The 56638-nt window shown below is 63.4% G+C and carries 51 protein-coding genes (2 of these 51 running past the window's edge); 20 read left to right on the top strand and 31 right to left on the bottom strand.

Annotation, left to right across the window (positions count from 1 at the left end; all coding sequences use genetic code 11):
* Nucleotides 1-507 carry the 3' portion of a carboxymuconolactone decarboxylase family protein gene (locus tag ACFZCE_RS17165; RefSeq protein ID WP_390941092.1) on the top strand. It extends 204 nt beyond the left edge of the window, so 507 of the gene's 711 nt are visible here — the last part of the coding sequence; the start codon falls outside the window, past its left edge; it ends in the stop codon at nt 505-507.
* 426 nt (nt 508-933) lie between these two features.
* Nucleotides 934-1845: a bestrophin family ion channel gene (locus ACFZCE_RS17160; protein ID WP_390941090.1), complete on the top strand. Its 912-nt coding sequence runs from the start codon at nt 934-936 to the stop codon at nt 1843-1845.
* A gap of 45 nt (nt 1846-1890) precedes the next feature.
* Here the strand turns inward: ACFZCE_RS17160 and ACFZCE_RS17155 are convergent, their stop codons facing one another.
* Nucleotides 1891-2154, bottom strand: coding sequence for a PepSY domain-containing protein (locus tag ACFZCE_RS17155; protein ID WP_390941088.1), 264 nt, complete (start codon nt 2152-2154; stop codon nt 1891-1893).
* Between the two features lie 196 nt (nt 2155-2350).
* Here ACFZCE_RS17155 and ACFZCE_RS17150 point away from each other — a divergent pair, with 196 nt between their 5' ends.
* Entirely contained in the window at nt 2351-2758 is a 408-nt protein-coding gene (locus ACFZCE_RS17150; RefSeq protein ID WP_390941086.1) for an NUDIX domain-containing protein, read from the top strand.
* Between the two features lie 113 nt (nt 2759-2871).
* Entirely contained in the window at nt 2872-3546 is a 675-nt protein-coding gene (locus ACFZCE_RS17145; RefSeq protein ID WP_390941084.1) for an MgtC/SapB family protein, read from the top strand.
* A 113-nt stretch (nt 3547-3659) separates the two neighbouring features.
* Here the strand turns inward: ACFZCE_RS17145 and ACFZCE_RS17140 are convergent, their stop codons facing one another.
* From ACFZCE_RS17140 to ACFZCE_RS17120, 5 genes are all read right to left on the bottom strand, one after another.
* Complete coding sequence (locus ACFZCE_RS17140; RefSeq protein ID WP_390941083.1) at nt 3660-4421, bottom strand: SDR family oxidoreductase; 762 nt, start codon at nt 4419-4421, stop codon at nt 3660-3662.
* 9 nt (nt 4422-4430) lie between these two features.
* Nucleotides 4431-5258, bottom strand: a complete 828-nt coding sequence (locus ACFZCE_RS17135; protein WP_390941081.1) for an EamA family transporter — start codon at nt 5256-5258, stop codon at nt 4431-4433.
* A gap of 74 nt (nt 5259-5332) precedes the next feature.
* Nucleotides 5333-6244, bottom strand: a complete 912-nt coding sequence (locus ACFZCE_RS17130) for a LysR substrate-binding domain-containing protein (RefSeq protein ID WP_390941079.1) — start codon at nt 6242-6244, stop codon at nt 5333-5335.
* A gap of 159 nt (nt 6245-6403) precedes the next feature.
* Nucleotides 6404-7354 (bottom strand): NAD(P)-dependent oxidoreductase, encoded by a 951-nt coding sequence (locus ACFZCE_RS17125; protein WP_390941077.1) that lies wholly within the window; start codon nt 7352-7354, stop codon nt 6404-6406.
* Nucleotides 7355-7370: 16 nt separating this feature from the next.
* Complete coding sequence (locus ACFZCE_RS17120) at nt 7371-8312, bottom strand: ABC transporter substrate-binding protein (RefSeq protein ID WP_390941075.1); 942 nt, start codon at nt 8310-8312, stop codon at nt 7371-7373.
* Between the two features lie 149 nt (nt 8313-8461).
* Here ACFZCE_RS17120 and ACFZCE_RS17115 point away from each other — a divergent pair, with 149 nt between their 5' ends.
* Nucleotides 8462-9799 carry an NtaA/DmoA family FMN-dependent monooxygenase gene (locus ACFZCE_RS17115; protein ID WP_390941074.1) on the top strand — a complete coding sequence of 446 codons (1338 nt, stop codon included), beginning with the start codon at nt 8462-8464 and terminating at the stop codon, nt 9797-9799.
* Here the strand turns inward: ACFZCE_RS17115 and ACFZCE_RS17110 are convergent.
* From ACFZCE_RS17110 to ACFZCE_RS17100, 3 genes are read right to left on the bottom strand one after another with little or no spacing between them, the layout of a single operon-like run.
* Nucleotides 9787-11292, bottom strand: coding sequence for a tripartite tricarboxylate transporter permease (locus tag ACFZCE_RS17110; protein WP_390941073.1), 1506 nt, complete (start codon nt 11290-11292; stop codon nt 9787-9789). The genes ACFZCE_RS17115 and ACFZCE_RS17110 overlap by 13 nt on opposite strands.
* Before the next feature lie 15 nt (nt 11293-11307).
* Nucleotides 11308-11751, bottom strand: a complete 444-nt coding sequence (locus tag ACFZCE_RS17105) for a tripartite tricarboxylate transporter TctB family protein (protein ID WP_390941071.1) — start codon at nt 11749-11751, stop codon at nt 11308-11310.
* A gap of 13 nt (nt 11752-11764) precedes the next feature.
* Nucleotides 11765-12811: a tripartite tricarboxylate transporter substrate-binding protein gene (locus ACFZCE_RS17100; protein ID WP_390941069.1), complete on the bottom strand. Its 1047-nt coding sequence runs from the start codon at nt 12809-12811 to the stop codon at nt 11765-11767.
* Between the two features lie 158 nt (nt 12812-12969).
* Here ACFZCE_RS17100 and ACFZCE_RS17095 point away from each other — a divergent pair, with 158 nt between their 5' ends.
* From ACFZCE_RS17095 to ACFZCE_RS17085, 3 genes are read left to right on the top strand one after another with little or no spacing between them, the layout of a single operon-like run.
* Nucleotides 12970-13953: a tripartite tricarboxylate transporter substrate-binding protein gene (locus tag ACFZCE_RS17095; RefSeq protein WP_390941068.1), complete on the top strand. Its 984-nt coding sequence runs from the start codon at nt 12970-12972 to the stop codon at nt 13951-13953.
* Between the two features lie 21 nt (nt 13954-13974).
* Nucleotides 13975-14775, top strand: a complete 801-nt coding sequence (locus ACFZCE_RS17090) for a class II aldolase/adducin family protein (protein WP_390941066.1) — start codon at nt 13975-13977, stop codon at nt 14773-14775.
* A 20-nt stretch (nt 14776-14795) separates the two neighbouring features.
* Complete coding sequence (locus ACFZCE_RS17085; protein WP_390941065.1) at nt 14796-15962, top strand: acyl-CoA dehydrogenase family protein; 1167 nt, start codon at nt 14796-14798, stop codon at nt 15960-15962.
* A gap of 11 nt (nt 15963-15973) precedes the next feature.
* On the opposite strand, the gene ACFZCE_RS17080 is transcribed toward ACFZCE_RS17085, so the two are convergent.
* Complete coding sequence (locus ACFZCE_RS17080; RefSeq protein WP_390941064.1) at nt 15974-17290, bottom strand: MmgE/PrpD family protein; 1317 nt, start codon at nt 17288-17290, stop codon at nt 15974-15976.
* Nucleotides 17291-17491: 201 nt separating this feature from the next.
* Here ACFZCE_RS17080 and ACFZCE_RS17075 point away from each other — a divergent pair, with 201 nt between their 5' ends.
* From ACFZCE_RS17075 to ACFZCE_RS17040, 8 genes are all read left to right on the top strand, one after another.
* Nucleotides 17492-19129 carry a rhodanese-like domain-containing protein gene (locus tag ACFZCE_RS17075; protein ID WP_390941063.1) on the top strand — a complete coding sequence of 546 codons (1638 nt, stop codon included), beginning with the start codon at nt 17492-17494 and terminating at the stop codon, nt 19127-19129.
* Nucleotides 19126-19860 carry an SDR family oxidoreductase gene (locus ACFZCE_RS17070; protein ID WP_390941061.1) on the top strand — a complete coding sequence of 245 codons (735 nt, stop codon included), beginning with the start codon at nt 19126-19128 and terminating at the stop codon, nt 19858-19860. Before ACFZCE_RS17075 ends, ACFZCE_RS17070 begins: the two co-directional genes overlap by 4 nt.
* A gap of 24 nt (nt 19861-19884) precedes the next feature.
* Nucleotides 19885-21207, top strand: a complete 1323-nt coding sequence (locus tag ACFZCE_RS17065) for an MmgE/PrpD family protein (protein WP_390941059.1) — start codon at nt 19885-19887, stop codon at nt 21205-21207.
* 112 nt (nt 21208-21319) lie between these two features.
* Nucleotides 21320-22138: an ABC transporter permease subunit gene (locus tag ACFZCE_RS17060; RefSeq protein ID WP_390941057.1), complete on the top strand. Its 819-nt coding sequence runs from the start codon at nt 21320-21322 to the stop codon at nt 22136-22138.
* Complete coding sequence (locus ACFZCE_RS17055; RefSeq protein ID WP_390941055.1) at nt 22125-22871, top strand: ATP-binding cassette domain-containing protein; 747 nt, start codon at nt 22125-22127, stop codon at nt 22869-22871. Before ACFZCE_RS17060 ends, ACFZCE_RS17055 begins: the two co-directional genes overlap by 14 nt.
* Nucleotides 22872-22895: 24 nt before the next feature.
* Nucleotides 22896-23903 (top strand): ABC transporter substrate-binding protein, encoded by a 1008-nt coding sequence (locus tag ACFZCE_RS17050; protein ID WP_390941053.1) that lies wholly within the window; start codon nt 22896-22898, stop codon nt 23901-23903.
* Complete coding sequence (locus ACFZCE_RS17045; RefSeq protein ID WP_390941051.1) at nt 23900-25117, top strand: acyl-CoA dehydrogenase family protein; 1218 nt, start codon at nt 23900-23902, stop codon at nt 25115-25117. Before ACFZCE_RS17050 ends, ACFZCE_RS17045 begins: the two co-directional genes overlap by 4 nt.
* Nucleotides 25114-26418 carry an NtaA/DmoA family FMN-dependent monooxygenase gene (locus ACFZCE_RS17040; protein ID WP_390941049.1) on the top strand — a complete coding sequence of 435 codons (1305 nt, stop codon included), beginning with the start codon at nt 25114-25116 and terminating at the stop codon, nt 26416-26418. The genes ACFZCE_RS17045 and ACFZCE_RS17040 overlap by 4 nt, the downstream gene beginning before the upstream one ends.
* Before the next feature lie 59 nt (nt 26419-26477).
* Here the strand turns inward: ACFZCE_RS17040 and ACFZCE_RS17035 are convergent, their stop codons facing one another.
* The 10 genes from ACFZCE_RS17035 to ACFZCE_RS16990 are packed head-to-tail and all read right to left on the bottom strand — an operon-like array spanning nt 26478 to nt 38022.
* Nucleotides 26478-27191 carry an SDR family oxidoreductase gene (locus ACFZCE_RS17035; RefSeq protein WP_390941047.1) on the bottom strand — a complete coding sequence of 238 codons (714 nt, stop codon included), beginning with the start codon at nt 27189-27191 and terminating at the stop codon, nt 26478-26480.
* Complete coding sequence (locus tag ACFZCE_RS17030; protein WP_390941045.1) at nt 27188-28540, bottom strand: MmgE/PrpD family protein; 1353 nt, start codon at nt 28538-28540, stop codon at nt 27188-27190. Before ACFZCE_RS17030 ends, ACFZCE_RS17035 begins: the two co-directional genes overlap by 4 nt.
* Complete coding sequence (locus ACFZCE_RS17025; protein ID WP_390941043.1) at nt 28530-29858, bottom strand: NtaA/DmoA family FMN-dependent monooxygenase; 1329 nt, start codon at nt 29856-29858, stop codon at nt 28530-28532. The genes ACFZCE_RS17030 and ACFZCE_RS17025 overlap by 11 nt, the downstream gene beginning before the upstream one ends.
* An 11-nt stretch (nt 29859-29869) precedes the next feature.
* Nucleotides 29870-31024, bottom strand: coding sequence for an acyl-CoA dehydrogenase family protein (locus ACFZCE_RS17020; protein WP_390941041.1), 1155 nt, complete (start codon nt 31022-31024; stop codon nt 29870-29872).
* Nucleotides 31025-31053: 29 nt separating this feature from the next.
* A complete protein-coding gene (locus ACFZCE_RS17015; RefSeq protein ID WP_390941039.1) occupies nt 31054-32034 on the bottom strand; it encodes an ABC transporter substrate-binding protein in 981 nt (326 codons plus the stop codon).
* Nucleotides 32031-32762 carry a class II aldolase/adducin family protein gene (locus tag ACFZCE_RS17010; RefSeq protein ID WP_390941037.1) on the bottom strand — a complete coding sequence of 244 codons (732 nt, stop codon included), beginning with the start codon at nt 32760-32762 and terminating at the stop codon, nt 32031-32033. The genes ACFZCE_RS17015 and ACFZCE_RS17010 overlap by 4 nt, the downstream gene beginning before the upstream one ends.
* A complete protein-coding gene (locus ACFZCE_RS17005; RefSeq protein WP_390941035.1) occupies nt 32759-33847 on the bottom strand; it encodes an extracellular solute-binding protein in 1089 nt (362 codons plus the stop codon). The genes ACFZCE_RS17010 and ACFZCE_RS17005 overlap by 4 nt, the downstream gene beginning before the upstream one ends.
* 5 nt (nt 33848-33852) lie before the next feature.
* Nucleotides 33853-34926: an ATP-binding cassette domain-containing protein gene (locus ACFZCE_RS17000; RefSeq protein WP_390941033.1), complete on the bottom strand. Its 1074-nt coding sequence runs from the start codon at nt 34924-34926 to the stop codon at nt 33853-33855.
* A gap of 8 nt (nt 34927-34934) precedes the next feature.
* Nucleotides 34935-36659 (bottom strand): ABC transporter permease subunit, encoded by a 1725-nt coding sequence (locus ACFZCE_RS16995; protein WP_390941031.1) that lies wholly within the window; start codon nt 36657-36659, stop codon nt 34935-34937.
* Nucleotides 36660-36696: 37 nt separating this feature from the next.
* Nucleotides 36697-38022 (bottom strand): OprD family outer membrane porin, encoded by a 1326-nt coding sequence (locus ACFZCE_RS16990; protein ID WP_390941185.1) that lies wholly within the window; start codon nt 38020-38022, stop codon nt 36697-36699.
* Nucleotides 38023-38267: 245 nt separating this feature from the next.
* On the opposite strand from ACFZCE_RS16990, the gene ACFZCE_RS16985 reads away from it, so the two are divergent.
* Together ACFZCE_RS16985 and ACFZCE_RS16980 are read left to right on the top strand one after the other, a co-directional pair.
* Nucleotides 38268-38963: an FCD domain-containing protein gene (locus ACFZCE_RS16985; protein WP_390941029.1), complete on the top strand. Its 696-nt coding sequence runs from the start codon at nt 38268-38270 to the stop codon at nt 38961-38963.
* Nucleotides 38960-40306, top strand: coding sequence for an MFS transporter (locus tag ACFZCE_RS16980; RefSeq protein ID WP_390941027.1), 1347 nt, complete (start codon nt 38960-38962; stop codon nt 40304-40306). The genes ACFZCE_RS16985 and ACFZCE_RS16980 overlap by 4 nt, the downstream gene beginning before the upstream one ends.
* Nucleotides 40307-40376: 70 nt before the next feature.
* On the opposite strand, the gene ACFZCE_RS16975 is transcribed toward ACFZCE_RS16980, so the two are convergent.
* The 7 genes from ACFZCE_RS16975 to ACFZCE_RS16945 all read right to left on the bottom strand — a co-directional run bounded on the left by ACFZCE_RS16975 (nt 40377) and on the right by ACFZCE_RS16945 (nt 48751).
* Entirely contained in the window at nt 40377-41618 is a 1242-nt protein-coding gene (locus tag ACFZCE_RS16975) for an OprD family outer membrane porin (RefSeq protein ID WP_390941026.1), read from the bottom strand.
* 121 nt (nt 41619-41739) lie between these two features.
* The gene (locus ACFZCE_RS16970) at nt 41740-44070 is read right to left on the bottom strand and encodes a M28 family peptidase (protein WP_390941024.1); all 2331 of its coding nucleotides are present in this window, start codon (nt 44068-44070) and stop codon (nt 41740-41742) included.
* On the bottom strand, nt 44067-44819 hold the full coding sequence (locus tag ACFZCE_RS16965; protein WP_390941022.1) for an ATP-binding cassette domain-containing protein: 753 nt from the start codon (nt 44817-44819) through the stop codon (nt 44067-44069). The genes ACFZCE_RS16970 and ACFZCE_RS16965 overlap by 4 nt, the downstream gene beginning before the upstream one ends.
* The gene (locus tag ACFZCE_RS16960) at nt 44812-45567 is read right to left on the bottom strand and encodes an ATP-binding cassette domain-containing protein (protein ID WP_390941020.1); all 756 of its coding nucleotides are present in this window, start codon (nt 45565-45567) and stop codon (nt 44812-44814) included. Before ACFZCE_RS16960 ends, ACFZCE_RS16965 begins: the two co-directional genes overlap by 8 nt.
* On the bottom strand, nt 45560-46555 hold the full coding sequence (locus ACFZCE_RS16955) for a branched-chain amino acid ABC transporter permease (RefSeq protein ID WP_390941018.1): 996 nt from the start codon (nt 46553-46555) through the stop codon (nt 45560-45562). Before ACFZCE_RS16955 ends, ACFZCE_RS16960 begins: the two co-directional genes overlap by 8 nt.
* Nucleotides 46552-47430, bottom strand: a complete 879-nt coding sequence (locus ACFZCE_RS16950; RefSeq protein ID WP_390941016.1) for a branched-chain amino acid ABC transporter permease — start codon at nt 47428-47430, stop codon at nt 46552-46554. Before ACFZCE_RS16950 ends, ACFZCE_RS16955 begins: the two co-directional genes overlap by 4 nt.
* Nucleotides 47431-47497: 67 nt before the next feature.
* On the bottom strand, nt 47498-48751 hold the full coding sequence (locus ACFZCE_RS16945; protein ID WP_390941014.1) for an ABC transporter substrate-binding protein: 1254 nt from the start codon (nt 48749-48751) through the stop codon (nt 47498-47500).
* A 278-nt stretch (nt 48752-49029) separates the two neighbouring features.
* Here ACFZCE_RS16945 and ACFZCE_RS16940 point away from each other — a divergent pair, with 278 nt between their 5' ends.
* Nucleotides 49030-50394, top strand: a complete 1365-nt coding sequence (locus ACFZCE_RS16940; protein ID WP_390941012.1) for an aminotransferase class I/II-fold pyridoxal phosphate-dependent enzyme — start codon at nt 49030-49032, stop codon at nt 50392-50394.
* Nucleotides 50395-50447: 53 nt separating this feature from the next.
* Nucleotides 50448-52127: a rhodanese-like domain-containing protein gene (locus tag ACFZCE_RS16935; RefSeq protein ID WP_390941010.1), complete on the top strand. Its 1680-nt coding sequence runs from the start codon at nt 50448-50450 to the stop codon at nt 52125-52127.
* A gap of 85 nt (nt 52128-52212) precedes the next feature.
* Here ACFZCE_RS16935 and ACFZCE_RS16930 read toward each other — a convergent pair whose 3' ends face one another.
* The 4 genes from ACFZCE_RS16930 to ACFZCE_RS16915 all read right to left on the bottom strand — a co-directional run.
* The gene (locus ACFZCE_RS16930) at nt 52213-53064 is read right to left on the bottom strand and encodes a TauD/TfdA family dioxygenase (RefSeq protein WP_390941008.1); all 852 of its coding nucleotides are present in this window, start codon (nt 53062-53064) and stop codon (nt 52213-52215) included.
* A 31-nt stretch (nt 53065-53095) separates the two neighbouring features.
* Nucleotides 53096-54667, bottom strand: a complete 1572-nt coding sequence (locus ACFZCE_RS16925) for an ABC transporter substrate-binding protein (protein WP_390941006.1) — start codon at nt 54665-54667, stop codon at nt 53096-53098.
* Nucleotides 54668-54703: 36 nt separating this feature from the next.
* Nucleotides 54704-56050 (bottom strand): OprD family outer membrane porin, encoded by a 1347-nt coding sequence (locus tag ACFZCE_RS16920; protein WP_390941004.1) that lies wholly within the window; start codon nt 56048-56050, stop codon nt 54704-54706.
* Nucleotides 56051-56263: 213 nt separating this feature from the next.
* On the bottom strand, nt 56264-56638 hold the 3' end of the coding sequence (locus ACFZCE_RS16915; RefSeq protein ID WP_390941002.1) for an acyl-CoA dehydrogenase family protein. 849 nt of this gene lie beyond the right edge of the window; only the last 375 of its 1224 coding nucleotides appear in the window; the start codon falls outside the window, past its right edge — the gene reads right to left on this strand; its stop codon occupies nt 56264-56266.

The raw sequence follows: 56638 nt of genomic DNA, 5'->3' as shown, positions 1-56638 counted from the left end.
CTGCAGCACGGCGTGACCGCCCGCGAGATTTCAGAAATCATCACTCACCTGGCTTTTTATGCCGGCTGGGGCAACGCGATAGCCGCCATCTTGCCCGCCCAGCAGGTGTTCGCTCGGCACTCTATCGACCCTGGCGCATTGCCCCAGGTTGACGATGTGCTACTGGCCCTGGATGAGCAGGCGGAAGCCCAGCGTGCAGCCCAGGTCGAGAGCCATTTCGGCGCCACCGCGCCCGGCGTGGTGGCCAACACCACCGGTTACCTGTTCCGCAACCTGTGGCTGCGCCCTGCCCTCGCGCCGCGTGACCGCAGCCTGATCACCGTCAGCGCGCTCGTGGCGGCAGGCCAGGTGGCACAGATCCCTTACCACTTGAACCGAGCGATGAACAACGGGTTGAAACAGGAGCAGGCGGCGGAGGTGCTGACGCATCTGGCGTTCTATGCCGGCTGGCCGAACATCTTCTCGGCGATGCCGGTGTTCAAAGAGGTGTTTGCTGGGCGTTCGTAATCACGCTGCGAGCGCGCGGGCTGCGTGATGACCTCGGGCAGGGCGAGGCGTTGTGGCTTGTAGGGCGAGCGCGCCTGAGCTGGAGGGCCCCAGGCGCACTACCCACCCCACAAACAAAAACGCCGCCCGGCTTTCGCCGGGCGGCGTTTTTGAGAATCTGGAGCGGGAAACGAGACTGGCATCGGCGGCCTGAGCCGTTGATGGGTAACGGGTTTTTCTCGGTCCCTAAACAGGGATGGACTTGAATCTGGGCTTGTTTGGCAGTGCCGTCAATAGAGACGCCTAGCCTAGCAATCCCGTATTCGGCCGACTTGAGGAGGTCTGGATCTCGTCCAAGATTAAGCCGCGATTAAGAATCACTCTCTAGACTCGGCGCAACGGTTGAGCAGATGCCTACCTTCATCAAGCCGGTACAGGAGTGACGCGATGGCAACTGCAGTGAAGTTAAAATGGAAATGCCTGGCACGCACGATCAGCTATGTAGGATGGTCGTTGTTCTGGCTACTGATGTGGGACGTAGCAGTGACCTTGGACGCCATGCTCGTCGCAGGCTACGGTATCGAGCTACCACTCATGCCGCTGACGCTGCTGTGCTCGGCATTGGTCGTTCTGATCAGCTTCAGAAACTCAAGTGCCTATAACCGGTGGTGGGAAGCTCGAACCCTTTGGGGATCGATGGTCAACAGTTCAAGAAGCTTGGGCCGCCAGGTATTGATCTTGATCGATGATCCGCAGGGGCGTACCAACGGCGTTAAAGCAGAACTGCTGCAGCGCCATGTAGCCTATTTACAGACCTTGCGCCTTCACCTGAGGGGAATCAGGGAAATCGAATCGCTGAAGGGGGTCTTGCCCGAGCCGGAACGGCAGCTATTGAAAGGCAGCCAGAACCTTCCAAACGATATTCTCAGCGGTTCCGCTGAACTGATCGCTCGAGAGTTCAAGGCCGGCCATCTCGACAGCATCAGGTTGGCCAGGATTGAGTCGACGCTGGTTGACATCTCCAACTGGCAAGGTGGAATGGAGCGAATTGCCAATACGCCACTGCCCTATCCGTACGTCTATTTTCCACGGCTATTCAGCACTCTGTTTTGCGTGATCATGCCGCTCAGCCTGGTTCCGTCGCTGGGCTGGTTCACCCCTTTGGTTTCCACTGTGGTGGGTTGCATGTTGTTGGCCATGGAGCGAATCGGAACTGACTTGCAAAGCCCTTTCGGTACCAGCCAGCATCGCATTCGTACCGAAGATCTCTGCCGCAATATTGAAAATAACCTGAGGTCGATGTTCTGCTCATCGGAGCGCGGTGAACTGTACCTGGAAACGCCTCAACAGCACGCCTGATCATGCATTTGGAAAGCATCGGGGGCCGTCAAGCCCCCCGCCTGGTTAATGATCCATTTTGTCCTTGGTGATCTTGCCGGTGTGCGGATCGACGTGGAACTCGTATTTCATGCCGTCCGCCTTGGTGCCCTCTCCCTCCCAGTGCCCGTCATCCGCCTCGATCTTGGTCACCTGGGTGTATCCCGCGGCCTTGAGGACCACCTCCGCTTGTTCCTTGCTGACCTTCCAATCTGCACCCGGCTGATCAGCCCATGCCGCCGTGGCAAACAGGGCGGTAGAGAGGGCAATGCCAGTAATTAATGTCTTCATCGCAGTATTCCTTATGGCTTTATATGACAGTAATGTGACAGCCTTGCGCTCAAGGCCGTTCATTTCGGCTTGCTACTGGCCGCATGGTGCCGTCAGTCCAGAGCATGATTCGCGCTCGTAAACGCAGGCGCTGCGCAGGTCAGAATGTCGAACCTATCCCAGGAATGGACTCAGTAAGCCACTAGACTGAAGCCGTATGAGAGAAAAGCCTCAATCCCCGCCCAGACCACGAGCGACCATTCTGTGCATACAGGAGGGCCGCGTGCTGCTTGTACGCAAGAAGGGAGGTAAGTGGAACCTCCCGGGTGGAACCGTCGAAAAAAATGAGCATCCCATGGCTGCTGCGTTGCGAGAGCTACGGGAAGAAACCAAGCTGCGCCTGACCGCTTTGAATACGGCGGGAACGCTGGACATCGGCGATACACGGCACCTGGTGTTCACTACCGAGGTGACTCCTGGAACCAACGCCCAGGCGAACAATGAAATTGAAGACTGCCGTTGGTTCGATGCCGACCAACTGAAGAAGAAGCCCGTCAAGGACAGTGCAATAGCCCTCCTGAATGCCTTCCTGCGTCAGTGGCTGGAGGCGCCATCAACGAGCTAGCACGGTTTGCCGTTGGAAGCCTCAGTTCGGAGGTTGGTGCCCGCCTTGCCAGGTGCAATGACTCATAGCAGTCCGCTTGCCGAATGGATGTGCTTCCACCAAACGAGGAACCCATGCTAACGAATTTGGAAATGTGCATACGGCTGATGCTGGCGGCTTCGCTGGGTAGTTTGATCGGCTTCGAGCGCGAACGCCTGCTCTGGGCGGCGGGCCTGCGAACGCATATGTTGGTGTGCGTAGGCTCCTGTTTGTTGATGATTGTTTCAGCTTTCGGCTTCCAGGACGCACTGGCCATGCCACACACCGAACTTGATCCCTCGCGTGTGGCCGCGCAGGTTGTTTCCGGTATTGGTTTTCTCGGCGCCGGCTCCATCCTGCTGCGTGGAGAGGTGATCAAGGGCCTGACCACCGCGGCCAGTTTGTGGACGGTCGCTGCTATCGGCCTGGCGGTCGGGGGTGGCCTTTACGTAGTTGGCACTGCCGCCACGGTGATCATCTTGATCATATTGGTCGCCATCAAGCCGATGGAGCGCATCTATCGCAATCGGGTACAGGTGCACGTGCTTAAACTGCTTGCGCCGAGCCGGGCGGTGACGCTCAGTACGGTAAACGAGGTGCTGGGCAATCGCGCCAGTAAGGTTAAACAGTTCATCGTTGAAAAGGGCGAGGCGGATGATACCGATAGCATCACCCTGGAACTGAAGCGCACTTCAGAGGCCCAGGCTCGGGAAATCCTCTTGCAGCTTTTAAAGATTGAAGGAGTCCAGGAAGACACCGCGGGGCAATGACTTCAGGCTTGCCATAAGCCCCGGAGCAGAAGCACTACAAGACTGATGCCCAGCGTGCGCAGGCCTGTACATTCCGGTGAACGGGTGGGTGGCCTAATGTATTGGCACATTCATTATTTTCCGCCCGTGACATCAAGGAACGTCCCCGTGACGAATGATGCCGCGGCGCTCGCCAGCCAGAGCACGGCTTCAGCGACCTCGTCGGGCTGGCCACCACGCCCCATTGGAATCGACGCTTTCATTTGCTCGACCCTGTCTGGCCGCCCACCGCTGGCGTGCATATCGGTGTAAATGTGGCCCGCGCGTACACAATTGACCCGCACACCTTCCCGGGCCATTTCCTTTGCCAGGCCTGTGGTGAAGGTTTCCAATGCGCCTTTTGAAGCCGCGTAATCAACGTACTCGTTGGGGCTACCCAGCCGGGCGGATGCTGATGAGATGTTGACAATCGCCCCGCCTGTGCCGCCGTAGCGATGGGCCATGCGCTTGACTGCTTGTTGGGCACAGAGCAAAGGGCCGAGGGTGTTTACCGCGAACATGCGCTGCAAGCGTGCGAATTCGATGTCTTCGAGGCGCGACTGAGGGCCTATGATCGCGGCATTGTTGACCAGCACGTCCACACGCCCGAACGTGTTGTCGATAGCCTTGAACAACTTCAAAACGGCCTCTGGCTCGCTACTGTCAGCCCGAACAGCCAGCGCCCGGTGGCCCAGCCCCGTGACGTCGGCCACGGCCTGCTGGGCGGCAGCCTCATTGTTTAAATAACTGATGACAACGTCATACCCTTTCGTGGCGGCCAACCGCGCAGTCGCCGCGCCAATACCCCGGCTTCCACCGGTGATCACGATTACCGGGTGTTCTCGCTCAGTACTCATCCTAGCCTCCTAACCCACCATGAATATCCCGGCCGTGATCACCACGCACGCGGCGCATTTTTGGATCGACAGGGGTTCGCCCAGAAACACGTGGCCAAGCAGCGCGGCAAACAGCACGCTGGTTTCCCTAAGCGCCGAAACGGCCCCCATGGGCGCGGCCTGCATTGCATAGATCACCAAGCCGTAGGCCACCAGCGACACAACGCCGCCCAGTAATGCGGTGCCCCTACCTGGCCTGGAAGCAATCAGGCTCAAGGCCCCTCGCCTGCTCATATATACCAGGGGCATCAGCACGCCCCACATCGCGCACATCCATGCGGTATAGGCCATCGGTTGCGCCGCCAGCCGAACCCCTAGACCATCGGTCACGCTGTAGGCCGCGATAAAGCCGCCGGTGCCTAATGCTGAACGAAAACCCGCAGGGGAAAGGCGATGGCGCCCGAGGGCTAGGCAGACGATCCCGAAAGAGATCAGCAATACACCGGTAGCCACCTGCCACGACAGCGCTTCGCCGGCAAATATCGCCGCGCCCACGGTAATCAGAATGGGAGAGCTGCCCCTGGCGATGGGGTAGGTTCGGCCGAGGTCACCGGCTTCGTAGCTGCGCACCAGAAACAGGTTGTAGCCCACATGCAACACGGCAGACAGCGCGGCGTACGGCCAGCTTTCAGGGGCGGGTATTGGCAGTGCACAGGCAGCAATGGTGCTGCACCCTGCCACCGCGACACACATCATGGTCATCGACCAGAGTTTGTCCTGGCCGCCGCGAAGCAGCGCATTCCAGCTGGCGTGCAGCAGGGCGGCAAACAGCACGAGCAAAACGATTCGATCAGGCATGCCCCCATGGTAGGCGGGCAGCTTCAATCACGGGGCGAAGAATCTTCATCGCCGCATGAGCAAACCCTCATGCCTCAGCCATAACGTTGCGCGGCTGACACCGCTTCGTTGCGCAGCCAGGCCCTGAAAGTTTGGATGTGTGGTTTGGTTTCCACTCCCTGCGGGCAAACAAAGTAATAGCCAATGGGTGATACGAATGGCACATCGAAAAGCCTCACCAATTGCCCCTCGCTAAGCTCTCGCTCAACGTGGCCGCTGCGCGCCATGGCAACGCCCTGGCCCAACAACGCGGCCTCGATGGTCATGTTGGTGTCGGCGAAGCGCACACTTTCTTTCAAGGCGCTGACCTGCACCCCGACATGTTGAAACCAGCGCTCCCACTTGGGCACCAGGTCCGAGCCGTCCCGGGTTAGCAAGGGGTACCGAAGCAGTTCGGCCGGGGTGCGAGGATGGCCGAAGCGCTCGAGCAGAGCCGGGCTTGCCACCGGGAAGATCGTTTCGCGAAACAGAAACTCCGAATACAGCGACGGGTAGTGGCCCGTGCCCAGGCGTATCGCAACCTCCGGGTCATCCCGGGTGAAATGGATGACCTTGTCGGAAGGGTCGAGCGTCACGAGTAGATCCGGGTGCTGGGCCGCCAAGGTCGGTAGCCTGGGCAGCAACCACTTCAGCGAGAATGAATAGGTGGTGCTGACCTTCAGCGGCACGCGCCCTTGCCGCTCATGCAGCGAGCCCAGCGTTGCATCGAGCTTCACGAAAAACTCCCGCACCAACGGCGCGAGTGCCGCGCCCGAGGCGGTCAGGCGCAACGAGTTGCCGCGCTCGAACAGGGTGACGTCCCAGATGGCTTCTAGGTGCCGAATTTGGTGGCTGACGGCGCTTTGAGTAACGCTCAGTTCCTCGGCCGCCGAGGTGAATGTCGCGTGCCGGGTGGCCACTTCGAAGGCGCGAAGGCAGGCGGTTGGGGGTAGCGTTCGTGGCGCCATCGAGACGGTGTCCTGGGCGAAGGAGATGGTTGATTGCCGTAGCATACGGTCAATACCCGTTACGCTGTAACAGGCCCTACGAATTTGAGCGGGCCACCTCGGGAGGGCTCAAATCGGCGCGCATGGTCCGCTCGCGGCGAATCGCCACGCCGGTACGCGCTACGCGCAGCTGCTCCCCCGCTGTACCTCGTCAAGCAACGGCAACCCCGCGGTGAAGCGCCCAAGATTGTCGACGAACTTCTCCAGCAACGCCGCGCGGCTTTCCCAGCAGATAGCACTGGTATGTGGCGACAACGCCACACGCGGATGCTGGTAGAACGGATGGCCAGGCGGTGGTGGCTCGACCGTGGTGGTGTCTAGCGTAGCGTAACTGGCCTTGCCCGAATCCAGGGCGGCCAACAGCGCTGCTTCATCGATAAGGTCACCACGCCCCACGTTGACCAGGTGCAAGCCTGGCTTGGCCGCGGCCCAGGCCTGAGCGCCGATAATGCCCTTCGTACTCTGGGTAGAAGGGGCAGCCAGCACCACGTGGTCGCTCACGGCCATCAATTGCTCGATGGCCTGCAGCCGCTCCACTCCCTCGACTGCCGGCGCTGTTTGGCTGCCACGTACGGTCACCACGCGGGCGCCCAGAGCGAGCAGCTTGCCGGCGAGCAACTGGTTGATCGCACCGAAGCCCACCAGCCCGACCGTACTGCCGTGAACCAGCGTATGCCGGCGCGTGCGCCATTGCTCCGGCGCGTTGACCCAAAGGCTATCCAACTGAAAGGTCTGGCGCAATATGGCAGCCAGGGCGTACTCGGAGATCGATTGCGCCGCGACGCCTCGCGCGGTACTGACACGCACGCCCTGGAAAAACCAATCAGGAAAGATGTCGATCCCTGACGATACCAATTGCACCCACTTCAGCCCTAACGGCCAGTGGGCGGGAGCTGGAGTACGTAAGGCGTGTTCGCGCTCAGGCGCCAGTGGCGCGGCGATCAGGATCCGCACCGAGTCCGGTATCTCCAGCGCACCCGGCAGCAGGCGCAACACTGGCACGCCCACGCGCCGCTCCAGCGCATCGTTGAAGTCGCTTTCCAACTGGCTAGCGATTTGCAGTGCTTGCATAAGCGGCCCTTGCTCTTCAGGCCACGACGAGTGAGGAAAACTCGCTGGCCCCGGGAGTGAGCTGCCAACCGCGCATCCACTCGTAGGTGTAAGCGAAGCGGGCCTCGTCCATCGGCCGGCTGTGGGCGTAGCGCACGAACGTGCGGGCCAGCTCATGAACAGCAAGGCGGTCTTTGATCGGCTCGACAATGTAATGCTTGTAGCGATCGAAGTCGGCGTTGATCAAGTCCGCGGCTTCGTTGATCGCCTCCAGGTAGGCATTGCGCAACGTGGCGGGCAGGTCCGGCGCAACGACCTCAGCACCCCGATAGAAGTTGACGCCGATGATATGAGCCCCCTCCTTGAGCGCGAGGCTCACGTAGGGTTCCATCAGCGCGGCGGCGCGCAACTCTCCGCGCTTGAGCGCTTCATAGCGCAGCAGCGGCTCGCCCACGTGCGACAGCACAATATCCTCGCGGGCCAACGCACCATCGAGAAACTGCAAGGTGGTGTAATGCGAGCCGGTGAACTGGTTGATCCCTACCGCGACGCCCGCCAAGTCACGCAATTCCTGAATTGCCGGATCGAAGCTGAGAATCACCTGCGCGACCACCGCCGGGCGCAGCGCCTGTACCTGGCTGCCGCGGCCACTGCGCTCGGAGCGGTCCAGGCCGGCCCATTCGCACAGGTTGTAAGCATCGGCCTGGCGCCGCTCGTACAGCGATTCCTTTTGTCGCTTGAACGCATCCGGGTTCGAGTAACCCGCCTGAGAGTAGGTTTCGCTGAAGGTCACCTCCAGGCCGCGCTTGGCGAATAGCCCATGCTCTAACGCCACATGGATGGGAAGGTCGAAAACCGGCACGTTCGGGGCGACCACAAGCGATGTTTTCGGGGCGGCGAGGCTCACATTGGCATCCTCTTCAAAGAGTGTGTGGAAGTCCCAACATAGCCAGGCCGCAGGCTGTTCGATAAATACCATTTTCCACTATCCATAGCACTTCGTAACGTGCAAAAAATGCCGCCCAAGTCGCTATAACTTTATAAACAAACAATGGAACCTTCTGTTATTCAAGCATGAAACAATCCGCGGCTCTGCCCCCTCGGGACATCAAATAGAGCAAAGCCAAAATGAATAGACAGATGCATCTGGGCGCGGTGGTCATGGCGACAGGCAACCATGTAGGCGGTTGGCGCCACCCCCGGGCCCGCGCCGATGGCGGCCATGACCTGGCTTTCTATCAGCACATTGCCCGTCACGCTGAAGCGGCGTGTTTTGATTTGTTGTTCCTCGCCGACTCGGTGGCCATCCGGGACCGTGGCGATCGCCAGACGCTCCGCCGTTCGCACCACATTGCCCAGTTGGAACCCCTGACTCTACTCTCGGCACTGGCCGTCGGGACCCGCCGCCTGGGCCTGGTGGCCACAGCCTCGACCACCTACAACGAGCCTTACCATGTGGCCCGCAAGTTCGCCTCGCTGGATCATCTCAGCGCGGGCCGCAGCGGCTGGAACGCCGTCACTTCGTTCACCGACAGCGAAGCGCTGAACTTCAATCGCGATCAGCATCTCGCCCATGGGCTGCGTTACGCGCGCGCCCGGGAGTTCGTCGACGTGGTCAAGGGCCTGTGGGACAGCTGGGAGGATGACGCGTTCGTGCGCGACAAAGCCGAGGGCATTTACGTCGAGACCGACCGCCTGCACGTACTCCAACACAAGGGCGAACACTTTTCGGTACGCGGCCCGCTCAATGTTGAGCGCCCGCCCCAAGGGCACCCGGTGCTATTCCAAGCCGGCGCCTCGGAGGATGGCCAGCGCCTGGCCGCGCAAACCGCTGACGTGGTGTTCAGCGCCGCCGATACGCTTGAGCATGCCATTGCGTTTCGCCAGGGCCTGCGCGCTCAGGCCGCAGAGGCCGGGCGCAACCCCGATAGCATCAAGGTGATGCCGGGGGTGATGGTGATCGTAGCCCCTAGCCAGGCCCAGGCCCAAGCGCTAGCCGCCGAACTGGACGCGCTGGTAGACCCCGCCATTGGCCTGGCGCAACTGCAGGCCATGATCGGCCTAAACCTGGAGGGCTTGCCGCTCGATGGCCCACTACCGCCATTGGCCCTGACCCAGGGCCATCAGAGCCGCCAGCGCTTGCTGGTAGAAAAAGCCCACCGGGAGAACCTGAGCATTCGCCAGCTCTACCAGTTGGTTGCCAACGCATTCGGCCACCGGGTGCTGGTCGGCTCACCCGAGCAGGTCGCCGATGGCCTGCAGCACTGGTTCGAAGCCGGCGCGGCCGATGGCTTCAACATCATGGCGCCTTACCTGCCCGGGGGCTTCGAAGCCTTCACCGAGCTGGTGGTGCCGATTTTGCAGGCGCGCGGGGTGTTTCGCCGCCATTACAGCGGCACTACCCTGCGCGAACACCTGGGCCTTGCGCGCCCGGCGCACCCCGCCACGCGCGCCTACTCTTCCTGAAACGCCTCCACCCGCACCCGGCGAAACTTAGGCAGCAAGATCATCAGCAGCAACCCTAGGCAAATGGCGAGGAACACCAGCGCAATCGGATGGTGCACCACCTCCAACGGGTTACCGCGGGCGATGAGCATGCTGCGGCGAAAGTACTCCTCCAGCAACGGGCCAAGGATAAACCCCAGCATCAATGGGGTGGGTTCACAGTCCAGCAGGTACATGACGTACCCCAGCACACCGAACACCACCGTCACCCAGATGGCGAAAGGGTTGTTCTGCAAGCTGTAGGCACCAATGCAGCAGATCAACAAGATCGCTGGATAGAGCAACCGGTAAGGTGCCGACAGCAAGCGTATCCATATACCGATCAGCGGCAGGTTCAGAACAATCAACATGGCGTTGCCCACCCACATGCTCGCGATCACGCCCCAGAACAACGCCGGCTGCTCAGAGATCAACTGCGGCCTGGGTGAGATCCCTTGCACCATCAGCGCCCCGACCATCAGCGCCATGACGGCATTTGAAGGGATACCCAGGGTCAACAGCGGAATGAACGAGGTTTGCGCACCCGCGTTATTGGCAGACTCTGGAGCAGCTACCCCCTCGATCGCGCCCTTGCCAAAACGCTCCGGCTGGCGCGCCAACTTCTTCTCGATCGAGTACGCCGCGAACGAACCCAGCAGCGCCCCGCCCCCTGGCAGAATGCCCAACAGCGAGCCGAGCAAGGTTCCGCGCAAAGTGGGCCAAGAGATTTGCTTGAACTCGCGGCGAGACAGCCACAGCCGTGTGACGCTGCCACGGTCGACGCTGCGGGCCCCGCCAGGTTGCTGCAGGTTGGTAAGGATTTCGCTGATACCGAACACGCCCATGGCCACCGCGACGAAATCCAGCCCATCGCTGAGCTCATCCAGGCCAAAGGTGAAGCGCTGGGTGTTGCTGTTAAGGTCCGCGCCAACGCAGCCGAGCAATAAGCCCAGGGTAATCATCGCCACCGCCTTGAGCACATCGCCGCTGGCGAGAATGACCGCGGCCACCAACCCCAGCAGGATCAGCGAAAAGTATTCGGCGGGGCCGAAGCTGAGCGCCGCGGTCGACAGCAGCGGAGCAAAACCGGCGATGACCACGGTGGCGAAGCAACCGGCGAAGAACGACCCCAGCGCCGCGGTGGCCAACGCTTGCCCCGCGCGCCCCTGCAAGGCCATTTGATGACCGTCCAGGCAGGTGATGACCGACGATGACTCACCTGGCAGGTTGACCATGATCGCCGTGGTCGAACCGCCGTACTGGGCGCCGTAGTAAATGCCCGCCAGCATGATCAACGACGCCTGTGGCCCCAGCGTGTAGGTGGTGGGCAGCAACATCGCGATGGTCGCCGCCGGCCCCAGGCCAGGCAGGATGCCCACCAGCGTGCCCAGCAGCGCCCCGAACAGGCAGTACAACAAATTGTTGAAGGTAAACATGACGCTAAACCCTAGCGCCAGGTGATCAATGAGTTCCATGGCGTAATACCTGCTTCACAGAGGCCAGAGCGGAAACGCAATCCCTAGCCCGTAACCAAAAATACCCACCGCGGCGCCACTCAGGGCTACCGCCAGGGCGAAGATTTCCCGCCAGTCGCGCCCAGGCGCGGCCAACCGTGCGCCGACCACCAGCACGGCGGTGGCCACGGCAATGCCGGCGCGATCGACCAGCAGCGCGAACAACGCCACGCTCAGGCTGACGATCAGCAACGGCCAGGGCTTGAAGGTGCGCGGCGGCGGCCCTTCACGGCGGCAGGCGCGCACAGCAATGGCCAAGCCCAGGCCTACCAGCAAAAACGCGAGCAACGCCGGGAAATAGCCGGGGCCCATACGCGCCGCGCTCCCCATCGGATACACCTGCCCGATATAAAGCGCGCTGAGGCCTATAGCGATAAAGAACAGGCCGGCGAAAAAATTGGTACGGCTCAACAATGTCATCGTCGGGCTCCGGTCAATTGCTGGCGGTGATGTGGTTATCAAGAATCACCTGCCTCCAGCGGGCAATTTCACTGAGGATGAACCCCTGGAACTGCTCAGGCGTATCGGCCACCACAGTGCCGCCTTGCTGCTCGATACGCGCGCGCACCTCGGGGGTATGCAGCGCCTGGACCAGCGTCTGGTTCAGCCGCTCGACCACCGCCGGCGGCGTACCCGCCGGGGCCAGAATGCCGTGCCAGGCCGACACCTCGACATCCGGGAAGCCGGCCTCGGCGGTGGTGGGTACATCCGGCAACTGCGGCGAGCGCGCCTGGCTGGCAACCGCCAAGACTTTCACCGTGCCGCCGCGAATCTGCGGCAGCACCGCCGGCAGGTTGTCGATGTACAAGTCCAGGTGGTTACCGATCAAATCATTCAATGCCGAGGTGCCGCCCTTGTAGGGGATTTCCAGCAACTCGATCCCGGTGGTCTTGCGCAACTGCGCCACCAGAAATTGCGGCGTACCGCCGTAAACAATGCCGAATTTCAGCGGCTCCGGCCGGGTTTTGGCCAACGTCACCAGCTCCGCCAGGTTGCTGACCGGCAGGCTGGGATGCACGAAGATCACATTGGGCACCGAAGCGAGGATGCCCACAGGCGCGAAGTCTTTGGCGGGATCGTAAGGCAGGTTCGGGTACAGCGTAGGGCTGGTGGTGATCGGGCCAAACGTGCCGGCCAGCAAGGTATAACCATCGGGCTTGGCCTTGGCGACCAGCTCGGTACCCAGGTTGCCACTGCTGCCAGGGTGATTCTCTACCAATACCGGCACCTGCAAAGCCTTGCTCCAGATGTCAGCAGCCAGCCGCGCCATGATGTCGTTGGTGCCGCCGGGCTGATAGGTCGCAATGATCTTGATCGGCTTGTCCGGCCAAGCCGCCTGCGCCCCGATAGCCACCGTTAAAAGCCCCGCGCCCAACGCTAGAGCAAGCCGTTTGATCCATACCGTGTTGCCGGTCATTTGTACGCCCCTTCGCGCGCTGTAAAGAGGCCGCAGCATAGGACCGAAGTGCCGCACTTCCATAGTTCAAATAAGAGTAACAACCAAACTTTAAAAATGCCAAAACCCGCACTTTCAACACGCTAAGCTCATATCAAAACGTACTAACCCAAGCACTTTTTCTTCCCCCTATACTCGGCTCCCCATTACTACTTTGCTTTCAAGTCAGGAACTATTTCGTCATGCCTATTCCTCGTCGCCGAGCGAGCCGCTGGTTGGCCGCGGCATTCTTTTTACCCACGGCCCTGAGCCTGTATAGCGCACACGCCGGCAACTACCCTGACCACCCGATCAAACTGGTGGCGCCGTACCCGCCGGGTGGCCAGACCGACATCGTGGCCCGCATCGTTGCCACCGAACTGAGCCGCGAACTGGCGCAACCGGTCGTGGTGGAGAACCGCTCGGGCGCCAATGGCTTGCTGGGCCACACCTTGGTGGCCAACGCCAAGGCCGATGGCTATACCTTGTTGCTGGGTAACTCGGCGATGCTCGCGGTCACCGTGCACATGATGAAAGACATGCCCTACGACCCGCAGAAGTCTTTCGCGCCGATTGCCGTGGTGGGCGGCGGCCCGTATGTACTGGAGGTTAAGGACAGCCTGCCGGTCAACTCGGTGGCGCAGCTTCTGGATTACGCGCGCCAACACCCAGGCACCCTCAACTTTGGCCTCGGCGGCTATGGCTCGCTGCCGCACCTGTTGTCCGAGCAGATCCAGTATCAAGCCAAGCTGAAATGGCTGACGGTCAACTACAAAGGCGCCGGCCCCATGCTGGTCGACCTGCTGGGCGGCCAAACCGACTTCACCATCGACAACTTGTCCTCGTCCTACGAATACATCAAATCCAAACGTGTACGGGCACTGGCGGTGTCTGACCGGTCAGATCTGCTGCCGGAGGTTCCGACCTTCGAACAGGCGGGGCTGAAGGGCATCAGCGCCCGTTCCTGGCATGGCGTGCTGGCCCCGGCAGGCACACCCGCGGCGATCGTGCAAACGCTGAACCAGGCAATTACCCGCAGCCTGGCTCGCCCTGAGGTGGTGGCCAAGCTCAAGGACGCCGGTGTCGACACCCTTGGGGGTACCCCGGAGCGCTTCGCCCAGTTGATCAGCTCGGAAAACCAGCGCTGGGCACAGGTAGTGGATGAAACCGGCGCCACCCTCGAATAACACCAAGCGGAGACCTTTCCAATGACTGCGATACCTTGCAACGCCGGCTTGCTTCGGCACCATCCTGCCCCTGCCCACATCGGCGAAGCCGAATGGCAAGCCCGGCTCGACCTCGCCGCGGCCTACCGGCTCGGCGCCCGCTTCGGCTGGCACGACCTGCTGGGCACACACTTTTCCGCCCGGGTACCGGGCACCACCGACCAGTTTCTGGTCAACCCCTACGGTTTGCTGTTCGAGGAAATCACCGCATCCTCACTGGTGAAGATCGACCTCAACGGCAACGTGGTGGATGACAACGGCTTCACCGTTAACCCCGCCGCCGATGTGATACACGGTGGCATCTATGCCCAACGCCCAGACGTTCAGGCCATCCTGCACCTGCATTCGGTCGCCGGGGTGGCAGTGGCTGCCCAGGAAGGCGGGCTGCTGCCGATCTCGCAGAACGCGATGATCATCCGTGGCCGCGTACGTTATTACCCCTACACCGGCGTCAAGCTGGACCGCGAGGAGTGCGCGCGCATGGCGAGCGCCCTGGGCGAACAAAGCATTCTGTTCCTCAACAACCACGGCACCCTGGCCGCAGGGCGCACCCTCGGCGAGGCGTTCTCGTTCATCGTCCGGGTCGAGCGCGCCTGCCAGATCCAGATCGCCGCGCAATCCAGCGGCGCGGCGCTCAAGAGCGTAGAGCCCCAATGGGTGGAACAGGCCGCCGCCTTCGGCCAGAAACTCTATTCCAGTGACAGTTGGTCGCCCGGCGCAACCACTGAGTGGAATGCGTTTCGTCGCAAAATCGACCGGGACGATCCCGGCTACGCCGCCTGACCCGAGAGCCAGAACCGACCATGAACTTCGACTACGAACCGGCCCACGAGCGGGTCTACAACCTTGTCGGCGAACTGGGCCGCGCGCGCTTTTTCCCGCGGGCAGCCCAGCACGAGCAGGCCAACCGCACCCCGGTCGATAACCTGCGTGACCTGTTCGACGCCGGCCTGCTGGGGCTTAGCATCCGCAAATCGGCCGGCGGTGGCGGTGGTGGCGCCTTGGGTGAAGACCCGTTGGTGTCATTGCTGGTGGTGGAGCAAACGGCACGCTACTGCCTCTCGACCGCCCAATGCATTCACATTCATTACAACGCCGCCCACATGGTCGACCAGATCGGTACCGATGAGCAGCGCGAGCGAATCCTGCAGCCTGTGCTGCAAGAAGGTGAGCTGCTCAACGCCACCGGCAGCGAGCCCGGCCGCACAGCCCGCGGCCTCTATGGGCTGACCACGGTGGCACGGCCGGTCGAGGGTGGCTATCGGGTCAGCGGCGTGAAGAACTACGCCACCCTCGCCGCCGAGGTCAGCCACAACATTCTCTACGCCGTGATAGAAGGCATTCCCGCCCCCGAAGGGCACCTTGGCCTGATGATCCCGCGGGGCGCCGCGGGCCTGATCGTGCGCCCCGATAGCTGGAACCCCATGGGCATGCGGGCGGCGCACAGCCCTGACATTCAATTGGACGATGTATTCGTCAGCCACGCCAATGTGCTCGGCTCACCCGGGCAGTTTCCCCGGGATCATTGGCAGACCAAGTCGCATTTAAGCTTTGCCGCGCAGTACCTCGGCGCTTGCGAGGGCATCTTCGACTTGCTGGTGGATTACCTGCCCAAGCGCGGTACGGCCCATGACAGCTACAGCCAACTACGCCTGGGGGAAATCCGCATCGCCATCGACAGCGCGCGCTGGATGATCTACCGCGCCGTCGGCCTATGGCGCAAGCAACACTACCCCCAGGCCGAGTTGTTTTCGATGAACGCCAAGCATCAAGCCATGAGCGCCGCGGTGGTGGTCATGGATAAGGCCGCGCAGATCGCAGGCTCCAGTGCGTTTTCCGCCGACGCACCCCTGGCCCGGGCGCTACGCGACCTGCGTGTGCAGACCTTGCATGAAAACCTCGACAAAACAGCCGCCACCATTGGCAAGTATCACCTCGACCAACCGTACGATACCTCCTCGCGCCTATAAGCCTGAGCGCGTTACTGGAGCAGCGCTTCGATCGAGGGCAGTTGCTCCAGCACATCAATACGCGCCAGCAAGCGCTCGCCCTCGCGCTGTGCATCGGCATAGGCGAAGCAGGCCCGCGCCTTCGCCAATGCGGCGCCGCCCGCCAACGCCGGTGGCGCCGCATTGGCACGGGCCACCAACGATTCGCTAGCGGTTTGAACCACCACCTCGGCAGGGTACATCCTGCCAGGGCCCGCCGTGGTGCGTACATGAATGCGCTTGGCCAATGCCAGCGCCTGGGGGTCGAGCGCGCTGGCCGGTTCAATGTGCTCAAGCTCGAAACGGCGGTGCAGCAATGCCACCGCCACCGCGTATTGCACGCTGAACTGCGCCGCGACCTGGGGGTTGGTGGCGGGCGAATAGGCCGCACCCACCAGCCGAGTGGAGAACTCCGGCAGGGCAACGTCGACGCGCAATACTGCATCGGCGCTGACATCGTGCGCGGTGGCCAACCCCAGAGTGAGGTCCAAAGCTGCGTGGGCGCAGCCACAGTTGGGGTAGCGCTTGATTGCGATCTGCAGGCCAGGCCAACGCAGGCCTAAGCCCTCCAGCACAGTCTCGGCATCACCGCCCGTGTACAGGCTAAATAGCCCAAAGCGCCCCTCCAAAGCCTGGGCGGGTGCGTTCAACCCAGCAGCGGCCAACTGCGCAGAGTGCACTGCCGCTCGCGCGGCGAATGCCGATTGCAGGCGCTTGGCCTGGCTTTGCTCGACCATCGGCTGCTGGGTACCCGCGGCCTGGGCCAAGGCGAAGCCCATGGCATGGGTGATGCCTTGCGCCGGAAGCCCGAGCAAACGGGCTGCGCCTGCTGCAGCGCCGATGACGCCGCACACAGAGGTGTTGAACCAGCCGTCATAGCGCCGCACCGCTTCGCCCAGCCGGCAGATCACATCCACCGCCAGTATGTAAGCGTGCAAAAACTCAAGGCCGCTGGCGCCTCGTTGCTGGGCGACCGCCAACAGCGCGGGAAGCGCAACGATGTCGGCGTGTACCGTGCCGCTGACGTGCAACGCGTCAAAGTCCAGCGCCGCTGCCGCGACCCCATTCACCCACGCCGCCTGCCCCGCCGGCAGGCGCTGCGCAGCGCCCCAGAGGCTTGCCTGCCCTGCCCCACCTTCAGCCAGCGCCAGTTGGCGCACCGCGGGTACGCCGTCAGCCTCTAACCCGGCCCACGCCACCGCCAGGGTGTCGGCGAGGCAGGTTTTGCTGTGCTCGACCAACGTCGAGGGCAACGCTGACCACGGGGTGGCGTGCAGGTGAATGGCAAGCTGTTGCGACAAACTAATCATAGGCGGCTCTCCAACGATGAGCCGCCGAGCATGCCGCGCACGGGAGCCGCCACGCCAATGCCCGGCCGGCCTAAGCACATGACCAAAAAAACCTAAAAAATCCGTGCGTCCAGGGCGTGGTACTTATAACCATCGAGTCTTTGATCGGCTTGCCATTGTTGGCGAACGTAACTAGCCATTGCCTGATCGAGGACCCTCAGCATGCCCGCACAGCACAGCAACACCCCTGCCAACGCTTCCCGTATCACTGCCGCACAATTGCGCCATCGCCTGTTGCAGCCTGACGAGATCGCCGTGCTGGATGTACGCGAACCCGGTGTGCAAGCCCATGACGGGCATCTGTTGCGCAGCGTAAACTTGTCGCTCAGCACGCTGGAGCAGAATGTTCTTGCGCGGGTGCCGCGCAAAGGCACGCCTATCGTGCTGGTGGACGCCGGCGACAACCTGCTTGCGGGGCGCGCCGCCCAGCGTTTGGGAACCTTGGGTTACCGTGACATTGCTGTTCTGGAGGCCGGCGTGCAAGGCTGGGTGGCCGACGGTGGCGAGTTGTTCACCGGTACCAGTGCCTTGAGCAAAGGTTTCGGTGAATACGTCGAGCAGCGTTTCGGAACACCACACCTGAGCGCCGAAGAACTCAAACGCCGGCTCGATGCCGGGGACGACATTCTGCTGGTCGATGGCCGCACGCTGGCAGAGTTCTCAAACTTCAGCATTCCCGGTGCCGTCGCCTGCCCTAACGGAGAACTGGTCCACCGTGTACCCGCCCTGCTGAATTCGCCAACCACCACCGTGGTCGTCAACTGCGCCGGGCGGACCCGTTCGATCATTGGCGCGCAAACACTGATCAATGCCGGTCTCGAAAACCCTGTGCTTGCGCTGGAGAACGGCACCATGGACTGGCTTGCGGCCGGCTTCAGCCTGCAGCATGGGGTGACCAACAGCGCCGCCAAGCCAGGCCAACTCGACGGAGCGCGGCGCGGCGCCACGCAATTGGTCGAGCGCTTCAAGGTCCGCGAAATCGACTTCGACACACTTGAGCGTTATCGCCGACAAGGCGATGAGCGCTCGCTGTACGTGTTGGACGTGCGAACACTCGAAGAATACCGCGCCGGGCATCTGCCAGGGGCGGCATGGGCCGAGGCCGGGCAATTGGTCCAGGGCGTGGACAATTACGTGGGCACGCAGAATGCCCGCGTGGTACTGGTCGACGATACCGAAGGCCTTCGGGCCGCGGTCGCTGCCTCATGGCTGGAACAGATCAACTGGGCCGAGGTGAGCATCTTGCGGGTGCCGGCCGAGCGCGCCAGTGAACAGGGTGTTCCGGCCATTGAGTGGGCCCAGCTTCCGCCGCCTGCCCAGGGCATCACCGCCGCAGCGTTAGCCGACGCCTTGGGCACCGGCCAGGCGACCCTCCTCGACTTGCAAGACAGCCTCAGCTTCGCGGCGGGGCACATCCCGGGCGCGTGGTTTGCCGTACGTGCACGGTTGCCCGACAGAGCCGAGCAACTGCCAGGCGACGGCCTCTTGGTACTGACCTCGGCCGACGGTACCCTGGCGCAATTCGCTGCCGCTGAGCTGGCCACGCTGCTTGCGCGGCCTATCAAGGTACTGGTAGGAGGCACCGCGGCCTGGGCCGCCGCCGGCTTGCCACTGGAACACGGTGAGCAGTCGCTGTGGGACCGCCCCAACGATGTATGGCGCTCGCCCTATCAAGCCGCCGGAGACCGCCAACGCGCATTCCGCGAGTACCTGGACTGGGAGCTGGGCCTGATCGCCCAGCTCGAACGTGACGGCACCGCACGTTTTCGCCACGCGCCCGCGCAGCAGGAGGGGGTATGAGCACTTCATTCAACGGCCGGGTGTATTGGGTCATCGGTGCGACTGGCGCCTTGGGCCGCGCGACGGTGCTACAGCTTGCGGGCAAAGGCGCAACGGTGATCGCCTCGTCGCGCTCGGTCAATGCCGAGCACTTCGCGGGCGTAGCCGGCGTACACCCGCTCGCCGTGGATGTCTCCCAGCGCATCGCCGTAGATGCCGCCGCCGCGCAGATCATCGCGCGGCACGGCCGCCTGGATGGCCTGGTGACTTCCAGCAACGTTGGCGCCTTTGGCGAGTTTCTGGAACTGGATGATGAACACTGGTACCGAGTACTCGAAGCCAAATGGCTGGGTTCAGTTCGCCCGGTGCGCGCGGCGCTGCCGCACCTGTTCAACAGCGACCAGGCCGCCGTGGTGATCATCAGCGGCCGGGGTGGTATCGACCCCTCCCCGCAACACTTCGTGGGTTCGAGCGTCAACGCGGCATTGGATTTGCTGGTTCAGGGGTTGGGCCGCCGTTACGGCCCGCAGGGTGTCAGGGTCAATGCGGTGGACCCCGGCCCCATCGAGTCACCGCGCCTGGCTGAACTGCGCGCGGCGGGCAAACCATCCACCGCGGACGACACACCATTACCCTACCCCGGAAAGCCTGAAGACGTCGCTAACGCGGTGGTGTACCTGCTCTCCGACGCGGCCCGCTTCGTGAACGCAACACGCTTGTATGTTGACGGCGGTGGCCGCCGCTACGCCTGAACCCAGTAACCGAGGAATCGTTTCATGCCAGACACCCCCATGAACCTGCGGTTGGCGCGGCAGATCCATGGTTTGAGTCCCCAAGCAATGCCGCCAGAGCTGTTCGCCCAGGCCCATGAGTCGCTCACCGACACCTTGCTGGTGGCAGCCGTGGGCCGCCAGCAAGCCGGCAACCAGGCATTACGCGGCGCGGTATCAGCGTCGAGCGGCAGCGCGCGCGTCTGGTTCGAGCCACACAGGCAAATGGGCTTGCAAGAGGCGACCTTCATCAACAGCCTGCATGCCAGCAGCGTGGGCTTTGACGGGTACTTCGGCAAAGTACAGGCAGCCCGGGTTTGCCTGCCCGCGGCATGGGCTAGCGCCGAACACGCCGGGCGCAGTGGCCTCGATCTGCTGCATGCCTATATCGTGGGCTGCGAAGTCACCATTGGCCTGGCACGCTGCCGGCGAGGCAAGGAAAGCGGCTGGTCGGAAACCACTGTTTACGGCGCAGTGGGCGCAGCGGTAAGTACCGGTGTGCTGCTTGGCCTGAGCCCAGTACAACTGGCCCATGCCATAGGGCTGGCCATGGCCCAGGCAGCCGGTACTCGGCAGGCGATCCTGGAACCGGCCTCGAGCCACGGGCTACAGCCAGCATTCGCCGCGCGTAACGGCGCCTTCGCGGCGCAACTGGCCGCCCTCGGCGCGACCGCGCCCAGCCAGGCGCTGGAAGGGCCATTCGGGCTGAGCGCGCTCTACCACCGCGGCAACGACCGTGACCTGTTCGACGGCCTGTTCACCGACTGGGCGCAACTGGGCTCGTCACTCAAGCGCTATCCGGTGGCCGCCTTCGCCCAGGCGGCCATCGAGGCCCTGCTGCATCTACAACCGCAACGTTTCAAGGAAAGCGAGGTGGTGCAGATCGTTGCCTACGTGTCGCCAGGTATTTTTCGTTACGTGGGCGCCGAATTCAGCCCTGGCGACCAACCCCAGAACATCGGCCAGCGCAACCTGCGCTACCAACTGGCGGTGACCTTCCTGCGCGGCTCGTTCAGCCTTGCCGACCTTGCCCCAAGCGCCGTGGTAGACACCGAGGTCGCTGCCATGGTGCGCAAGGTACACCTGCGCGTAGACCCCACCAACACCGGGGACTACGCGCCGGTGACGCTCAGTTTGCTGCTGGCCGATGGCAGTGAGCAGCGCTATACCCAGCAGGCGCCTCCAGGCTCGCCCGCCCTCCCCTTGACGCTGCGGCAAAAGCAGGAAAAAGCCCAGCAGTGCGCCGAATTCGGCGCCATCGACTTGAACGGCCTGCAGCGCAAGCTGGCTTCGCTGCCGGAGCAGGCCAACCTCCAAGGCTTTTGGTAGGGCCCTCCCGAAACACTCACCATCGCATAACCATAGTCCCTACCCGTATTGGCGCCCCCAACGCTGTGATGCCTAAGGTCGACCTTCGTTGACTCGAAGGAGACCCCTGACAATGGCGGTAAGAACCCTGCAATACCACTTCGACGGGGAGGCGCCCAGCGCCGTCGCCCGCGGTCGCGGGCACAGCCTGCGGCTGCTGGTGCCCTTGCTGTTGCTAGCGCTTTGGCAGGCAGCGGCCAGCGCTGGTGTGCTCGATGACTTCGTGCTGCCATCGCCCTGGCACATCCTGCTGGCTTATCAGGAACTGTGGAATACCGGTGAGCTGCAGGCGGCGTTGCCGGTATCGCTTGCCCGTGCGGGGCTGGGCCTGGCCATCGGTGGCAGCCTGGGGTTGGCTCTGGGGGTGGCGGCGGGGTTGTCGAGCCTGGCCGAACGGCTCTACGACGCACCGCTGCAGATGATTCGCACCATCCCTTTCATCGCGCTGGTGCCGCTGTTCGTGGTCTGGTTCGGTATCGGGGAGCTGGCCAAGGTATTGCTCATCGTCGGGGCGGCGATTTTTCCGGTGTATTTGAATGCCTACCACGGCATTCGCGGCATCGACAAAAAGCTGCTGGAGCTGGGCAACAGCTTTGCCATGACCCGCACCGAGCAGGTACGCCTGATCGTGCTGCCGCTGGCCATGCCGTCGATTCTGGTGGGCTGGCGGTATGCGGCGGGCGCGGCGCTTCTGGGCCTGGTGGCGGCCGAGCAGATCAATTCCAGCGCAGGGCTGGGATACATCCTCAACAATGCCAACCAGTTCCAGCGCACCGACATCATCATCGCCGGCATTCTCATCTACGCCGTGCTGGGGGTATTGGTGGACGTTGCCATGCGCCTGCTCGAACGCAGCCTTTTGACCTGGAGGCCACGCCATGAGCAGCCTTGAACGCCTGCCCCGGCAGCGGCCAGCGCACCCGCCTGGCGAGCCAGTGGTGCAACTGCACGGCCTGAGCAAGAACTACGGCGCCCAGCAGGTACTGGCCGCCCTGGATTTCACCCTGCACAAAGGTGAGTTCGTGGCCCTGGTGGGCCCCTCCGGCACTGGCAAAACCACCTTGCTGCGCATCATCGCCGGCCTTGAAAGGGCCAGCCATGGCCAGGCGCAAATTGCCGCGCAAAGCGCGGTAGTGTTTCAGGACCCGCGCCTGATTCTCGCCCAGCGCGTGTGGAAGAACGTGGTGCTGCAAGCCTGGCGCCAGCCTGATGCGCGCCAGCGCGCCGAGCGGGCGCTGGCCGAAGTGGGCCTGGGCAGCAAGGCCGACGCATGGCCTGCGAGCTTGTCTGGCGGCGAGGCGCAGCGAGTGGGAATTGCCCGGGCGCTGTATCGCGAACCAGACCTGCTACTGCTCGATGAGCCGTTCAGCGCGCTGGATGCATTCACCCGGCGCAAAGTCCAGGACCTGGTGGTAGACCTCTGGCAGCAACACCGCCCCGGTGTGCTGCTGGTGACCCACGACATCGAGGAAGCCGTGTTGCTGGCCGACCGCGTGCTGGTACTGGGCGCCGGCGAGGTACGCGCGGATATCCCGGTCGCCCTGCCGCGCACGCGCGATACCACCTCCCGTGAATTCAACGTGATCAAGCGCCAGGTGCTGGAGCACCTGGGGCGCGCTCAATAACCTCAACTGCCAAATGGATGCTGCATGAAACGGATCACCCACGCCTTGCTTCCCGCCCTGGCCCTGCTGGCCGGCCACGCTGCCGGCGCCGAGCGCCTGACCCTCAACATTGCCTACCAGGACGCCGGCTTTCCGGCGTTGATCGATAAATCCGGGGTGCTCCAGGGAGCACCGTACGACGTGAAGTGGGTGTTGCTCACCGGCCCAGCGGCCAACCTCTCGGCCCTCTACGGCAAGGCCATCGATCTGGGCCATATGGGCGACACTTCGTTGACGATCGAGCAGGCCAATGCCCGCGAACCCTGGACCGCGCAGAATGCACCGCTGAAAATCGTCGCTGGCTGGCGCAACGATTATTCAAAACAGTTCTCCCGGCTGATCACCGCCGTGCGCACCTCAGCCCACATCGACTCACCCAAGGATCTGGCTGGCCACACCTGGGCCTATAACTACGGCGGTTACAACCACGCCCAGTACCTCGGTTCGCTGGTCAAGGCTGGCCTCACCGAGCAGGCCATCAAGCCGATCAAATTCAACGATGGCGCCTCTTCGGCGGCGGCGTTCGTATCGGGGCAGACCGATGTGTATTCGGGCGACCTGGGGGCGATCCTCCCCGCCATCAACAAGGGCCAGGCCAAGGTGCTGCTGACGGACCAGGACACGGGTATTCCGGCGTTGGGCGTTTGGACCACGCGCAGTGACGTGATCGCCGACCCGCAGAAGGACCAGGCGCTGCAAGACTACTTCGCGCGGCTGTCGCACTACTGGGCTTGGCACCAGGCCCATCAGGCCGAGGCCACCGAAGTGCTGCAAAGCACCCTGAAACTGACCCCAGAGCGCGCGGCCTACGAGTACAACGTGCGCGGCGGGGCCTTCCGCCCGTTTGACAATACGTTGCTCGATGCCGAACAGCACGTCGCGGACACCCTGCTCGAAGGGGGTGCCATCAAGCGCAAGGTCGATGTGCGGCTAGGCTTCGATGGCCGCTACAACAACGCCCAGCAAGCGGTGCCGGTCAAGGAGGTGCCATGAGCAAGCAGGCACAAGCGGATTTTCTCGCTGCGCTGGCCGCGCTCGCCCGGGAGATCGCCGAGGGCGCCGCCGCGCGTGATCAGTATCGTGAATACCCTTTACAGGCTATCGAGGCCCTACGCGCACTGGGTTTCTGGCGCTTGAACGTACCGGTGCAATACGGCGGGCTGGGCTTCGATCACCGGGTACTGGTACAGGCCCTGGCGATCGTCGCGGGCGCCGATGGCAGCCTCGGCCAGATCCCGCAGAACCACTTCAATGCCGTAGAACGCCTGCGCCTGGCCGGCACCGCTGAGCAACGTGCGTATTACCTGGGGCGCGTGGGCGCGGGAGACTTCTTCGGCAATGCTACCGCCGAACCCGGCGAGCGCCACCCCGGCCAGGCGCAAACGCAGCTGCGCCGCGAGGGTGAGCAGTGGTACCTGGACGGAGCCAAGGTGTACAGCACCGGTGCCTTGCTGGCCGAGCACATCAGCGTGCATGCGCTGGACGAGCAAGGCACGGTGGTTTCAGTGATCGTCGATCGCCAGCACCCGGGTGTGCAGGTGATCGACGACTGGGATGGCCTCGGCCAGCGCACGACCGCATCGGGCAGTGCGCGCTTTGAGGCCGTGCCGGTGCAGGCGCGGGCCATCGTACGGGTACCGGCGGCGCCGCGCTTGCACTACCGCATTGCCGCACAGAGCCAGCTGCTGCATGCGGCCATTGACGTAGGCCTGGCCGAGGCCGCGCTGCAACAGGCACTGCTGCTCGGCCGCCAGGTACATGGCGGGCGTGGCAGCGGCGCGGCGGCTTTCGTCGACGACGCACTGGGCGTCAGCCAACTGGGTGAACTGCACCTGCAAGCCCGCGCCGCGCGGCGCCTGGTGGAGGCCGCCGCCGCGCAGTTGGCCGAACTGGATGAAACCAGCGAGCTGCACGCGGTGCTGGAGGCTTACTACGAAGTGGCCCAGGCCAAGGTGCTCAGCACGCGTGCTGTACTGCAGGTCAGCAACACCCTCTATGACATCGGCGGCACCCGCTCGGCACGCCAGGGCAATGGCCTTGATCGTTACTGGCGCGATGCGCGCACCCACACGCTGCACGATGCCGTGCGCTGGAAACCCCACGCCATCGGGCGCTGGATCCTCGATCAGGCCGTGGCTGATCCCTGGAGCGTCGCCCACCCCTACCGCCCACTCGCCGCCTTGCGCGCGCAGGAGCCTGATCAATGAGCAAGCGCCAGTTGCACCTGAACATCAACGTGAACAACAGCGGCCGCCACCCGGCGTCATGGCGCGTGGCACAAGACCCGCTGGCGTTCCTCGACCTGAACTACTACGAACGCATCGGCCGCCTGGCCGAGCGAGGCAAACTCGACGCGGTGTTCTTTTCCGACGGCTTCGACTATGGCCTGCCAGAGGTGTCACGCCCTTGGCAGGCGCTTGATCCGTTCATCCCACTGACCGCCATCGCCCGGGTTACCCGCCATGTGGGGCTGGTCGCGACGGTGTCTTCAAGCTTCAACCACCCGTACAACATCGCCCGGCGCGTCGCCTCGTTGGACTACGTGTCGGGTGGGCGTGTGGCATGGAACGTGGTCGCCACGCGCAACGCCCACTCGGCGGGGCTGTTTGGCCTCGAGCAACTGGCTGGGCACCAGGAGCGCTACGGGCGTGCTGGCGAAGCGGTGGAGGTGGTCAAGGGCTTGTGGAACTCCTGGGAGGCCGACGCGCTGGTTGCGGACGCCGCCAGCGGCCAGTTCGCCCGGCTCGAGGGTATCCACCCGATCGACCACCATGGCGATTACTTTCGCGTGAAGGGCGCGCTCAACGTGCCACGCTCACCACAGGGCCAACCGGTGCTGCTTCAGGCCGGCGGCTCTCCTGAAGGCATTGCCCTGGCGGCGCGCCATGCCGACGCGGTGTTCAGCGTCAACCACAGCCTGGCGGCGGCTCAGGGGTTCTACCGCGACGTAAAAGGCCAGGCCGCCGGCCATGGCCGTAACCCTGATCACGTGCTGATCCTGCCCGGGCTGTTTCCGGTACTCGGGGCCACCGAGGCCGAGGCGCAGCAGCGCAAGGCCTGGCTCGACGAGGTGGCCGGCTTCGACAGTGAACGCCAGGCCCTGGCGAATGCCTTGAGCATACCCGCCGAGGCATTGGAACTGGACCGCGAACTGCCTTGGACGCTGCTGGAGGCGGCCGGCGCGGCAAAAAGCAGCCAGGGCTTCGTGGGCGCTATCCTGGACCTGGCGCGGCGCGAGAAACTCACCGTGCGCCAAGTGCTGGCGCGCAACCCTAATGGGCACCGCAGCATTGTGGGTACCGCCGAACAGGTTGCAGACTCCATCGAGCAATGGTTTACCGAGCGTGGCGCGGACGGCTTCAACCTCAACGCTGACTTTTTCCCTGAGGGCTTGGAGGCGATCGTAGAACAACTGGTGCCTGAGTTGCAGCGGCGCGGGCTGTTCCGCCGCGAGTATGAAGGTACGACGCTACGCCGCAACCTGGGCCTGCCGTCGCCAGAAGCCTGACGCAGGCCCAAGGGCCTTCAAGCCTCCCTCGGTCGACAGGCACGATTGCCTGGGCCTGGCTACCTCGGCCGCCCGCCATCGACCGGCAAGCAAATACCGGTGATGTGCGCAGCCTGTTCACTCAGCAAAAATGCCACGGCGGCCGCTACATCTTCTGGCCGGCCAGGCCCCCCGAGCGCTGAGGTCGCCGCGGCCACGCCGGCTTTCATCTGTTCCAGCCTTGGCGAGGCGATAGGCCCCGGCGCGACCGTGTTGACTCGGATGCCCTGCTCCCCGTATTGGGTCGCCAGCCCTTGTGCGAGCAGGTTGAGCGCGGCGTTGGCGCAAGAACCCGGCAGATGCCGAGGTGGCGGTACACTGCCACCCCGGCCAGTGAGCATCACGATGCTGCCCCGATGCCGCGCAAGCATGCCGGGCAATACCGCTCGCACCGCCCGCACCGAGCCCATCAGCTTGGTATCGAGTACGGTGGCCCACACATCATCCTGCAAGGTATGAAAATCACCGAAGCCGGGGCCCGTGGTGCAGGTGACCAGCCCGTCGACCCGACCATAGCGCTCGACGATTTGGCCCACCGCACGGCCCACCGCCTGCTCGTGCGCCACATCCACGGCCAGCGACCACCAGAGCTCGGTGGGCACCGGTAGCCGCGTTATTTCTCGTGAACTGGCAACCACCTGCGCACCACTGCGATGCAGGTGCAAGGCGATGGCGCTGCCCAGCGCCCCCGAGGCGCCGGTGACCCAGTAGACCGGGGGTTGAGGAATGCTCATTGTTCAAGCCCTGAGGTGAGAAGGTCGGGTAATCCGGGGCGTGCCGCCAAGCCTCGCGCCATGGCCTGCACGGCGGTGCCACTGATCGCGGGCCGTGCATGTAGACCGCACTCGCGCGCTTTGGCGGCACGCTGCGCGCTGCTAAGGGGCGCGGCGGGCCCGCCGGGCAGTTGCTCGCAGCGTTGTTGCAACACACGCCCATCCGCCAACCGCACCCGCACACTGGCCGGCGCCAATTCATGAAGGTTGGCGGGGTCTATCTGAACATTCACCCGCTTGGCCAAGGAGGCGATCGCCGGCGCCAACACCGCGTCAGGTAGCAGGTGCTGCAGGTTGAACGGGCCGCGCAGCAACACCGACGCCAACTGGTACTGCAGGCTGAATTGCGCCACCACTTGCAGGTCCGCGGTCAACTTCAATGGCGCCCCCACCAGCCGATGCATGAAGGGAGAGACGAAGGCGGTCACCGCCTCGACGGCGTCAGCACTGAAGCAAACGCGCGCCTGGAGGTCAAGCAATGCCTGTATGGCAGCGTGGCCGCAAGCGCAGGTTGGGTAGCGTTTCAGGGCCGTATCAAACACCTGCCACTGCGTGCCCCAATGGCTGAGTAGCGCAGAGTCATCGCCCGGTTGATACAGCGCCCGCAATCCGAACCGGCCCTCCAGCGCATTCTGCGGCGCCGTGGCGCCGGCCTGGGCAAGTAACGCGGACTGAACACCGTTGCGCACCGCGAATGCCGGCTGCAGGCGCTTGGCCAGTGTGTGTTCAAGGTTGCCTTGCTGGCTGCCAGCGGCCTGTGCGGCGGCCAGCCCCAGGGCGTGCTGCAACTCCCGAGCATCCAGGCCCAGTAGAAGCCCACTGGCGAGCGCGGCACCGAGGCCACCGTACAGCGAAGTGCCCGACCAGCCTTTGGAGGGCCCAGTGCCCCCCCGGGATAAGCGACTCACCGCCTCGCTCGCGATCAAGAACGCCTGCAGCATGCCCAGCGGCGTACGGCCGCTGTACTCGGCCATGGCCCATGCCGCGGGCAATGTCACCAGGTCAGCGTGCACGGCTTGGTTGAGGCTGTCGTAATCCAGCGCCGCGGCATTGAGGGTGTTGGCGAACGCCGCTTCGGCTGGGGCACGGCGCGCGGCAGGCGTGGCGAACCACACCTGGCACGGCCCAGGCGCCGCGGCGGCTGCCGCGATCAGTGCCTGGCTGCTTGCTTCGGCCTGGCCGGCGGCTGCGACCAGCAGCAGGTCCGCCAGCAGCTCGCCGCCCAACCCTAGCACCTCGTTTGGCAAGGGTTGTGCTGCCAACGCCAATGCAGCCTCGGCCAACCGGCCGGTGAGGGTTTCAGCGGCCATGGGGATGCGCTGGCCGGGCCAGCCCCAGGTGCTCGCGCAGCGTATGGCCTTCGTAACGCCGGCGAAACAGCCCACGCCGCTGCAGTTCCGGCACTACCTGTTCGGTGAAGTCCGCCAGGCCAACCGGCAAGTGCGCGGGCATGATGTTGAAGCCATCAGCCGCGCCCTCCTCCAGCCACTGCTGCATCACGTCGGCCACCTGCGCAGGGGTGCCGACCACGGTCAAATGCCCACGGGCGCCCACCACCCGTTCGTACAATTGGCGAATGCTCAGGTTGTCGCGCCGGGCCATATCGACCAGTAACTGCCTCCGGCTCTGCGGCCCGTTGGCCGGCGGCAGTTCGGGCAATGGGCCATCAAGATCGTAGCCACTCAGGTCGACTTCGCCCAAGGTGGTGGCCAAGGTGGCCAGCCCCACCTTGGGGAGCACCAGTGCCTGCAACTGGCGGAATTTTTCCTCGGCCGCTTCCTGGGTGCCGGCCACCACCGGTAATAGCCCCGGCATGATCAACAACTGCGCTGGGTCACGCCCGGCCGCGGCGGCCAGGCGCTTCATGTCGGCATAGAAACCTTGGGCATCGGCCAGCCGTTGCTGGGCCGTAAAGATCACATCGGCCGTGGTGGCCCCCAATTGCTTACCCGCGGCAGACGAGCCTGCCTGCACCAGCACCGGATGCCCCTGTGGGGGGCGGGCTTGGGTCAGCGGGCCTTTGACGGCGAAATGCTCGCCTTTGTGGTCCAGCACGTGCAGCTTACCGGGATCGAAAAACTGCCCGGTCGCTTTGTTTTGCAAAAAGGCATCGTCTTCCCAGGTATCCCACAGCCCCTTGACCACCTGCAGGAACTCCGCGGCCCGGGCATAACGGTCGCTGTGCACGGCGTGGCTATCGCGGCTGAAGTTCAGCGCCTCGGCTTCGTTGTTCGAGGTCACCAGGTTCCAGCCAGCCCTGCCGGCGCTGATGTGGTCAAGCGAAGCAAAACTGCGCGCCACGCTGTAGGGTTCGTTGTAGGTGGTGGTCGCGGTACCGATCAGGCCAATGCGCTCGGTGACCATCGCCAGCGCCGCCAGCGCGGTGAGCGGGTCCCAGTGAATGGCCCGGGCGCTGTGCTGCAACGCATCTACATCGTTGGCACCGCGCATGGCGTAAGAGTCCTGGATGAACACCAGGTCAAAGCAGGCGGCCTCGGCCAGTTGCGCCAGCTCAACCTGGCTGCGAAAGCTGCGCGCGGCATCGGCGGCGGCGCCGGGTTCACGCCAGCCGGCGATGTGGTGGCCGGTTTCCTGGATGAACAAGCCCAAGTGCAATTGGCGAGTCATGAGAGGTGCCCTCAGCGCTGCAACGTGGAGTCGAAGCTGGCGCCCAGTTGCGCCTGGCCGATGATTTGCGCGGTACGGTCATGCCCGGCGTGCACCACGAAGGTCTCGATGTTGCGGGCGGTGCGCCCCAGCGGGTGTTCGTCGAACTGCGCCGTCGCCCCGGCCGAATAAAACACGCTCTGCAAGGCACTGTAGGCAGTGCGCGCGGCCGTGGACTTGGCGCTCATCGAGGCCAGTTCGGCACTGACCACATCACCGGCGCCCCAACTCAGCACAGCACGGTCGAACAGCGCGGCGGCAGCGTCGAGCTGCATCTTCACTTCGCCCACACGCAGCTGGGTGTAGGGGTCGGCGCTTTTGTTGCGGCCGCGCTGGTAGGCCAGGTACCAGTCGAACAAACCTTCGCTGGTGCCCAGGTAGTTGGCGGCAAAGCCCAGGTGGAACCGGCCTTGCCAGCGCTGGCGAGCAAAGGTGCCGGGCTCGCCAAGCAGGTGGTTGTCAGGCACGAACACGTTGTCCAGGCGCATGATCGGGCTGCGCGCGGCACGCATGCCGTGGGGCTGGTACCAGGCGTCATCCCAGCTCACGCCGGGCATGTCGGGGCGGATGATCATCATTTGCAGGTTGTCGAGATAGCCCTCCACGCCGTCCAGTGCCACGGAGGTCAGGATCAGGTCGGCGAGCGTGCCGTTGGTGACGAAGTTCTTCACCCCGTTCACCCGCCAGCCACCCTCGACCTTCACCGCCCGGGTTTTCATCTCGTACATGTTGATGCGCCCCGGCTCACTGCCGACCGCCGAAAAAATGCTGAATTTCTCCAGCGCCGGCTTCACGAACAGCTCGATCTGCTCCGGGGTGCCGATGGTCTCCAGTTGCCACAGCGCATGGTTGTGCAACTGGAAACAATGCCCGGTGGCGCTGTCGGCGCGGCAAATGGTCCTTAGCATGTTCAGGAACAGCGCTGGCTGCACCCCGCCCAAGCTGCCATCCGGGCCGCCCAGGGCGGCCGAATGGGTTACGTGCAGCAGGCCGCGGGCATGCAGGGCTTCGAGGCTGGCACGGGGTGCTACGCCTTCGCGGTCGGCACGGGCCCCTTCTGCGCGAAAGTCATCGGCCAGTTCTTGCAGTTGAACGAAGGCGTCGCGCAGTTGCAGGTATTCGGACATGGTGTTCTCCAGGAAAAGTAAAGCGCGCATCAACTGCGCAGCACCGAGGGGTGAAACAGCCCCTCTACGGCAAAGGGTTCGGCCAGCAAGGCCTGGTCGACCAGGTACTCGATGAACCAGTGCAGGTTGGCGCGGTTCGCCGCCAGCCCCGCGGGGTAAAGCTGATCGCCAAAGTCGCGCTGGCTCTGTTGCCAGGCCAGCCGGCCCAACGGCATGGCGGTGTAGGCGTAGTCTTCGTAAAGCTGGCGGGTCTTGGCCTGGGCGTCATCCCAGGCATGCAGCAAATACGCGGGCAGCGCGGGAAAGCGCTCAGCCACCTCGTGCTTGATCGCCAGCACGTGCATCGCCGGGAAGCATCGCCGTTCGTTGAAATAGGCCAGGCATTCGGCGCGCTGGTCAGCGAACAACAGGCGCACCCCACCCTGCCCTTCGAGAATCGCCCGGGGCGGCTTAGGGTCGATGAAGGCGTCGACTTGCCCGCTCTGTAGCCATTGCGCGCCGGTCGCCCCTTGGGGCATGGCCTGTACGGGCAGCCGGGCATCGTTGAAGGCCACCTGCTCGGCACCTTCCACCCGCCAGTGAATGTCGCGCCAGTCCACGCCATGGCGGCTTTTCAGGTCGCCCTTGGCCAACACCGACAGGCTTACCTGCCAGCCACGGATGGCGACACGGCGGCCACGCAGGTCAGCCGGACTACGGATGCCTGAACGCTCACTGACATAGATGTGGTTGGCGCTGAACAACCGCCGGGGAAACACCGGCACCGCGGTGAACGCCGCGCCGCGCGCCTTGGCCATGATGTAGCTGGCCAATGACACTTCGGCGATGTCGAACTCCCGGTCGCGGAGCATGCGCCCGTGGCGGTCGCCGCCGTCGCGCCCCGGCGGGTGCATACCTACGTCCAACGCCTTGAGGTGAAACCCCTCGGCCTCAGGCAACCAGCCGAGAAAGAACGGCATGTGCCGGTCGAAGTTGGCCAGTGCCAGGGTCAATGCCTGAGACGCACTCATGCTTGCACCGGCAACGGCTTGGCCAGGCCGCAGCGCTGGGCCCAGTTATCCCAGACTCGCCCAGTGGCACGTGGGCTACCCATGCGCGCGTCGGCGGCAGCCACCTCACCTGGGCTGAGGTAGCGCACCTCGCCCAACGCCATGGCAGCGGCCTGCGCCTGGGCATTGATGCCCAGGTAAATCGCCACGCGCACGGCCAACTCCAAAGAGCCCGCCGCCGCGGTAAAACCATGGCCACGCATCAGCACCACGCGGCCGTTGCCCAGGGCGTTGGCCAGCGATGCCGCGTGGGCCGGCGCGGTCACCAGTAAATCAGTGTCGCCAAACTCAGCGTGCATGTCCCATAGCGGAATGTGCTCGCCGATGATCGCGGCGACATGCAGCACCGGGCGCAGCGGCACCGGTGCCACGGTAAATGGCAGTACCGCCGGGGTGTGGGCATGCACCACTGCCTGCACATCCGGGCGCTGGGCGTAGATCGCCGCATGAATGAAGCGCTCGGAATACTGTGCACGGGTGGTCCCGCCGACGGCTTCACCGTCTTCGCCGTATAGCAGGATGTCTGCCTCGCCGACCTGCCCCGGGCTGACCGACGCGGCGAGCAGGAACTGCCGTGGGTCCACGGGATGGCGGGCGCTGACGTGGCCATAACTGTCGAAAACGTTCTCGTGGGCAAGAATCCGGTTGGCAACCACCAGTTCCCGCCGCCGCGCCGCTAGCTCGCTCATTGCAAGGCCTTTTGCGCCAGTTCGGTGGCTTGTTGGGCTTTGTCGGCATTGGCTTCGGAGTTGAAGGTCAGGCCTTTCTGGAAGGCTTCGGCGCTGAGCGCGCTGGCGGCCAGGCCCGGTGCCACATCGGTGCGCCGCGAGTTGACGAAGCCGCGCTTGGCCCAATCCGCCTGGGCGGGTTGGGACAGGAACCAGTTGATGAACACCTTCGCCGCATTGGGGTGCGGCGGCTGGTGCAACAGGGCAATGGCGCCCCAACCGGGTGTCCAGGCGGTTTGCGCGGGCGGCGTTTTCAAGGCGTCGACCGATTGCGCCAGGCCCTGGTCCTTGAGGGTGGCGATCTCCGAAGGGCTCAAGCCCGAGGTGATCGGATAGGCGCCTTGGGCGACCCAATCCGCCAACTGGCGGTTGGTCGCGGCAATGACCGGCTGCTGCTGGGTGAGAAATTGCTGGGCTTTTTCAGTGCCCAGGGTGGTTTGCAGCAAGGTAATCAGGTGGCCACTACCTCGGGTGCGTGGGTCGAGGATGGCGATCTTGCCCTTCCATTTAGGGTTGAGCAGGTCTTCCAGCGAGCTCAGCTCGGCTTCTGGCACTACGCTGCGGTCAATGTTGACGTTGTTCTGCTTGCCCGCCTGGAAGGCATAGATGTACTGCTGTTTTTTATCCAGAAAACCCGCCGCGAAGCCACCCAGCCAGTTCTGATCGGCCAGTACCTCGGGCTTTACGATCATTGGCCGGATGGGGTCGTACCAGCCCTCAGGCAATTGTTGGGTGAACGCCGAGCCACTGAAACCCAGTACGGTGACATCCCACAGATAGCGATTCACCCGCCGTTCGTTGCGGATACGCGCCTCGAACTCTGGCGAGGTGACGCCGGTGTATTGCAGCTGGATGTTCGGATAGGCCTTCTGGAACTGCTCAATCGCTTGCCGGTAGGGCTGGATCACCGGCCCGAGTAACGTCAGCGTGCCTTCTTTTTCAGCGGCGGCGACCACGCTGGCCCAGTCTTGCGCCTGGCTGAGCGTGCCGTGGGAGGTCAACGCCAGCGCCATGCACAGCCCTGCGGCTCGTTTGATTGCAAACATGTTGATTACACCTGGTTGGCCAGCGGGCTGGCATGGGGAGAGGAAGAAAACACCACCTCGACCCAGCTATCCGGGGCGAGGGGTTGATGGCGTGGCTGGTAAACCATGAGGAGCTGCGCGCCAGGCAGGCGCACGAAGGTTTCGTAGCGGTCGCCAGCAAAAATGCTATGCGCCACCTGGCCATACAGGCCCGGCCCGCCTTCGCCACGGGTGCCGCGCAGGGTCACCGCGTCTGGCCGTGCCCAAAGCGCCAGCGGCGTGCCGGCCGGGGCGGCCAGCGGGGTAGCCAATGGGATTCGGGCGCTGCCGATCAGCGCGTGCCGGCGATCTCCGGCCAATTGCGCCCGAAGCGCCGAGCCGCGGCCGACAAACTGCTGCACGAACGGCGTCGCCGGGCGGTCATGAATATCTTCGGGGGTGCCGATTTGCTCCACCCGGCCGGCCCGCAACACGGCGATCCGGTCGGACAGCGCAAAGGCGTCGTCCTGGTCATGGGTCACCAGCACTACGGTCAGGCCAAGGCGCTGCTGCAGGGCTTTAAGCTCATGGCGCAGTTGCGCGCGCAGGCTAACGTCCAGATTGCTGAACGGCTCATCGAGCAGCAGCAAGTCTGGCCCGCCCACCAGCGCCCGGGCCATGGCCACCCGCTGCTGTTGGCCGCCGCTGAGCTGGTGCGCCGCGCGCCCGTGATAACCAGCCAGGCCCACGCTCTCCAGCGTGGCCATGACCTTCTGCCGAATGCTCGCGCGGTCCAGCTTTTGGTTGCGCAGCGGGTAGGCAACGTTGTCGAACACGTTAAGGTGCGGCCATACGGCGTAGCTCTGGAACACCAGCCCCAGCCCCCGCTTTTGCGGCGGCACGAAGGCGCCTTGGGCGCCGTCAGCCCAAGCCTGGCCTTTGAAGCTGACCTGGCCCTGATCGGGGCGCTCGAGCCCGGCAAGGATGCGCAGCAAGGTGGTCTTGCCGCAGCCGCTGGCGCCGAGCAGGGTGAAGATTTCCCCCGGGCGGATGTCCAGCGACAGCCCATCGAGCACTAAGGTGCTGCCGAACGCTTTAGTGATGTGGCGAATTTCCAACATGGTCGGACCTATCGGGGTTCAGGGCGATAGCCCAGGCGGCGGGCGATGAGCGCGGCGGCGATGGCGATCGAGGCGATGATCACGCCCACCACCGCGCTGGCTTCATTGCGCCCTTCGGCGATGTATTCGAGCTGCAGCATCGACAGTGGCCGGTTATCACTGCTGACCAACAGCGCCAGATGGCTGATGTCGCGGGCGGCGGTGACGAAAGCCATCACCCCCACGACCACGATGGCGCGCGCGCACAGTGGCGCGACGATGGTCAGCATGGTCCTGGCCACCGATGCGCCACTGACCCACGCCGCTTCCTCGACCTCGCGGCTGATCTGCAGCAGTTGGCTGCGGATCAACTGCACACCGAGGGTGACCGAGGCCAGCCCCACGGTGACGATCAGGCTCAAGGTTGAGCCGTACAGCCAGTCGATACCGCTGTGCAGGATCAACCAGAGCATGGCCAGCGAGCTGAGCACGCCGGGAATGCTGAACGGTACCCAGGCGCAGAACTCCAGCAGCGCGCGCCCCGCGCGGCGCGAACGGACGATGCTATAGGCCACCGCCAGGCTCAGCAGCGCGGCGAACAGCGCGCTGCCCGAGGCGATTTTCAAGGTGTTGAGCAGCGCCTGGTTGAACAGTGGATCACCCACCACGCTGCGCCAGTGATCCAGAGTCCACACTTGCTTGAGCTGGAAAAAACCGAAACGCTGCATCAGGCTGCTGGTGACCAAAAATGCCAAGGGCACGGCGGTCAACAGCAATGCCAAGGCCCCAGCGAGCAACCCCAGCGGCCAGCGCCAGCGCCCAAGCGCAATCAGCATGGGCTTGGCGTGCCCAGACACCGTCACATGGCTACCACTTGCGGTACCGCGGCGCGAAGCAACCGCCAGCAGCGCCATGATCACCACGATCAGAATCCCCAGGGCGAAGGCGCTGGCGAAGTTGATCGGGTCATAGCGGGTCAGGTCGTAGATCACCGTGCTGTAAACATCGATTCGCTTGGGCGCACCGAGTACCAGCTCGATCTCGAACGACTCCAGCGCGCGAATGACCCCCATGATCGCGGTCACGATCAATGCCGGCTTAAGCAATGGCAGGGTGATCAGGCAGAGGGTTTTCAGCCGGCTGTCACCCGCCACCCGCGCGGCTTCTTCATAGCGGGCGTCCATGCTGCGAAAGGCCGGGGCGAGCATCATCACCTTGGCTGACACCGTAGTGGTGGCCAGGTGCGCGAATACGATGCCGCCCCAACTGTAGATGTCGAGCGGCGCCTGGCTGAGGCCGAAGGTTTGCATCAACCAGCGGTTGAGCAGCCCGTAGTGCGGGTCGAGCAACAGCGTCCAACCCTGCACCACGGCCAAGGCCGGCAGGAAGAACGACACCCAGAAGGCGAACTCCAATCCATTGCGCCCCGGCAGGTCGGTGCGTGCCAGCAACCAGGCCAAGCCGATGCTGGCCGGCAACGCCAGCAGTTGGCTGGCAAACGTCAAGCTCAGGGTGTTGGCCAATGCGCCGAGAATACGCGGCTCATGCAGCAGCGCCCGCCACCCGGCCAGGGTGAACGCCTGCGCGCCCTCGATCTGGCTTTCGAAGCTGCCTTGCACCACCGCCAGCAGGGGCAACAGCGTCAGGGCAACGAATGCGACCACCAGCACCGCGTATAGCAATCCTGGCGCCGTCAGGCGTTGGCGCAGGCTGGGTTTGGTGTGCTTGGCCGCAAGGCCTGTCGTGATCAACATCCAAATAGCTCGGTCATGATGAAAGAAATGCCCCGGCCTACAGCAGCGCCAGGGTGTAGCTGACGATCACCTTGGTTTCGTCGACCGCCCTGGCACTGGCCAGCTCGGAACGGAACGTGCCGTTGCGCCAAGCCACGGTTACCCCCTTGAGGGGGCCGTTTTGCACGGCGTACTCCAGCGAAGTGCCGCGGTACCACTCTTGGGCGTTGCCAGCCGCGGTGGAGATATGGTCACCGCGCAGGTAGTCGGCTGCCAGCCTCAGGCCCGGCACACCCAGCGCCGCGAAGTCATAGGCATAGGTGCCGATCACCGTGCGCTCACCCGCATGCTGGAAGGTATTCAAGCTGCGGTCGCTGATCAGGTAGGCGCGCACCCCATCGCCCATGGTCATGAAGGGAAAGTCGCTGTCGCCGGTAAGGCGTTGGTAGCCCAAGCCCAGCGAATGCGCGCCTAGCGAATAGGTGAAGATTGCGCTCCAGGCGCGGTTGTCGACCTCGCCGGCGTTGCCGTAACCGCTGCTGACATACCCCTGCGCCCTGCCCGCCTGGCTGGCGTTCTTGCCGGTAGAGTCGCTGATAAACCCACGCAGGTCGGTTTTCAGCGAGCCGACCGGCAACTTGGCGCGGTGGGTCAAGCCCACGAAATGCTGGGTGTAGAAGTTTTCGAGCTTGCCGTAGTAGTACTGCGCGGTAAGGTCTTTGCTCAGCGCATAGTCGCCGCCGGCAAACAGGAAGCTGTTCACGAACTGGCCGGTCTGCGCGTTGTTGGCGCCGAGGATCGACAGGCCTTGGTTGTCTGTGGAATTGCGCCCCTTGGCTTGTGTCAGCTTACCCGCGGTAAAGGTAAGGCGGTCGATGTCCCGGCTGGTGAACTGGGCGCCTTCGTAGGTTTGCGGGAGCAGGCGGCCGTCGTTGTAGGTCACCACCGGCAACGTCGGGCGCAGCGTGCCGAGCTTGAGCTCCGACTGCCGGAAACGCGCCTTGAGGGTGGGGCCCAGGCTTGAAAATTCGTTGACCGCGCGGCCATCGCCATCGGTGGGAAACACTTGCCCGCCGCGGTTACTGCTAGTGGGGTTGTAGTGGGTGCCCTTGCCTGAATCCAGGCGCAAGCCGGCCAGGCCCAGCGCGTCGATGCCAAAACCCACCTCGCCCTGGGTGTAGCCGGAGCGGTAATCGAGGATGAAGCCCTGGCCCCACTCGGCCTGCCGAGAAGGTTTGGCGGTGCCATCGCGGTTATCGCGATCAATGTAGAAATTGCGCAGCTCAAGGCTAGCTTTGCTGTCTTCGAAAAAGCCGGCGGCGTGACCGGAAAGGCTCGCGCTCAAGGTGGCCAAGCCCGAAAAGGCATACAGCGGTAAACGCATGTTCAACGGAAAACTCCAACTTCCTGAGGGGTAGTGGACCTGCGCGTTCCGTTGTCGAATGGGCATCTAGGTCATGTGCCAATGGATGGCAGAGGGCGACTCTAAATAAAATTAATTTTTTCAAAAAGAATTTATTTGTTCTGTGCTTATGCGTTTTTTGCAGGCGTATGGCAGGCGTGGATGAGGCAGAATGCGCCGCAGTGCATGGGCACACAAAAGCGCCAATAGCTACGGACCTAGCTGACATGAGCAAAACAACCACCTCGATGGGTGTCATCGAAACCGTTTACCAACAGCTGCGTGTGCGCCTGGTCACCGGCCAGCTGCGCCCCGGTTTAAAGCTTAAAATCGCCCAATTGAGCGACGACCTGCAGGTCAGTACTGGCGTGGTACGCGAGGCACTGACCCGCCTCAGTGCTGAAAACCTGGTCACCGCGACGCCGCAACGGGGTTTCAGCGTGGCGGCCATGTCGGCCGCGGAGTTGCGCGACATCACCCGGGTTCGTATCGAAATAGAAGGCCTGTGCATCCGCCGTGCATTGAGCCTGGGCTCTATCGAGTGGGAGGCGGCGGTGGTGGGGGCCTACCACCGGCTGATGCATACCTCCGCGCGAGATGGCCATCGCCAGGCGCTACCCTCGGCCGAGTGGTACAGCGCCCATAACCATTTCCACGACACGATCGTTTCGGCGTGCGACAGCCCGTGGTTACTGAAACTGCGCGAACAACTGTATGTGCAAAGCGAGCGTTATCGGCTGATCGCCGCATCGATGATCCACCACGATGAGCGAGACCTTGACCACGAGCACGAACAGCTGCTCAAGGCCATCACCGCCCGCGATGCCGACACCACCGTGGGCCTGATCGGCAGCCACTTCTTCGCCACCGCCCAGGGGTTGCTCGAACGCGATACCGGCCTGTGGCTGGACGCCACGGCTTGACCGGAAGGCTGCCCAAGGCGGCACTGGCAGCCCTCATTCTGGCTACGGTCATCGCGGTGTATGACCTGAGCATGGTCAACCTGGCATTGCCGGTGATTGCCGCTGACTTGGGTGTGCCGGCCGCCGACGCGTTGTGGTTGAGCCGGGCGAACCTATTGGCCTGCGCGCTGTGCATTCTACCGTTCTCGGCATTAGGGGGGCGGGTCGGCCATAGGTACATGCTGGCCTGCGGGTTAGCACTGGTCGCGGCTACGTCGATCGCCTGCGCCTTGATAACCAGCTTGCCCTGGATGGTGGCGTTACGGGCCGTGCAAGGGGCCGCCAGTGCGGCGGTCATGTGCAGCACGTTGGTGCTGACCACTGTAATCACGCCGCAGGAGCGGCTGGGTAGCGCAATGGGCATCAACGCCTTGTTCGTGGCCCTGACCAGCACCGTGAGCCCCGCGTTGACCGGGCTGCTATTGCACTGGCTAAGCTGGCGTTGGCTGTTCGGCGCCTGTGCTGTGCTTGCGCTGCCCGCTTTGTGCATGGCGGTTGCGCTCCTGCCACGTATCCGCGGAGTGCCCCGCCGTTTCGATTGGCTGGGGAGTGCGCTACTGCTAGCGTTGCTGGCATTACTGCTCAGCAGCGCCTGGACAGCGCTGCCGCCCCTCGCCATCTGGCTGGGGGGTGCGTTGCTGTCAATTGCCTTTCTGCGCTCTCAACGTGATCGACCGTGGTCGCTACTGCCACTGAACGTGCTCGCCAACCTGCCGTTAAGCACTGCATTGTGCGCATCAAGCTTTGCATTCGTCGCCCAAAGCGCCGTATACAGCCTTATGCCCATGATGCTTCAGCGTGTACTAGGCTACTCGCCGCTGGATACCGCCTGGGTGTTTCTCGCCTGGCCTTTGCTAACGGCGCTGACAGCGCCCTTGGCGGGCCGCTGGGCCGACCATTACAGCACCCACGCGCTCGCGATGCTTGGCATGCTGGTGCTCGGTTCAGGGTTGTGGTGCCTGATGCTTTTACCTCCCACCGCCGCCCATTGGGACATCACTTGGCGCATGGGGCTCTGCGGGATCGGCTTTGGTTTGTTCCAGTCACCGAACAACCGCGGCATCATGCTCAGCGCACCCGCGCCGGCCGCGCCGCGGCTCGCGGCCTTGATATGCCTGGCAAGGCTTGCCGGCCAAGCCTGTGGGGTGGTGCTGGCCTCACGGGTGCTGGCCCAAAGCGGCAGCGCAATCATGGCGCTGCACATCGCAATAGGTATTGCAATCGGCCTACAGGTCGCGGGGGCCAGCTTGCTGGTGTGGGGCGCCCGAGCCACCGTGGCGCATACAAGGCTGGCCCGGCACTGAAACGCCCAAACACAACGAGGGCTACACGCCTCCCTCAGCGCTGTGTGTGCTTAAGGTGCCAGTGAGGGTTTCACAACACCGAAAACGGATAGCTCACGATCAACCGATCCTCGTTGAACGCGTTACTGCTGAAATCCCGGCGCAGGGTCGAATCACGCAAGCGCAGGGTCAACCGTTTCAGAACGCCGGACTGTACGGTATAGGCGATCTCAGTCTCCCTCCCCCACTCCTTACCATCACTGACGGTCGCGGTGTGCACGTGGCTACCTTGTAGATAGCGGTTCATCAGCGTCAGCCCAGGAATACCCAGGGCGGCAAAATCATAGTCGTGGCGTAGTTGCCACGAGCGCTCGCCGGCGTTGTCGTAGGTGGAGTTGTAGGTGTCGTTGGCGAGCGTGCCACCACTGGCGCCATTGACCCGCATCCAGCCATTTTTGCCCGAGACTTTCTGCACGCCGACAAAGAACGTGTTCATGCCATAACGGGCGCTGAACAACCCGGAGAACGTACGGTTGTCCAGTTTTCCGGCGCGCTCGCTGCCATCTTCGCGGCCAATGAAGTAGCCCAGGTTAGCGCCTAGGGTCCACGCGCCAACGGCCTGGCTGTGCAGCACATTGAAGTACTGCTGGCGGTAAATATCTTCCAGCCGCGCGTCCCACACACCGAGCAGGGTGCGCTTGTCATTGAAGGTGTACTCACCCCCGACAAAGTCGAAATGATCGGACTTCACCCCGGCGTAGGTAAACGCTTGCATGCTGGCGTCATCGCGCGGGCTGTTAGCGTTCATGCGGCCGCCATACAAGGTCAGGTTATCGATCTCGTTGGAGGTCAGTTGGGCGCCTCGGAAGGTCTGTGGCAGCGAGCGCCCGTCATCGGAGCGCAGGATGGGCAAGGTGGCGGCCCACTCGCCCACCTTCAACACGGTTTTCGACACCTTGGCTTTAGCGGCCACGGCTAACCGGCCGTAGTCGTCGGCCGGTTCATTGTTAGCATGCACGGGCAACAGGCCGGTGCCCCGGGTTCCCGCTCCGCCATCGAGCTTGACCGAGTACAGGCCCAGAACGTCGAGCCCAAAGCCCACCGTGCCTTGAGTGAAGCCTGACTTCGCGTCGAAGATAAAGTTTTGCGTCCACTCCTGCCCCTTGGCCTGGGGGTAAGCGGGGTCAACGAAATTCCGGTTGATGAAGAAATTGCGCAAGGTCAGGTTGGCCTTGGCGTCATCGAGAAAGCCTTCGGCCTTGACATTGGATACAGCGACAAAGGCGCCGGTGGCACACAGCACAGTGGAGCAGGCAAGCGAACGCGCAGCCATGAGAACAACATCCTTTTGGTTTATCTTGCCCACGACAGTTCGGCTGCACATGTTTGGCAACGGTTGGGAGGAAATCGAAGAAAGAGGCCGCGTAGCACCCGCCATCACGGCCCGAGGGTCATCAGTCGCCCTGAGCGCTCAGGTATCGCTCAAGCTCCCGAGTCGCCGTGGCCAAGGCTTCGGCAATCCGGTTAACCTTGCGGCGAAGACCAAAGCGCGCCATCAACTGCGCGTCGTGGGCCAGGTTTGCCAGGCCCAATAGCGGCTCGAGCCCAGGTAGCAACCGGCTCTTGCGGGTCACGTCGTACTCGAAATCGCTTTGCCCATGGTGCAGTACAGCATTCAAGGGCTTGAGCACTTGCAGGGTGAAGCGGTCATCGCCACCGGGGTAACGCGCTGCCAGCTCGCGGAATGCGTGCGCTGAATGCCATAGCGCTTCCAGTGGCGGCCAGCCGGGCGCGGCCTCCCGGTATTCGCGCAAGCTGTCGATGAAGTCCCCGGCCGTTTCGTGCAGATCGAAAGGCAATACCGGCGCATTGACCAAGCCATTGACCAGGTTTTGGTAGATCAAGGTATCGATGGCCAGCACCTCGGCGCTGCAATGGGCGCGTGTGTCATCCTGCGTATGCCACCACCAGCCGAGGCCAGAGCCCGGAATCTCTTCGGCGTGCCCGGCGGGCAGGTAAGAAGCGACTTGAAGGGTGGGCAAACCAATGCCGCTAAAGCTTTGGTCCCCGTTACGGCCGCAGCGGCTTTGCGCCACATACTTGTCCTTGCGCTTGAGCCCACCTTTGAAGCGGTCGCTATGGTCGCTCGCGCCATCGAGGCTGTGCGCCAGCACCTGCTGGGTAAAATGCGACAGCTCCGCCGTGGTGTTCTGGATGATCTTGACCACCGAGTCGCGTGTGCCGACGTTATCGACGTTGAGGTAGGCGATGGCGTTGCGGCGCAGCTCGCTCCAGTGTTCATCGGCGTACCAGCTAGAACCGGCATAACCGCCCTGCTCGTGGCCTGTCCACCAGACGAATTTCAACCCATAACGTGGCGTTGGCCCAGCCGCGAAGTGGCGAATCAGGTCGAGCATTAGCGCGTTGCCGGTGGCGTTGTCGGATGCCCCCGGCCCCCAACTGCAGTAATGGCCGCCAATGAGTACGAACAGCGGCTCTTGGCCAGGAATCGTCGCCGTAGGCATCTGCACCCCGCGCCAATCAGCATGGGTGATGGCCGTGAGCCGCACGGCAACGTCGCTGGGGATCAGCGTACGCAAATATTCACCGTCCGGGCGGTTGAGTACCGCCGCCGGTACCGGCGACAAGCGCTCCAATTCGGTGAGATGGGTTGGCGGCCCCCACAGCGGAGAAATCTGCCAGTTATGCCGTTGCTCGCCACTGGAAATCCCCAGCACCGCGACCGCGCCACGCTGGGCCGCGGCCACGCAGACGTCGTAGTGCGGCAGGCCTTCTACCAGGGCGATTCGGCCGTGGAGGTCGGCACTGCCGGCAAGCTCGCCCAGCGCCGCGGTAAGCCCTTCGGGCCCGGTGGAGCGAGCGAAGGCAACACCTGCCGCGGCAATCGAAGGCCCGCCTGGTACGGCAATGCTGGCGACCTCCGGCCAATGAATGAAGCTTTCGAAACGCTCGATGCTGTGCTCGACACCCAACGCTTTCACTTGGTCGGCGATGAACTGCGCCGCGTCAGCTTCAGCGGCGGAGCCCGCGATCTTGTTGCCCAGCTTGGCGATACGCTCAACGGTATCGAGCAAGGCGGTGCCATCGATACCGGCAGCCACGGGCGTGGTGGGGAGATGAGAAATGGACATGGTCGTATCACTGACTGGCTTGGGAGTATGAAAGCCACTGATGTGGCTATAGCGATGGTTGTTGTGGCGCACCATGCGCCCGCTCACTTCGTCAAAGCCCAGGCGAGCGTCGAGGGTTTCCAGCGCGCGGCCGTACAGGTGTAACTGGCGGGCCGGGGCACTGCCCTGGATATGAATGCTGTGGAAGTCATCCGGCATGAACGCGACGCCGGTGCCCGGCCGCACGCTGACACTGTCGACGTAGGCCAAGGATGCCGCCTCGATCGGCTCACGGGGGCCCACCCAACGATAACGGCGGTTGACTTCCTCGCCCTCCACCGCAGCGACCACCACCCACGTGGTGTGGTTGTGTGGGGCACTGTTCTTACCTGGGTTGAGCACATTGAGGTACAAGGCAAATTGCTGGTCGGCATCCTCGTGCAACGGATAACGGGCGTAATCGCTCGCCCCGCCCGGGGGCGCTGGGGCGAAGGCGTCGGCACCGAACAGCTCACGGTGCCGCGCCAAGCCCTCCAGCAATGCACTGACCGCAACCAGCGCCTCAGGGTTGACGCCTTGGTTACCTATGATTTTCCGCACCCCGTGTAAGGTATCGGCAATGGCCTGTTGGCGTTGTTGTTCCAGAAGGGTCATAGGGAGGTCTCCACAGGTTGAGCCGCGGGCAACGACCCGCCAAACAGCAAATGCCCGAACGCGGGGTCCGCCAAAAGGTCGCCAGCCGGTGCCTGGCGCCGGGTACGGCCGAGTTCCACCACCACGGCGTCGTCGGATACCGCCAACGCACTGCGGGCGTTCTGTTCGATCATCAACACGCTTACACCCTGGTCGCGAACCTCGCCCAGTAACGCAAAGACTTCCTGCATGGCGATGGGCGACAAGCCGATCGATGGCTCATCGACCAGAATCACCCGCGGCTCCAGCAGCAGGCCACGGGCTATTTCGAGCAATTTTTGCTGCCCGCCACTGAGGGTGGAGGCCTGCGCACGGGCTTTGTCGGCGAGCATCGGAAAACGCCGCATGATCCGCTCGATACGGCCGTCGTTGGCCTGCCGCGTGGGCAATGCCGCAAGTCCCAGCTCAAGGTTTTCTCGCACAGACAGGCCCGCGAACAGGTTTCGCCCTTGGGGAATGAAACACAGCCCGCGCTGCAAAAGGCCGCGCTCAGAGAGGCCGGTGACATCCGTGCCCTGCAGGCTGATCTGGCCGCTGCGCACGCTAGCGATTTTGAAAATGGCTTTGAAGATGGTCGACTTACCCGCACCGTTGGGCCCCACGATGGTCGTGATCGCCCCCTTGCGTACGCTGAAGCTCAGGCCGTGGAGAATGGTGGTACGGCCATAGCCGGCCACCACGTTGTCGAATTGCAGAATGGAGTCAGCCACCCAGGTATGCCTCGATCACGGTTGGGTTGTGCAGGATCTGCTGCGGGGTTCCTTGCGCCAGGATGCGCCCAGCGGCGAGCACGACAATGCGGGTGCAGATCGACATCACGAAGTCCATGTTGTGCTCCACCAGCACCAGGCTCACCCCGCGCTCCCGATTGGCCGCCAGCAGCAGTGCCTTTAGCTGCGCGATCATCTGCGGGGTCACGCCCCCGGCAGGTTCGTCCAGAAACAGGATGCGCGGCTCGACGATCAGCGCCATGGCAATGTCAAGCAGCTTCTGCTGGCCATACGACAGTGCCTCCGCGCGCTCATGGGCCAAGTGCTCCAGCTTGAAAAACGCCAGGCTGCGCTGCACTGCGCGCTCGGTACCGCCCCAACCGCCACGTAATAAGCGCGACAGCATCGAGCCCTGATGCTCCTGGGCCGCGACCCGCAGGTTCTGTGCGACGGTCAGGCCAGGGAAGGTCTGCAGCAGCTGGAAGGTACGTGCCATGCCCTGATGGCAACGGTCGGCGGCCCCCATCGTGGTGATCTTGCGCCCACTGAGGCGAACCTCTCCCGCGGACGGCGCCAACTGCCCGAGCATGCAGTTGAACAGCGTTGATTTTCCGGAGCCGTTAGGGCCTATGACGCCGAGAATTTCCCCGGGCTGTACCGCCAGCGATACCCCATCGACCGCCAACTGTGGACCAAAGCGACGGCTTAGGTTGTCGACTTCGAGCAATGGTTGAATGGCTTCAGACATCTGCGCGCATCTCCAACCCCGGTGCTGCCTGTGTACGGCCAACATTTCGCAACCATTGCAACAGGTTGCCCAGCAAACCCAGCAAGCCGCCGGGGCACGCCACCAGAAGCACGATCACCAGCCCGGCCTGAATGATCAGGTAGTAGCCACCGGTCATCCGTAGGGTTTCCGGCACGACCACTGAAATCAACGCCCCTACGAACGGCCCGAGCAGATAGCCCATGCCACCGGTGACCACGGTCAGCAGCAACGTCAGAGACAGCGTCACCGCGAATGAAGTAGGGTCAATGAACTGCACCAATGGCGCATACAGGCTGCCTGCAAAACCGGCGATGGCCGAGCCGATACCGAACGCGAACAGCTTGTAGAGGCGAACCTTCAGGCCAAGGCTTTCGGCGCGCAGCGGGTTTTCGCGTAGCGCCGCAAACGCCAGGCCCCATGGCCCTTGAACGATCCACCAGAACACCAGCATCGCGACCAGCGCAGCCAACAGCACAAACCTGAAAAACGCCGCTGGCGAGGCCAGGTCGTGCCCAAATAACGTGGGCCGGGTGATGTCTGCGATACCGAACACCCCACCGGTGAGCCATACCTCATTGCGTGCCACCAGAAATACCAGGGTGGAGAACGCCAGGGTGATGAATGCCAGGTAATGGTGCTGCACGCGCAGGGCCGCCAGGCCTAGCAGCAACCCGATAACGAAGCTTGCCAAGGTCCCGAACGCTGCCGCCGCCCACCATGGCCAGCCGGCGTGAGCGGTGAGCAACGCCGTGGCATAGGCGCCAATACCGAGAAAGGCGCCCTGGGCCAGCGACACCTGGCCCGCGTACCCCATGATCAGGTTCAAACCCGCCGCACACAGGGCGAACACCAGCCACATCGCGGCAACGTACAACGGGTAGGCCGTGAGAACGGCTGGCAGGTACCACAAGCCCACAGCGGCAAGCAGCAACAACCATAACGCGCAGTGACGACGCAAACGGCTCATACGACGCGCTCCTCTTTAACACCGAACAAGCCCTGCGGGCGTACCAGAATGATCACTGCAAGAAGCACCATCGGCGCGGCCGCACGGTAGGCATTGGAGACATAGGCCGCCATGAGGTTGTCGCACACCCCCAGCAGCAGGCCACCTATCAGCGCGCCGCGTACCTGGTTGAAACCACCGACGATCGCCGCGGCGAAGGCGGCCATGCCCATGAACTCACCGTTGGAGAACTTCACCAGATAGATCGGCGACATCAGGAACGAGGTGATCACCGCCAACCCCGCGTTAATCATGAAGGTCAGTGCAACCAACCCGCCCACGCGCACCCCCAGGATTCGCGCGATGCCCGGGTTTTGTGCGACCGCCTGCATTTGCCGGCCGGCGCGGGTATGAGACACAAACCCATGCAATGCGGTGATCACCAGTGCCGCACTGCCCAGCACGGCCAGATCCTGCACGCTCACGCTAACGCCTGCGAGGGTGACGCTGCCGCTGCCCAGCAGCGACGGAAAGGCGAAAGGCTCAGGCGAAAATACGTCCTTGACCCCCTCTTTGATCAGTACCGACAGCGCCATGGTGGCGATCGCCAGAGGCATCACGCCGTGGCGCAACATGGGCCCGACGATCAGGTAGCGAAAGCCCAGGCCGAACAGCAGCACGAAGGCTGTGACAGCCACCAGTAACGCCAGCCAGAACGGCCAACCGAGCAATTGCGTACCGATCAGCACCAACGCCGCGGGCAGCATGACGAACTCACCCTGGGCGAAGTTGATCGTTTGTGAGGTTTGCCATAGCAGCGTGAAACCAATGGCGGTCAATGCGTAGATCGATCCGGTTACCAACCCGGGGACGATCAGATTCAACAGGTCTTGCATGGTCAAGTACATCCTCTGCGCGCGCCGGCACCGGAGGGATGCCAGCGGCGGCCACCGTGGTGGGGCTTCAGGGTTTGGCGGGAACGTTATTGCCCAGGGTCTCGACGACATTGGCGTGGCCGTTGTCGATCTTCACCACGAAGCTTTGGTGTTCGATTTCGCCGGAGGCCGACCAGTGGGTATCGAAAATCACCCCGGGCGCCTCGGCCACGCCCACGGTGGCGCCACGCAGCCCTTCGGCAAACGCCTGAGGGTCGATCTTGCCCTGGCGCTTGGCTACGGCATTGATCGTTTGCACTGCGATGTAGCCCTTGAAGTTGTTGTGGTCCGGCAGGCTGTTGTACTTCTGCTTGTACAACTGGGTGAACGCCTGGGCCTGAGGGGTTTGTAGCTCTGGCGAGAAAGTCACATGGGAGATAGCGCCGTCGGCCACATCGCCGGCAAGGTTGATCACCGATTGTGTCCCAAGCGTGGTTTCACCGATGATTTTCGCCGGCAGTGCCTGTGCCTTGGCCGCCCGCAAGAAGCGCACAGTGTCTTCTTCGTTCAGGTACAAGAACACCGCGTCCGCGCCAGCGCCTTTGAGCTTTTGCACGTCGGCACTGAAGTCGACTTGCCCGGCCTCGCTGGATTGGTCCGAGACCACCTCCACGCCAAGGCGTTGGAACTCCTTGGCGATCACGTCGCGGCCTCCACGGCCGAAATCGTTGTTGGCCCATAGCAGGCCAACCTTCGCAACCTTCAGCTGTTGCTTGGCGTACTCGGCCAGGCGTGGCAATGCCGTGCCTTGGCCAAGGCCGGTACGAAACGCGCTTTTGTATCCCGAGGCAGTCAACAGCGCAGCGTCACCATTAAAGAACTGGCTGATACCCGCCTGCTCGATCAACGGCGTGATCGCACGAATCGACGCCGAATTGGTGCCATCAAGAATAACGTAGGGCTCGTCCTGCAAGATGCGCTGTACAAGACCACGCGCCACCCCAGGATTGGTCTGCCCATCGAGCACGTTCACCTCGATACGGTGCCCAAGAATGCCACCCTGGCTATTGAGCTGCTCAACGGCAAGGTCGACACCGCGGCGCCAGTTGTTGCCAACCAGGGCATTGCCCCCGGACAAGTCCGCCAGCACAGCGAGTTTGACCGGGTCATTGGCGGCAGCGCTCGCGCCGGTAGCTAGGCAGGTACCCAGCAGCAGGGCCAGGAAAGTTTTCTTGAAGGTCATAACGCATGGCTCACAGTGGTTGGCAATAGGTGTGGCAGGCCACTGAAGCGGCTGGGCGCTGCCACCGGCAGGGCTTCTACGGCCCTCGGCGGCGAGCACTATAGGGGTGCGTTCTACGAGGAATTAAATAATCAATATTCATGTGGTCATAACCACATCTGGCTTTGTGCCATACAAACTTTTTTGTTCCGAGTTATGCCGGCAAGGCCTTGGACAGCCCTGACGCAGCGCCCTAGCATCGCCTTCCAAATGTCCCGTTCGGCCTTTCAAAACAGCCGGCTGGGTGAGCAGTCAATGTACTAGGGTGGCTTTTTTATGTTCGGTTTCTGTACGGCCCATGCACTTCTGGCGCGGGCCAACAACCTATGAATGTGGGTATGTTCGTCGACCCGCAATGGCTGGCAGGCCATATCAAACTGCAGGGCAGCGACGGCATCGTTGCCACCCTGGCCCACTTGATCGAATCAGGGCGCCTGGCACACGGGGCACGCTTGCCTACGGTGCGTGATTTCGCCTTGGAGCTAGGGGTCAGCCCGAGCACTGTCGCCACCGCTTGGAGCGTATTGCGCGGGCAAGGCCTGATCGACACCCAGCGCCGCCGCGGCACCCTGGTCACCCGCCAAGCCCAGCCAGCACCGCCGCCCCCTTCCAACTGGTTGCACGCCGCCGAACCGTCGTGGTCATTCGTTGACCTGGCCCGCGGCAGTGGCGACCCCGCGCTTCAACCTGGCCTTGCCCAGGCGCTGCAGGCGGGTTTGGAGGTCGCTCACCTGCACGCGGCTGAGCAGGCGCACATCATTCCCGAATTGCGCGACGCGGTTGCGCCAACCTGGCCCTGCACGCCACAACGCTGGAGCACCACCGGCGGGTCGACCGAGGGCATATTATTGGCACTGCAGGTCACGCTGCGGGCTGGAGACAAAGTCGCCATCGAGAACCCGACCAGCCCGCGCCTGCTGAGCTTGCTGACCTTGCTCAAGGTCGAGCCAATCGCGGTGGCCTGTGACCAGCACGGGCCAATACCGCAAGCGCTGGCTGAAGCGCTGAAGCAGGCCCCCAAGGCCTTTGTGCTGCAACTACGGGCCCAAGTACCGACCGGTTTTGCCGTGACCCGCGGCCGCCGCGATGCACTGGCCGCGGTACTGCAGGAACACCCCGAGGTTCAGGTGATCGAGGACGACCACCTGGGCCTGGTCTCCGATGCGCCGGCCTATAGCCTGAGCGAACCACTGCCCGACCGTAGCTTGCTGGTACGTGCTTATTGCCGCGCGTTCGGCGTCGACTTGCGGATGTCGATTATTGGTGGCTCCGCGAGGCTTATCGAGGCCATCGAAGCCTACCGCAGCGACCGCGTGGCCATCACTAGCCGTATTCTACAAGGGGCGTTGGCCAATCTGTTGGTGGCTGATCATGCCGTCGCGACCCTCGCCAATGCCAGGGCAGCTTATGCCCGCCGCCGTCACCAGCTGTTCCAGGCGCTGCAAACCCGTGGCCTGGCCTTACGGGAAGGCAGCGGCCTGGCGCTGTGGCTGCCGGTCGAGGACGAAACCAGTGCCATCGTCAACCTGGCGACCCAAGGGGTGGTGCTGGGCAGCGGTTCCCCCTGCTTTGTGGGCAGCGAACAACGCGCACATGTTCGCGTAGCGATCAGCCGCCTCCCTGACGACCCGGCACGCATTGACGCACTGGCCGGGCTAATCGCCGCCGGTATCAAACACCCGCGCCGGGAAGATTTCGAATAACCGCCTCGCCCCGGTGGGGCGACCCCTTACCTGTCTTCATTGGAGTTCACCCTGTGACCGCCACCTCTGCGTCTGCATACCCACTACTGAGCAACACCGCCCTGGCCGACCGCGTGCGCGCCGCAACCCAAGGCCAGGGCGAAATCGCCGTGGTCGACGTGCGCGAGCAATATGCCTATGCGCAACAATCCATCCTGCTAGCCGTCAACCTCCCACTGCAACGCCTTGAGCTCAGCGTGAGCACTGCACTGCCACGCTTCGAAACCCCCATCGTTATCGTTGACCACCATGGTGAATTAGCCAACAGCGCCGCCGAGCGCTTGCGGCTACTGGGGTACAAAAACCTGAGCATTCTTGAACGCGGCGTTCTCGGCTGGGCGGCTGAAGGCTTGCCCCTGTACAGTGGGTTCAACGTGCGCAGCAAGGCCTTCGCGGAACAGATCGAGCATGCCTTCGGCACCCCGGCTATCAGCGCTACCGAGCTATTCGAACGCAAGGCACGTGGTGACGACATCCTGGTGCTCGACAGCCGGCCGTATGAGGAATATCACCACAGCACCGTCCCCGGGGCGCTGTCGGTTCCGGGCGCTGAACTGATCCGTAATGTCCGCGACATTGCCCCTGACCCCAGTACCACCTTGGTGGTCAGCTGTGGCGGCCGTACTCGCAGTATCGTGGGTGCGCAATCGCTGATCAGCGCTGGCGTGCCCAATCCGGTGCTGTCGCTGCGCAATGGCACTGGCGGTTTACGCCTTGATGGCATCGAGCTTCAATACGGCGCCGAGCATGCCCATGCCGCGCCCAGCGCGGCGGCCCTTTCCTGGGCTGACATCGCCACCCGTGACTGGGAAAATCAAACAGGCCACCCGGTGCTGGGCAGCGCGCAGATACAGGGCTGGCTGGCGGACTCCCAACGCACGCTCTATGTGCTGGATTTGCGTGAAAAAGCCAGTTACGCCGCCGGGCATCACCCACGGGCGCGCAATGTTTCGGGTGGGCAGGTGCTGCAGGCCATCGATGTGCATGCCCCGGTATGGAATGCCCGTATCTTGCTGATCGACGACGCGCCGCTGGTCCGTGCGCGGCAAACCGCGTACTGGCTGGCACAACTGGGCAGTTTCGAGGTGGGTATCGCGGACCAGGCGCAACTGCCCGGGGCCCTTGCGGTGGGCGAGCCTCAAACCGCGCTGCGCATCGCCCGCCAGGCGCCGGTGGCGGCGCTGACCGCCGAGCAACTGGCCGGGATGCTGGAGGCCCCCGCTGAGCGCCCGGTTATCCTTGACTTGTCACTCAGCCCCGCCTACCGCCAGGCGCACATTCCCGGTAGCCGCTGGGCATTGCGTAGCGACTTGCTTGCCCTGCTCGACGGGCCAGCCGCCGGGCAGGTAGCGGTCCTGACCAGTGAAGATGGCATCTTGGCAGAGGTCGCCGCGCAGTATCTGGTCGCGGAGCATCCCCCTCTGGCCAACCGGGTACAGGTGCTCAAGGGCGGCAACCAGGCCTGGCGCGCCGCAGGGTTTGCGCTGCAGCCCGCGCGAATCAAAGGCCCCGAGGATGTAGCGCACTTCATCGACGTGTGGACACCCCCCCAACAAACCGTGGGCGACCTGCTCGGTGCCGTTAAGCGCTACCTCAACTGGGAAATCGACTTGCTTGAACAACTGGCCAGCGACCCGTTCAGCAGCCTGGCGATCCGCGGCCTGCAGGTACCGGCCAGCACCCCGTCAGCATAAGCCCGGCAAGGCGTGAGCAGCTGCCGCCCTCCATGGCTATGAAGCCGAGGGCCGTTGGGTTTGCACGCATCGGTGTTCGCCGGCATCAAGCCGGCGTGGCCACCTTGCGGTGCGGGATGTCGTCACTGGCAACCAGCACCCGCTCCATCACCCGCGGGAAATCACCGTAGTTCTGCACCGCATAGTGCAGCGTGGCGCGGTTATCCCAGAACACGATCGAGTCCTTGCGCCAAGACACCCTGACCTGAAACTCCGGCCGGGTGACTTCACGCCGTAGGCGCTCGAGCAGCGCCTCGCTGGCCGCCGGCTCCCACCCCAGGATCGAGGGGTTTTGCAAGAAGTTGGCGTACAATACCGTCTCCCCCGTTTCCGGGTGAGTCCGTACCAATGGGTGGGCCACGATCGGCTGATTGACTCCGGCTTGTTGCAGCGCTTTGTGATGGTCGTGAACCAAATGCAGGCGGTCGATCGTCTCTTTCAGGTCGTCGGGCAACCCCGCATACACCTGCGCGGCATCGACCCAGACAGTGTCGCCGCCCACCTCAGGCACATGGATAGCCCGGAGGATACCCCCCAGCACCGGCCGAACGTCCCAACTGGTGTCGGTATGCCAGGCGCCGTATTGAAGCTTCTTCACCCGCCGCCGCGCTTCTACAGCCGAGATCAAATCAATACCTGGCTGAGCGCCTTCTGGCTTGGCCGTGGTGGGGTGATCGTAGACCGCGCCAAACTCAGCCGCGAAGGCCAGGTGCTGCTGGCGATCGATCGGTTGATCACGAAAAACAAGCACCTTATGGCGCAAGAGCAGCGCGCGGATCTGCTCGCGATGGGCAGCGCTCAATGGCTCACGCAAGTCGAGCCCGCTCACCTCGGCCCCGATCAGCGGCTGCAGGCGCTGTACCCGCAGGACCGCGCTGAATGAAAGGTTGTCGCTCATTACCGTTCTCCTAAGGGTGTAAGACACGCGCTCATGCCCAGCGCGCCTCAAGGAAGTTCAGTGCCGCGGTACCTTGGCTAGGGGTCCAGTCCAGGGCACGCTTGCGCCCATAGACCCGGTGGATTTCAGAGAGAAAGATCGCCGCCGCGTCGTCGTGCAGGATCTGGCCGATACGCTGGAAGATTTCCCCACGCACGCGGGTGTCTACAATCGGCGCAACCTCGGCAAACAGCGCCTCGACGCCAGGGTTGCTGTAATCCGACCAGGCTCCGGATTTCACGAAGATGCCGCCAACTGTGTGCACCGGGTCGTAGATCGCATTGGCACCCTGCTGCACGGTCATCGGCGTGGTACGCCGGGTGTCGTTCCATTGCACGAAGGTGGCGTAATCCAAGAGTTGGATCTCGACCTTGACCCCCACCTGCCCCCAGTACGCCGCGATCGCTTCGCTCAGGCCCTTGGGGTAGTCGTTGGGGCACAACAGCTTGGTACTGAAGCCGTTGGCGAAGCCCGCGGCGGCCAACAACTGCCGCGCCTTGGCAGGGTCATAGGGATAGGGTTTGAGCGCCGGGTTGGCGCCGTAGGGGTAGTAGCGAGAAATGCCACTGGCCAACGGCTCGCCGATGCCGTATTGCACGGTCTTGATGATCGCGTCCTTATCGATCGCGTAGTTCAGCGCCTGGCGCACCTCACGGTGAGACAGCGGCAGGCTCGGGTCGCGGGTGTAGGGCCGAATGATCAACGGCGAAGCCACCGGGTTGGCAATCGCCGCCAAACCCGCGCTGGCGTTGAGCGCCGCGAAGCTTTGCGGCGCGACACCGACGACGACATCGACCTCACCGGCGAGCAGGGCATTGAGCCGATTGGTTTCATCCTTGATGGTGCGCATCACGATACGGCGGATGGCGGGCTTGCGCCCCCAATAACCTTCGAAGCGCTCAAGCTCAAGCTGGTTGCCGTCGGCGCTGAAGGCCTTGACCCTGTAAGCCCCGGTGGCAACCGGTGTACGGGAAAAGAACTCCACCGCTGGCACGCTGGAACCGTAATTCGCGGGGAGGATCGGCAGGTACCCTGCCAACTTGTTCTGGAAGGCACCGTCGGGTTGCTTCAAGCGAAAACGCACCGTGTGCTCACCCAGCACGTCCACGCCGTCGACATAGGGCGCGAAGAACGGGCGCCGCGAGCTTTTGGTCGCCGGGTCCAACGCCAGCTCCATGGTGAACTTCACGTCAGCCGCCGAGAGCTCCCCGCCGTGATGAAACTGAACACCCTTACGGAGCTGGAAGGTATACGCAAGGCCATCGGCTGAAACCTCGACCGAGGTCGCCAGGCTTGGCCGCAGGTTACCGACCTTGTCGAAGGCATAGAGCCGATCGAACACCAATAAGGTGTAACGATCCGAATCGCTGGTCACCGCCACCACGGCGTTGAGGTTGGCGAAGCTTTTGTCCAGGCCAACCACCAAAGTGTCGCGATCGATGGCCGGCGTAGCGCTCGAAGACGCCCAGGCCGGCCCGGTGCCCGCAAAGGCCACGGCACCGGCAGCCAGCCCAGCCATCTTCAGGATATGACGGCGCTGTGTATCTATCTCATGGTCGCCCATGCTCACGCTCCTGTTCTGTAGTCTTACCCAGCGCGCTCAAAGCAGCCTCAGCTTGTAGTTCACCAGCAGCCGTGTCTGGTCCAGGTCGCTGACCGCTCCGCTGCGCAGCGATGCCTGGCGAACCGAGAACGTCACGCCCTTCAACGGTCCGCCCTGAACGACGTAGTCCAGGGCGATGTCGCGTTCCCACTCGTGCTGGTCAGGCCCATTGGCGGTGCGTATCTCATCGCCTTTGAGGTAGATCATCGAGGCACTCAAGCCCGGCACGCCCAAGCCGGCGAAGTCGTAGCTGTATTGGGCAAAGCGGGTACGCTCCCCCGCGCGAATGAAGCTACTGACCTGCCGGTCGGTGAGCAGGTAGTAACTGCCAGGGCCAGCCCCTTCATTGGGCAAGGAGTTCTGCGCAACCTGATAAAAACCGCTACCGCCAGACAATTGCTGTTGGCCGACCATCAGCGTGTGGCTGCCCAGGGTGTAGGTGAACGCGGCGCTCCAGACCCGGCTGTCGATCTTGCCGGTGGTGCTGGCATACCCGGCGCCGGCATAGCCTTCGGCACGGCCCGCCGCGGTGTCGTTGGCGCCATCGGCACTGGTGCGGAAGTAACGCAGGTCTGTCTTGAGCGACTGATCATTCGCGATAGGCAGCACATGTGTCAGCCCTACGAAGTGCTGAACGTAATAGTCCTCGAGCTTGCCGTAGTAGTACTGAGCCGTCAGCGCCGGCGTTACCGCCCAATCGCCACCGGCATAGGTGAACTTGTTGCTTTGCCGGGTGCCGCCGTTCACCGCGAGCCCGGTATCGTTGGTGGAGGAGCGCCCCACGGCATGCTCGATCAGGCCACCCACCAAGGTCAGGTTCTTGATGTCCTTGGAGGTCAGCTGGTAGCCCTCATAGGTTTGCGGCAACAGCCGCCCATCGTTGGAGAGCAGGACCGGCAGCTTGGGCTGCAGCGTACCCACACGCAGCTCGCTCTTGGCAAAGCGCGCCTTGCCCGTCAGGCCCAGCTTGGCGTAGTCGTCTACCGCGCTGTTGTCCGACTCCAGCGGAAACAACTGCCCCGGTGTACGGCTCACGCCGGCCTTCCCGGCTTTACCGCCGCCATCCAAACGAACGCCCAGTTGGCCCAACGCATCGATACCAAAACCAACCACCCCAAGTGTGTAACCAGAGGCATAGCTGAGCACGAAGGCCTGGCCCCATTCCTTGTTCTGCCCGGTGTAGGCGGCGTTGCCGATCTTGCCGCGGCTTTCACGGTTATCCGTGGTGAAATGGTTGTTGCGCAGGCTTAACGTCAGTTGGCTGTCGTCGATAAAGCCGGCGGCCGCCGCGTATTGCGCCAAGGTGGAGAGTGAAACCATCAATGCCAGGGGTGACTTGTACACGCTCGATGCTCCTGTTCAGGCACAGCCTAGGTGCCTGCTTGTTGTGGCAGGGGCTCTCGTGAAAACCATGCTCGGCACGATGCTCATGGACAGAGCCCCAAGTGGGCTCGTTGCGGTGGTCCGCTGGCGAAGGGTATTTACGTTCTGGTGCGGGGTGGTTTCAGGCGGCGTAGCCCGCTCGCCCGATGATCTGTTTACAAATCGTTTTCCGGCTCATGCGCCATGCTCCGAGGCTTCAAGCGCCAAACCGGCCGCGGTGGCGGGCCCCTGCAGCAGCGCTTTGCCTACCTGCGCCGCGGTTCGGTCCAGGTGTTCGCGCATGGTCAAAAAGCGCAGGTCACGGTACTTCCGGGCCAACGCCGAGGCAGCACCAAAATGGCTAGGCCCGGCAATCTGAACCACGCCATCGAGCAGCTGCTGCGCCACATCGATGGCCTGGTGCTTGGCGCCCAACGAGGCCTGGGCGGCCTCGGCTTTATCCGCCTGGGTCCACAACCAGGCCGCGCGATAAAGCAAGCCGCGGGCACCGTCGATGGCGAACCGCAGGCGGCCCACGTGCCGTTGTACATGGGTGTCATCCGCGGTACC

Source organism: Pseudomonas sp. NPDC007930 (genome assembly GCF_042958985.1).
GTDB lineage: Bacteria > Pseudomonadota > Gammaproteobacteria > Pseudomonadales > Pseudomonadaceae > Aquipseudomonas.
Note: the sequence above shows the minus strand (reverse complement) of the source record. Positions and strands in the feature narration are given on the sequence as shown.

Excerpts from the sequence above, each read along its gene's own strand:
- ACFZCE_RS17130 (WP_390941079.1), bottom strand. The coding sequence starts at position 6,244 with ATGGCGCCACGAACGCTACCCCCAACCGCCTGCCTTCGCGCCTTCGAA.
- ACFZCE_RS17050 (WP_390941053.1), top strand. The coding sequence starts at position 22,896 with ATGAAACGGATCACCCACGCCTTGCTTCCCGCCCTGGCCCTGCTGGCC.
- ACFZCE_RS16990 (WP_390941185.1), bottom strand. The coding sequence starts at position 38,022 with ATGCGTTTACCGCTGTATGCCTTTTCGGGCTTGGCCACCTTGAGCGCG.
- ACFZCE_RS17125 (WP_390941077.1), bottom strand. The coding sequence starts at position 7,354 with ATGCAAGCACTGCAAATCGCTAGCCAGTTGGAAAGCGACTTCAACGAT.
- ACFZCE_RS17160 (WP_390941090.1), top strand. The coding sequence starts at position 934 with ATGGCAACTGCAGTGAAGTTAAAATGGAAATGCCTGGCACGCACGATC.
- ACFZCE_RS17105 (WP_390941071.1), bottom strand. The coding sequence starts at position 11,751 with ATGACATTGTTGAGCCGTACCAATTTTTTCGCCGGCCTGTTCTTTATC.
- ACFZCE_RS17005 (WP_390941035.1), bottom strand. The coding sequence starts at position 33,847 with ATGTTTGCAATCAAACGAGCCGCAGGGCTGTGCATGGCGCTGGCGTTG.
- ACFZCE_RS16960 (WP_390941020.1), bottom strand. The coding sequence starts at position 45,567 with ATGTCTGAAGCCATTCAACCATTGCTCGAAGTCGACAACCTAAGCCGT.
- ACFZCE_RS17080 (WP_390941064.1), bottom strand. The coding sequence starts at position 17,290 with ATGATTAGTTTGTCGCAACAGCTTGCCATTCACCTGCACGCCACCCCG.
- ACFZCE_RS17135 (WP_390941081.1), bottom strand. The coding sequence starts at position 5,258 with ATGCCTGATCGAATCGTTTTGCTCGTGCTGTTTGCCGCCCTGCTGCAC.
- ACFZCE_RS17000 (WP_390941033.1), bottom strand. The coding sequence starts at position 34,926 with ATGTTGGAAATTCGCCACATCACTAAAGCGTTCGGCAGCACCTTAGTG.
- ACFZCE_RS17075 (WP_390941063.1), top strand. The coding sequence starts at position 17,492 with ATGCCCGCACAGCACAGCAACACCCCTGCCAACGCTTCCCGTATCACT.
- ACFZCE_RS16930 (WP_390941008.1), bottom strand. The coding sequence starts at position 53,064 with ATGAGCGACAACCTTTCATTCAGCGCGGTCCTGCGGGTACAGCGCCTG.
- ACFZCE_RS17025 (WP_390941043.1), bottom strand. The coding sequence starts at position 29,858 with ATGACTCGCCAATTGCACTTGGGCTTGTTCATCCAGGAAACCGGCCAC.
- ACFZCE_RS17070 (WP_390941061.1), top strand. The coding sequence starts at position 19,126 with ATGAGCACTTCATTCAACGGCCGGGTGTATTGGGTCATCGGTGCGACT.
- ACFZCE_RS16985 (WP_390941029.1), top strand. The coding sequence starts at position 38,268 with ATGAGCAAAACAACCACCTCGATGGGTGTCATCGAAACCGTTTACCAA.
- ACFZCE_RS16955 (WP_390941018.1), bottom strand. The coding sequence starts at position 46,555 with ATGAGCCGTTTGCGTCGTCACTGCGCGTTATGGTTGTTGCTGCTTGCC.
- ACFZCE_RS16995 (WP_390941031.1), bottom strand. The coding sequence starts at position 36,659 with ATGTTGATCACGACAGGCCTTGCGGCCAAGCACACCAAACCCAGCCTG.
- ACFZCE_RS17040 (WP_390941049.1), top strand. The coding sequence starts at position 25,114 with ATGAGCAAGCGCCAGTTGCACCTGAACATCAACGTGAACAACAGCGGC.
- ACFZCE_RS16925 (WP_390941006.1), bottom strand. The coding sequence starts at position 54,667 with ATGGGCGACCATGAGATAGATACACAGCGCCGTCATATCCTGAAGATG.
- ACFZCE_RS17010 (WP_390941037.1), bottom strand. The coding sequence starts at position 32,762 with ATGAGCGAGCTAGCGGCGCGGCGGCGGGAACTGGTGGTTGCCAACCGG.
- ACFZCE_RS16940 (WP_390941012.1), top strand. The coding sequence starts at position 49,030 with ATGTTCGTCGACCCGCAATGGCTGGCAGGCCATATCAAACTGCAGGGC.
- ACFZCE_RS17140 (WP_390941083.1), bottom strand. The coding sequence starts at position 4,421 with ATGAGTACTGAGCGAGAACACCCGGTAATCGTGATCACCGGTGGAAGC.
- ACFZCE_RS17035 (WP_390941047.1), bottom strand. The coding sequence starts at position 27,191 with ATGAGCATTCCTCAACCCCCGGTCTACTGGGTCACCGGCGCCTCGGGG.
- ACFZCE_RS17155 (WP_390941088.1), bottom strand. The coding sequence starts at position 2,154 with ATGAAGACATTAATTACTGGCATTGCCCTCTCTACCGCCCTGTTTGCC.
- ACFZCE_RS17090 (WP_390941066.1), top strand. The coding sequence starts at position 13,975 with ATGACTGCGATACCTTGCAACGCCGGCTTGCTTCGGCACCATCCTGCC.
- ACFZCE_RS17085 (WP_390941065.1), top strand. The coding sequence starts at position 14,796 with ATGAACTTCGACTACGAACCGGCCCACGAGCGGGTCTACAACCTTGTC.
- ACFZCE_RS17115 (WP_390941074.1), top strand. The coding sequence starts at position 8,462 with ATGAATAGACAGATGCATCTGGGCGCGGTGGTCATGGCGACAGGCAAC.
- ACFZCE_RS17110 (WP_390941073.1), bottom strand. The coding sequence starts at position 11,292 with ATGGAACTCATTGATCACCTGGCGCTAGGGTTTAGCGTCATGTTTACC.
- ACFZCE_RS17100 (WP_390941069.1), bottom strand. The coding sequence starts at position 12,811 with ATGGAAGTGCGGCACTTCGGTCCTATGCTGCGGCCTCTTTACAGCGCG.
- ACFZCE_RS17030 (WP_390941045.1), bottom strand. The coding sequence starts at position 28,540 with ATGGCCGCTGAAACCCTCACCGGCCGGTTGGCCGAGGCTGCATTGGCG.
- ACFZCE_RS17145 (WP_390941084.1), top strand. The coding sequence starts at position 2,872 with ATGCTAACGAATTTGGAAATGTGCATACGGCTGATGCTGGCGGCTTCG.
- ACFZCE_RS17015 (WP_390941039.1), bottom strand. The coding sequence starts at position 32,034 with ATGAGTGCGTCTCAGGCATTGACCCTGGCACTGGCCAACTTCGACCGG.
- ACFZCE_RS17055 (WP_390941055.1), top strand. The coding sequence starts at position 22,125 with ATGAGCAGCCTTGAACGCCTGCCCCGGCAGCGGCCAGCGCACCCGCCT.
- ACFZCE_RS17120 (WP_390941075.1), bottom strand. The coding sequence starts at position 8,312 with ATGGTATTTATCGAACAGCCTGCGGCCTGGCTATGTTGGGACTTCCAC.
- ACFZCE_RS16950 (WP_390941016.1), bottom strand. The coding sequence starts at position 47,430 with ATGCAAGACCTGTTGAATCTGATCGTCCCCGGGTTGGTAACCGGATCG.
- ACFZCE_RS17060 (WP_390941057.1), top strand. The coding sequence starts at position 21,320 with ATGGCGGTAAGAACCCTGCAATACCACTTCGACGGGGAGGCGCCCAGC.
- ACFZCE_RS16975 (WP_390941026.1), bottom strand. The coding sequence starts at position 41,618 with ATGGCTGCGCGTTCGCTTGCCTGCTCCACTGTGCTGTGTGCCACCGGC.
- ACFZCE_RS17065 (WP_390941059.1), top strand. The coding sequence starts at position 19,885 with ATGCCAGACACCCCCATGAACCTGCGGTTGGCGCGGCAGATCCATGGT.
- ACFZCE_RS17095 (WP_390941068.1), top strand. The coding sequence starts at position 12,970 with ATGCCTATTCCTCGTCGCCGAGCGAGCCGCTGGTTGGCCGCGGCATTC.
- ACFZCE_RS17150 (WP_390941086.1), top strand. The coding sequence starts at position 2,351 with ATGAGAGAAAAGCCTCAATCCCCGCCCAGACCACGAGCGACCATTCTG.
- ACFZCE_RS17020 (WP_390941041.1), bottom strand. The coding sequence starts at position 31,024 with ATGTCCGAATACCTGCAACTGCGCGACGCCTTCGTTCAACTGCAAGAA.
- ACFZCE_RS16970 (WP_390941024.1), bottom strand. The coding sequence starts at position 44,070 with ATGACCCTTCTGGAACAACAACGCCAACAGGCCATTGCCGATACCTTA.
- ACFZCE_RS17045 (WP_390941051.1), top strand. The coding sequence starts at position 23,900 with ATGAGCAAGCAGGCACAAGCGGATTTTCTCGCTGCGCTGGCCGCGCTC.